Raw genomic sequence first — 55,580 nt, 5'->3', positions numbered from 1 at the left:
GCCAACAGCAGCATCGCCAGGAGACGGCTGCCCGACAGTTCGATGGCCGGGTTGCCCAGCCAGCCGAAATTATCGATCAGCATGCCCATGCCCAGCTGCCCGACGATCACCGCCACCGTCGCCACGGCCGTGCCCACCACAGGCACCGCGCCGACCATCACCATCATGTACACCACGCCAAACAAGGCACCGGTGAGCTGCCATTTCGGCACGTCCAGCAGGCTGATGGCCTGGGCCGGTTCGAAGAAGAAAATCAGCAGTGCCGTGCTGATAGCGCCCACCGCAAAGGTCAGCAAGCTGCTGCGCAACACGCCGACCGCCTGGCCCAAACGCCCGTTGATCGCGGCTTGCACGCTCAAGACAGCACCCGCTGCGATCACCAGCACCAACAACAGAATCAGATTCATCGCCTTACCCTCGTGCAATCAGAACAAGTGCCGCCACAATCAACGCCAGGGCAATCCAGCGCTCGCCATTGACCCGCTTGCGCTGGGTGCCGAACCAGCCGAAGTGGTCGATCAACACACTCTTGCCCACCTGCCCCGACAGGATTGCGATCATGGTCATCGCAATGCCGATGTGCGGCGTGGCGAGGGTCAACACCACTACGTACATCGGCCCCAGGAACCCGCCGATCAACTGCCAGCGTGGCAAGTCGGTCAACGCCGGGCCTTTTTGCGGGCCGCTGAACAGCAGCAACAGAAACAAAATCGCCGAACCGACGCCGAAAATGCTCAGGGTTGCCCATAAGTGGCCTACCTGCACACCCAACGGACCGAGCAGCCCGGCCTCTACTGACAGGCCCATGCCCGCCAAGATCACCAGCGGCAACAACAGCAGCCGCAACAGGTTTTTTTTCGGCGTGGCCGAAGCCACACCCGCCATGGAACTCGCTTGCATACATCACCTGCGCATCAAAGAAAGGAAACATGGCGCGCATTATCCGGTGGCCGTTCTGTGCGATAAATGGGAGCATGCCGACAACACCTTTGCGCAAAGCGCACAGCCTGGAGAGCATGATGCAAGGCTTGAATGAATTGAGTTTCAAGGCGCTTCGACTGTTTGTCGCGGTACTCGACCACGGCAGCTTCTCTGAGGTCGCGCGCCGCGAGAGCCTGGCGCCCTCCTCCATCTCCCGGCAGATCCAGTTGATGGAACAAGCGCTCGGCCAACAGTTGCTGTACCGCCACACCCGCGCCGTGAGCCCCACCGAAGCCGGCCGCGTGCTCGGGCGCCATGCGCGCTTGATGCTCGAACAACTGGAAAGCGCCAGCCAGGCCTTGCAGGAACAGGAGCGCGAACCCAGCGGCCTGGTGCGTATCAACGCGCCGATGGTGTTTGGCCAGCGCCACTTGTCGCCATGGTTGGGCGAACTGTGCCGGCGCTACCCGAAGTTGCAGCTGGATATCCAGCAGACCGACACCTACGTCGACCCACTGCAAGACGGTACCGACCTGCTGTTTCGCATCGGCGTGCTCAACGACTCCAGCATGCAGGCGCGCATCTTCGCCCCCCAACGCTTTCGCATCGCCGCAAGCCCGGCTTACCTGGCCCGGCATGGCACACCCCGGCACCCCGACGAGCTGGCCCACCACCAATGCCTGGCCTACAAAGGCATCACCGGCCAGCAACGCTGGTTCTTCCGCCGTGACCAGGGCGACTGGACCCCGTATAGCGTGAAAGGCCCCATCACCGGCAACCACGCCGACACCCTCACCCACGCCGCCGAACAAGGCCTGGGGCTGGTGGTGTTTCCGTCCTGGCTGATCGGCGAAGGCCTGCGCGCGGGCACCTTGCAGGCGGTGCTGACCGAATACGAAGTGGCGACCACCTTGGAGCCGCAGCAGATCGCCGCGCTATGGCCGGGCAGCCGCCGGCTGTCGCTGAAGGTGCGCACGGTGATTGATTATTTCGTGGAGTGTTTTGGGACGGTGCCGTATTGGGATCGGTGAGCCAGTCAAACGATCAAAACACCCACTGCCCAATCAACCAGGCATTCGCCCCACTGATCACCGCGAACAAAAACCACGCCAACAGCTTCGTGGGCCAGCGATTCACGAACGGCCCCATCAATCGCTCGTCACCGGTCATGCGGATCAACGGGTACAGCGCAAACGGCAGCTGCAGGCTGAGCACGACCTGGCTGAGGATCAGCAGTTTGCCAATCGCGTCGTCGCCCATCAGCCATACGCCGAGGAACGCCGGGATCAGCGCCAGCCCGCGGGTAATGAGACGGCGTTGCCAGCAGGGAATCCGCAGGTTGAGGTAGCCCTCCATGATCACCTGGCCGGCGATGGTGCCGGTGAAGGTGGAGCTTTGCCCGGAGGCGAGCAAGGCGATGCCGAACAGGATGCTGGCGAACGCGCCGCCCACCAGGGGATCGAGCAATTGGTAGGCATCCTGGATCTCGACCACATCGGCATGACCGGTGTTGTGGAAGGCGGCTGCGGCGAGCACCAGGATCGCAGCGTTGACCAGCAAGGCCAGGGCCAGGGAGCCGATGGTGTCGATCCGTGCCAGCTTGACGGCGTCCCGCTTGCTGGCCAGGTCCTTGCCGATCAGGCGGGTTTGCACGACCGAGGTGTGCAGGTAAAGGTTATGGGGCATCACCGTGGCACCCAGAATACCGATGGCCAGGTACAGCGGCGCAGCATCGCTGATGGCCGACAAGGATGGCGCAAAGCCGCTGAGCACGTCCGGCCAGTACGGCTTGATCAGCACCAGTTCAATGAAGAAACACACGCCGATGGTCGCCACCAGCGCCAGCATGATTGCCTCCAGGCGACGGAAGCCACGGTTTTGCAGGGCCAGGATCAGCAACGTGTCGAAGGCGGTAATGACGATGCCAGTGGTCAGCGAGACGCCCAGCAGCAGGTGAAACGCCAGGGCACAGCCCAGTACCTCGGCCAGGTCGGTGGCGATGATCGAGATTTCCGCCAACACCCATTGAGTGCGGGCCGAGCGCTGGCTGTAGCGCTCGCGCGACAGTTGCGCCAGGTCCTTGCCGGTGGCGATGCCCAACCGTGAACACAGGCACTGCACCGCCATGCCCGCCAGGCTGGCCAGCAACACCACGAACAACAGGCTGTAGCCGTAGCGTGAACCCGCCTCGATGGCGGTGGCCCAGTTGCCGGGGTCCATGTAGCCGATGGAGATCAACAGGCCGGGGCCGGCGAACATCAGCATCCGCTTGAAAAACGAAGCCTTGGGGTCGACGGCGACGGAGCCGGCCACTTCCGGCGGGCAGAACGGGGCGGTAGCGATTTTCGGCAGGCTGAATTTCACGCGGTATCCCAGGCAAACACACAAGACAGGGAAACAGCTTATCAGTCGGACGCGACCGTGCGCATCACCGTGTCCCGGGGCAGGTCAAACGCCTCCACCACTTGCACCACCAGGTCCATCTCCTGGTTCAACGCCTCGCGCTCCATGCGTTGGCGAATAACACCCACCACCAGCACCGCCAGGGTGGTGATCGAGTAAGCCGGGCCGGAAAACGCCCGCACACCACTCACCAGCAACATCGCCGCCGCCAGGGCCTGGCCCACCACCGGAATGGCCGTAGCCGCCCCGCGCCGCAGCATGAACCCGGTGAGTCCCGCCAGGGCCGTGCCGCTCAAGGCAGTTGTCGCCGAACGGCCCACGTCGAAACGATTGAACACACCCTGCTCTTTCTGCGCCGCCGCCTTCAGTTCGGCGTCGAAGGCCTGGCGGTCGGCGCGGTTGAGTTTGTCCTTGTATTGCTCGATGAGTGTTTCCGCAACCTGTGCCTCGATGTCTGCGAGCGCGACGCTGTCGAGCGGCTCATCGAACTTGATGCCCAGCCGCTGCGCCACATCTTCGGCGATCTGCCGATAACTCACGCCATGGCCACGGGCCAGGTTCATGAACGTGTCGCCGCCCATGCGCTGCAACTCGATCGCCAGCTTCAACGGTTCGCGCACGCTGGCATCAATCGACGCGCTGCGCTTTTGCGCCATCAGCTCGGCGAGAAACTTCAGTTCTTCAGGGCGGGCCTGCACCAGCGCCGGGAACAACTCCACGTCCTCCTCGGCAAACCGCACTTCGACACTGCGTTGATCAGAGCGAATCAGGCCTCGACGTTCCTGCAGCAGGTCGGTGTATTGCACCACCGTCTTCAACTGCGGCCAGTACGCGGCATGGTCGAAGGTGGCCAGGTGCACATTGGTCACCTTGGCCTTGAGCGCCGGGGTCAGCGGGATCGCATAACGGCCGATGCAGCGCTCGGTGTCCGGTTTCATCGCCAGCGCCCAGTCCTTGCTGGAATGGCAGTTGATCACGCGCCCCTTGAGCGGCGCAGACACCTCGTCCCAAGGGCTCGACGTACAAATCGCACCGCCCATCAACAGCAGATTGTTCAACGGCAGCTCACGGGCGATATCCGGACGAGCCAGCACACTCTTGACCAGGATGCGCGCGCCCAGGGAGTGCCCGATCAGGTTGATGCGCCGCACTGGCAATGCTTCGGCGTGCAGGTAACCCGCCAGCTCGGGCAACAGGGTCTTGGCCACTTCATCGACACGGGCTTCGACACTTTTGTAGTGGTCGAGAAAATACGCGATGGCCTTGCCCACGCCCACGGTGGCCGCGCCCAGGCCTCCGCCGCCGAGTATCGAACCTATCACCTCCTTGAACGGGGCAAACAGGTTCTCCAGGAAATGCCCCGCCGGCCAGAACAGCATCAGGTTGGTCGAGCCTTCGATGCTCGCCAATTGGTCCTTGAAGCTGCCCAATTGCTGGCGGTTAAAGAACGCCGAGTAACCGTGAACGTAGAGATTGAGCACATCCCCCTGGGGCTCGCCGCACAATACAAAGGTGGGCTTGCGGGTGCGGTGCATTTCATCCCACTGGTGTTGCATGGGCCGGTGACTCCTGGTGACGATGGAGGGCGATACTACCAAAGCGCGGCCGCAAAAGAGGTGAATCCTGACCGACGTGTTGAAGATTCAGAACAACGCGGCCGCCTTCGACTTAGCCAGGTAGCGCGCCGGCGACTCGCCCAGGTTGCGCCGGAACACCGAGGTAAAGGCGCTGGAACTGCTGAACCCCAACTCCAACGCCACCGCCGTGATGGAAGCGCCATGGCTCAGGCGTGCCGTGGCCTCCAACAGGCAGACCTGTTGGCGCCAGGCCACGAAAGTCATGCCGGTGCTTTCGAGAAAATGACGGGTGAAGGTCCGCCGGCTCATATTCGACCAGGTGGCCATTTCATCCAGTGAGATGGTTTGCGTGGGTGCCTCCAGAAAGCGCTGGCAGGCCTGGGCCAGGCGTGGTTCGCCGGGCAGCGGCGCACTCAGGGGCAGCTCGGGCATGGCGCCCATTTCGTCGATCAACAGCGTCAGCACACAGCGCTGTCGCTCACTGGCAGGCGCCGAGGGCTCGAATGCCAGCGCCGCTTCCAGCAGATGGCGCAGCAGTGGCGATACCTCGAAGACCTGGCAACGCGCCTGCAAACCGGCGCGCTCGGTGGCCTGGTCGTCGAGGTAAGTGTTGAGCATCACCACCTCACCACGCATGTGCATCTCATGAGGCACGCCGGCGGGCACCCAGATCGCCCGCTGCGGCGGGACCACCCAGTTGCCGAGGTCGGTGAACATCTTCAGTGCGCCGGTGGAGGCATACGCAAACTGGCCACGCGGGTGGGTGTGCCGTGGGAAGACGGTACCGCACGGGTATTCACGCAGGGTGACCAGCGCTTCGGGAACATGGGCATCAAAGGTCGGAATCATGGCCCGATAATGTCAAAGCATGGCCCGACATAGCAAGCGGGCCATTCGGCAGCGCCCTAACCTGTGGGCAATCGAACAGCCCTGCCTGCCCCAAGGATTTCCCATGCACAAGAAACACCTCGCTCTGGCCGTACTCGTCACGCTGATCTGGGGCTTGAACTTTCCCATCACAACACTGGGCCTGCGCTCGATCGACCCCTTTGTGCTCACGGGCATCCGCTTTGCCCTCGCCGCCTTGCCCCTGGTGTTCTTCATCAAGCGCCCCCGCGTCAACTTCGGCTATGTCGCCGCCTACGGCGTGATCTTCGGCCTGGGCATGTGGGGCGTGATCAATTACGGCATCCAGGTCGGCGTCAGCCCGGGCATTGCTTCGCTGATCATTCAACTCAGCGTGTTTTTCACCTTGGGCTGGGGCTGCGTGTTGTTCAACGAAAAAATTCGCGCCACCCAGTGGGTGGGCGCCCTGCTCGCGCTGATTGGACTGGGCGGCATCATCGCCACACAGCAGGGTGAGCATGCGGTGCTGGGGGTCATGATGATCGTGTTCAGCGCCCTCGCCTGGAGCGTGGGCAACGTGATCATCAAGCAATCGGGGGTCAAGGAGATCTTCTCGTTCATGGTGTGGGCCAGCCTGTTTCCGCCGATCCCGCTGGGGCTCATGGCCTGGTGGCTGCACGGCAGCGCGTCGTTCGCCCAGGTGCAGGCCAGCCTTGACCTGACCGCCGTGCTGTCGATCCTGTTCCAGGTGTACCTGGCCACGCACGTGGCCTACTGGGGCTGGAATTCGCTGCTCAAGGCCTACCCGGTGTCCACCGTAGCGCCGCTGTCGCTGCTGATTCCCGTGTTCGGCATCGCCAGTTCCGTGTTGATCCTCGGCGAACAGGTCAGCACCGTCGAGTGGGTCGCCATCGCTATCATCATCACCGGCCTGGGCGTCGGCCTTTACCGCAAGCCGGCTCCGCGCGTGGCGCCCGATTGTGCACACCGATAGACAGTCATGGCAGGAAACCGGGATTTTTCCGCTGCTGCGTGTTCACTAGGATTCACCGGGTCTTCCATTGACTCGAGGTCACCCCATGAGCACGCCCGAATTCTTTGTCACCCCAGGTTATGGCGATTACATGCGCGAGCACCTGCACTATTCCCAGGCGGTGAAAGTCGGCAATCGCATTGAAACCTCAGGCCAGGGAGGCTGGGACGATGAGTTCCAGATCCCCACCGACCTGGCCGAAGAAATCGCCCAGGCCTTCCACAACCTGGAGCGAACCCTCGCCAGCGCAGGCGCCGGTTGGGAGCATGTGATTCACGTCAACTCCTACCACGTCGGCGGCTTCCCGCCCGAAGTCAACGAGGCAATGGTCAAACAGTACCGCCGCTACATGCCAAACCATGCGCCCATCTGGACCCAGGTCGGCGTCGACACCTTGGGGCTGCCGACCATGCGCGTGGAGATCCGGGTGACGGCCATCATTCCTTGACGCCGAAGGTGCGGATCACCCACTCGGTAAACACCTTGAGCCGCGCGCTCTGGTGACGATTGGGCGGGTAAAGGATGTGCAGCGGCGTGGCCGGGCGTGACCAGTCCGGCAACACGCTGATCAGTTGGCCCGCATCGATGTAGTACTGCACGATCGATGTGAAATGTTGCCCGACGCCCAGCCCGGCAAGCAGCATTTCCTTGAGCCCGTTGCCTTCGTTGGTCGAGAACGCGCAATCGCCCACTTCAATGCGCTGCTCACCCTTCTCGAAGATCAGGGGTTCAGGCTTGCCGGAACCTGCAAAAAAATACCCTGCCCGCAGGTGGTTCTGCTCCAGGTCCTGGGGCGAAATCGGCAGGCCACGGCGCTGCAGATAGCTGGGCGCGGCGCAGGTCAGGTATTCCAGGTCGGCCACCTTGCGCCCGATCATCCCCATGTCCTCCAGCTTGCCGGCCCGGATCACACAGTCGGCCCCCTCCCCGACGATGTTCACCGCTCGGTCACTGATCCCCAGGGCAACCGTGATATCGGGGTACTCGCGATGAAAATCCACCAGCGCCGGAATCAACAGGCAATTGGCAAACGACGCCGGCGCATCCACCCGCAGATGCCCACGGGGCGTGAGGACCTGTCCACGGGCCAGGCTGTCCACCTCATCCAGCTCGGCCACCAGCCGCCGTGCATGCCCGTAGTACTCCAGCCCTTCGGCGGTGGGTGCCAAGGTGCGGGTGGTGCGGTGCATCAGCTTGATGCCCAGGTGTTGTTCCAGGTCGGTGATCAGCTTGCTGACCGTGGAACGTGGCAGCGCCAACTGGTCGGACGCCCGGCTGAAAGAGCTGGTGTCGACGACACGGACGAAGGCACGCATGGCGAGAAGTTGGTTCACGGGGCGATTCCGCGGGTGGGGAGTGACGGCTATTGTCCACCAAGCTGCACAATACCGACAGAACGCCAGGCAACAAAAAGCCCGGCACTCAGGCCGGGCTCCTGCCCATCACGGTTGCGCCTCTAGCAGGCGAAGTTGTCGATCCTGACCTGGCCATCCGGAAACGTTGCGATAATTTCCAGCTCCCCTCCCATCGCGCGGATGTAATCACGCAAGGTGCTGATGTACATGTCAGTGCGACGCTCCATCTTGGAGACTGCCGCCTGGTTGATGTTCAGCGCTTTGGCCAGGCTCTCCTGGCTCAACTGCTGCGCCTTGCGCAGTTCATGCAACGGCATTTCCTTCAGGTGCTGACGCAGTATTTGCTCGGCATCGGCGCGCGCCTCAGGCGTCATGCACGCTTGAAGGTCAGCGAATTTTTTAGCCATGGTTACGGCCCTCTTTACGCAATGTTTCCAAATGCACGTCATACAGCTTTTCTGCCATGGGAACGTGCACGTCGTACCAACGGTGCTGTGCAGTTTTATCGCCGCCAATCAACAGAACGGCACACCGCCTGGAATCGAATGCATACAACACCCGAAAAGGCCGACCTGCATGCTGTACGCGCAACTCGCGCAAGTTGCCATGTCGAGTGCCCTTGATATCGCTGCTATGGGGAAAACGCAGGCCCGGCCCAAAAAGCCCAAGCAGGTCAACGCTGGCAGATACCGACGATTGCTCCCGTGCATCAAGACCGCCCCACCAGTCTCCGAATTCATCCGTGTATTCAATGTCCCAGACCATGCAAATATGCCACCCAAGGAATATAAACTCAAGGGCATAACTTTAGGATCACGGCGGCCTCTGTCGCCACCCAGGTTCCTAGGCAAATTGTTTGTACATTCTTCAGCACGCACCTGCTTCCGCAATCCCGGTGCTCGTAGGGTTCATTGAATAGGATTCAAAAAATTCCAAAAAAAAACCGCCCTTCCGGGCGGCTTAAGGAACTCGGCTTTGATCAGAAACCGAGGTAGAAATTGACAGTGACAACAACAGATCCTGTGTGCCAAAACGGTAGTCGACCCTCGAAAACGTCATTGTATTAAATGGTATTAATACTTTCGTAAATGCCCAGCAGAAATGGGATTCCACCCCACACCCATCGCTGCACGCGGCAAAAATACAATTTTTCGAAATGTAAAAAGCGCTCTAATAGCCCCTGTTTTGATCCGCTTCAACGATCCTGGAGTTCGCAATGCCCCATGAAGGCAACCTGTTACAAGCAGCCGTGGTGTTCCTGCTCGCCGCCGTGCTGACCGTGCCCCTGGCCAAACGCCTGCAGCTGGGCGCGGTGCTGGGCTATCTGTTCGCCGGTGTGATCATCGGCCCGTCGGTGCTGGGCCTGGTGGGCAACCCGCAAAGTGTCGCGCAGTTCTCCGAGCTGGGCGTGGTGTTGCTGCTGTTCATCATCGGCCTGGAGCTGTCGCCCAAGCGGTTATGGGTGATGCGCAAGGCGGTGTTTGGCGTCGGCCTGGCCCAGGTGCTGCTCACCGGCCTGGTGATGGGCGTGGTGGCGCTGTGGCTGTTTGGCCAATCGTGGAACAGTGCCATCGTGCTCGGCCTGGGCCTGGCACTGTCGTCCACCGCGTTTGGCCTGCAAAGCCTGGCCGAGCGCAAGGAGCTCAACCAGCCCCACGGCCGCCTGGCCTTCGCGATCCTGCTGTTCCAGGACATCGCCGCTATCCCCTTGATCGCCATGGTGCCGCTGCTGGCCGGCAGTGATCACCCCACCACAGAGGCCCAAGGCTTGCAGCATGTGCTGCAAATTCTCGGCAGCATCGCGGTGGTGATCATCGGCGGGCGCTATCTGTTGCGGCCGGTGTTTCGCATCGTGGCCAAGACCGGCCTGCGTGAAGTGTCCACCGCCACCGCGCTGCTGGTGGTGATCGGCACCGCCTGGCTGATGGAACTGGTGGGTGTGTCCATGGCCCTGGGCGCATTCCTCGCCGGCCTGCTGCTGGCAGACTCTGAATACCGCCACGAGCTGGAATCCCAGATCGAACCGTTCAAGGGCCTGCTGCTGGGGCTTTTCTTCATCAGCGTGGGCATGGGCGCCAACCTCAGCCTGCTGCTCAGTGCGCCGCTGGTGGTGATCGGCCTGACCCTGCTGCTGATCGGCCTGAAGCTGCCCCTGCTGTACGCCGTGGGCCGGCTGGTGGGCGACCTCAACCGCGAAAGCGCGCTGCGCCTGGGCGTAGTGCTGGCGGCGGGCGGTGAGTTTGCCTTCGTGGTGTTCAAGATCGGCCGCGACCAGGGCCTGTTCGACCCTCACCTGTACGACGTGCTGGTGCTGACCATCACCCTGTCCATGGCGGTGACGCCCCTGCTGTTGCTGGTGTGCCCCAAGCTGTTCAAGCCCAAGGCCAAGCCGGTGGAAGTGCCCGAGGAATACCGCACCATCGAAAGCGATGCGCCCCGCGTGGTGATCGCCGGCATGGGTCGCATGGGCCAGATCGTCGCGCGAATTCTGCGTGCGCAAAACATCTCGTTCATCGCCCTGGACACCTCGGTGGAAACCATCGAGCTGACCCGCAGTTTCGGCGGCATGCCGGTGTTCTATGGCGACCCGCAACGCCCTGAGATCCTGCATGCGGCCAAGGTCGACCAGGCGGAATTCTTCGTGATCGCCATGGACGACCCGGAGATCAACATCAAGACGGCGGAGCTGGTGCGCAACCTCTACCCGCACATGAAGATCATCGCCCGCGCCCGCAACCGCCAGCACGTTCACCGCCTGGTGGACCTGGACGCATCACCGGTGCGCGAAACCTTCTACTCCAGCCTGGAAATGAGCCGCCGTACCCTGGTCGGCCTCGGCTTGACCCAGGCCCAGGCCGATGCACGCATCACCCGCTTCAAGAACCACGACCTGCAAGTGCTGGCCGCCCAGCACGCGGTATACGACGACGCGGCCAAGGTGATGCAAACCGCCCAGGAAGCCCGGGCAGAACTGGCACGGCTGTTTGAGATGGACCGGCTTGAGGAGGAGTCCGATAAGGTGTGAGGCGGCAGATGAACGATATTGCGAAATTTCTGACAGAATACGCCGCAATTTCGTTCATCTCTGGAGCGCTACATGGCCACCCTCACCAAGACCGCCGCCCTGCTGGCCCTCGCGCTCAGTGCAAGCGTTGCCTTCGCGGCCAGCAAACCCGCACCACAGAAAGCCGACACGCAAACCATCTCGACCTTGGGCGGCAAGTTCACCTTCAAGCTGCCCAAGGCGTATGTGGCCGACACGCTGCCCACCGGCAAGGCCGAAGACGGCACTGCTGACACCCAGGGCACGCTGTACGCCAACCAGACCACCAAAAGCGTGGTGATCGTCGCCGAAACCGCGCGTAAAGATGGGGTCACCATCCAGGACAACGACACCCAGTTCCTCGATGGCGCCGTGGCCGGGTTTATCAAGGACCAAAGTGCCGCCCTGCCCGACTTCAAGAAACAAGGCGAAAAGAAGCTGACCTTCAAGGGCCTGGGCCTGCGCCAGGTCGACAGCACCGCCACCCAGGGCGGCGGCAAGACGCTGAACTCCACGTTCCTCGGCGGTTCGGGGAATCACCTGCTGGTGATCCAGGCCATTTCCCGTGGGGATGATGTGAAGGGGCATGCGGAGTTGGTGAAGCAGATTACCGGCGGTAAATAACCCCGCTACGTACAACACAAATCGAATGTGGGAGCGGGCTTGCTCGCGAATGCGGTGTACCCGTCACAGATAGGTTGACTGATCCAGCGCATTCGCGAGCAAGCCCGCTCCCACATTTTTTGACCGCGTTTATTTCAGGCTTTTTTCCAGCCAGGCTTTCAAATCCTGCACTTCGGCTTCACTCACGGTATGCGGCATGCCCGGGTAACCGTGAAACTCCGGCTTCAACCCCAGCCCCGTCAACACTTCGTTCGCCCGCGTGGCCGACGCATAGGGCAGCGCCTGGTCCAACGTGCCGTGCCCGATGAAGATCGCCAGCGCTCCCAACGCGTCATTCGGTTTCAGCTCGGCCTTGAGCACTGGCAGCACACTGCCACTGAGCGCCGCGATCCCGCGTACCCGCTCCGGCTGACGCAAGCCCACCTCGTAGGACATGATCGCGCCCTGGCTGAAGCCCACCAGGAATACCCGATCGGGCCGGGTGTGGTACTTGGCCGTGGCCTTGGCAACAAAGTCTTCGATTAATTTTGCACTGCGCTGCAGGTCGGCCGTTTCGCCGTTGTACTCAGCTTCACCCTGGGTCTTGGTAAACCAGCGATAACCCTGGGGGTCTACTGGCATGGGTGCCCGTGCCGAAAGGTAAGTCCAAGTGGACGGCAGCGAATCCTTGATGCCAAACAGGTCTTCCTCATTGCTGCCAAACCCGTGCAGGAAAATCACCAACGGCTGGTTGCGTGCATCGGTCTGGGTCTGTTCCAGGTATGCCAACGGCAGGTCGGTGTGCAGCGAGTCGTCAGCATGAGCAGCGCCGGCCACCAGGGTCAGTGCCAGGGCAAACAGTTTGAGCATGGGACGTTACCTCAGGGTTTGCGCAACAAATAGGTGTCCATGATCCAGCCGTTGGCCAGGCGCGCGGCCTTGCGCACCCGTTGAATCTCTTCTGCCACATCAGCCACCTTGCCGCTGATCAGGATCTCGTCCGGCGTGCCCAGGTAGGCGCCCCAATAAATGTCCAGGTCCTGATCGGCCACGGTACGGTAGGAATCTTCGGCGTCGAGCATTACCACCAGGGTGTCGGCGTCGCTGGCCTGCCCTGCTGCCAAGCGGCGCCCGGTGGTGATCTCGACGGACTTGCCAATGCGGTTGAGCGGCACTTTGTGCTGCGCTGCCAGGGCCTGCACGCTGGTGATGCCGGGGATCACTTCGAATTCAAAGGTGCAACGGCCACTGGCCAGGATCGCCTGCAGGATCCGAATGGTGCTGTCGTACAGCGCCGGGTCGCCCCAAGCCAGGAATGCGCCCACTTCGCCGTCGGCCATTTCCTCATTGATCATGCGTTCGAAGGTCTGCTGCTTGTCGCGGTTCAGGTCCTGCACGGCGGTGGTGTAGTCGATATCACCGCGCACACGCTCGGGGCAGTCGGCCTCGACAAAGCGGTAGCCGGGCTCGGTGATGTAGGTCTCGCAGATCTCGCGGCGCAGGTCGATCAACTTGTCCTTGCTCTGGCCCTTGTCCATCAGGAAGAACACGTCGGTGCGGTTGAGCGCCTTCACGGCCTGCATCGTGATGTAGTCAGGGTTGCCGGCGCCAATGCCGATGATCAGGATGCGTTTCATGGGTTGCTCTCATTGCGGGGCGTGGATTTTGCCATGTTCGCGGGGTCAGGCGTGAGTTTCCAGGCGCAGGCGCCACACGCGGTTGAAACGCAGCTCGGTGCATGACAGCGGCTCGACGTCGACCCGGCAGAACATCGACAGCGGCAACTGCAGCACGTGCAACAACGCGGCACGGATCACAAAGGGATGGGTAACGGCCACGACATGCCCCGGTTGGCTTTCCAGGGATGTCATCCACTGTCCAACCCGCAGGCAGATCTGGTCCACCGACTCGCCACCGTGGGGCGCGCTGGCGCTGTCGGTGAGCCAGGCACTCATGGCTTCATCGTCCAGTTGGTCGATGGCCTGGCCTTTCCAGTGGCCAAAATCGCCGTCGCGCAAGGCGACTTCTACCTGTGCGTTGTCACCGAACAAGCCAGCGGTCTGCCGGGCCCTGGCTTCCGGCCCGCAGATCAGGCGGTGTTTTTTCGGGTAGCGACCGGCCTGGGATAGCGCCTCACGCTGCCAGTCCAGCACGACAGATTCGTCATCGGGAAACCGCCCCTGCTTCTGCGCCCGCGTGGCGGCATGGCAGATCAGGCTTAAACGGGTGGTCTGCATCACAAATTCACTCTGTTTCGGCGCGCAGTCAGCGTAGACTGGCAAAGTTGTTTCAACATGTTACAACGAACATGAAACAGGAAGCCGGTTCGAAGCCGGCGCGGTCGCGCCACTGTATTCGGCCCCACAGCCGTAAGCCAGACCCTGTTTCAGCTCTCTATGCTTTCCATTTCGGGACGCGTCATCCCTGGAGGTTTTCATGGCTAATACCGCTGCAACCCACCCTGATGTCTATGTGCCAACGATTCCCCTGGGCGAAATCCTCCCCTGGGCGATCTTCGGCGGCCTGCTGTTGATGCTGGCGATCTACTTCGTCGGCGCCGAGCAAGGTGCCACGGCGGTTTTCAAAGGCATGTACGTGCACGAATTCGTCCACGACGGTCGCCATCTGCTGGGCTTTCCCTGCCATTAATCAACAAGAGAGACAGGACATGACAGGGCAATTACTCGTTCGCGGGATGCTGGTGGGCCTGCTCGCCGGCGTATTGGCATTCGGCTTCGCCAAGACCTTTGGTGAGCCACAGATCGACAAGGCCATCGCCTTTGAAGACCAGATGGCACAGATGCACGGCGATGCGCCGGAAGAAGAACTGGTGAGCCGCGACGTGCAAAGCACCTTCGGCCTGTTCACCGGTGTGGTGGTGTATAGCGTTTCCCTGGGTGGGATTTTCTCCCTGGTGTTTGCCTACGCCCTGGGCCGCATCGGCAAGGTCGGCCCCCGTGGCCTGGCGGCACTGCTGGCATTGGCGGCGTTTGTCACCCTCATCCTGGTGCCCGGCCTGAAATACCCGGCCAACCCGCCATCCGTGGGTGACCCGGAGACCATCGCCCAGCGCACCCAGCTGTTCTTCCTGATGCTGCTGGTGTCGGTAGCGGCCGCGGTGATCGCGATCAACGCCGCACGCAAGCTGATTGCCCGCCGTGGCGTGTGGGCCGGCGCAATCCTGGGCGTTGCGCTGTACATCGTGATCGTGTCGATGGCCGGCAGCCTGTTCCCGGTGATCAATGAAGTGCCGGAGCAATTCTCGGCCGTGCTGCTGTGGAAATTCCGCGTCGCGTCCCTGGGCATCCAGCTGGTGCTGTGGACCACCCTGGGCCTGGTGTTCGGTGCGGTGGCCGAGCGCTTCTTGAGCCAGCCACGCGCACGCTTGAACTCCTGAGCTAGATTCCGGGATGGGCCAGGTAGAACACCTGATAGCCCGTCCCGGGATGCGTCACATCCAGTGCCTTGGCCGACAAGGTGATGCGCACCAAACGCCAGGCTTGCACATCCAGCGCCAGGAACACCGCGAAGGTGTCACGGCTGTCCGCCACTTGCAGGTTGCGCACTTTCTCTTCAGCCAGTATCGCGGCCCGATCCGCCCCCGGCGCCAGTGGCCACTCTTCCCGATACAAACTCAACGCCGCCTGCGCCGGCCCACGTTGCACATCCAGCGGCAGCCAGCTTTCGATATGCGGGCGGCCGAAACTGTCGAGCACTTTCTGGAAGCGTGACCCCAGCAGAAAGTCGGCGGCCTGCAACGGGTCTGACCACAGGTACACCGACGCATACACGTTGCCGCCCTGCTCCTGAGCGATAAACGCCTTGAACAGCAGCCCCTCGGCGTTATCCCACAATGGCCCCAACTGCGCGGCACGCCGGCGAATCACGCCCATGTCGTAGTCGGCGGGCAAACGGTGCGAATACTGTTTGGCGAACATACAAAAACTCCTGTGCAAGATGAGGTTCCAGCTTGCGCAGCGGCGATGATTTCAACAAGATATGAGCCGATATATGTGCGATAAGGAACCGATATGGCTGACGCACCCAAACCCCTGGATATCGACACCGTGCACGCGTTCGTGCTGGTGGCCGACTTCACCAGTTTCACCCGCGCCGCCGAGGCGCTGGACACCTCCCAGGCCGCCATCAGCCTCAAGCTCAAGCGCCTGGAGGAACGCCTCGGTTATCGCCTGCTGGAACGCACGCCCCGGCATGTGCGGCTGTCGCCCCAGGGCGAGCAATTCATCGTCGCCGCCCGCGCCCTGCTCAACGCCCACGAGCGCGCCTTGGGCGACATGGCCGCCCAAGTGCAACGACGTCTGGTGATCGGCATCAGCGACCACGTGGCCGGGCCCGACCTGCCGCTGTGGCTCAGCCGCCTGGCGGCCTACGACCCGTTGGTGATCCTCGAAGTGCGCATCGCCTCGTCCCGCGACTTGGTGGCCGCGTTCGACCGCAACGAACTCGACGCCGTGATCGTGCGCAACGAAGGCGACCGCCAAGACGGCGAAGTCCTGGCCGTGGAACGCTTCGGCTGGTTCGCCGCCCCCACTTGGCAACACCCGCCAGGCACGCCACTGCGCATGGCGACCATGGCCGCACCGTGCGGGGTTCGCCACCTGGCCACCCGCGCCCTGGACGAAGCCCACATCGACTGGACCGAGGTCTTCGTCGGCGGCGGCGTAATGGCCGTGGGCGCCGCCGTGAGCGCCGGCCTCGGCGTCGCCGCCCTCGCCCATCGCGTAGCTCCACCCGGCGCGGTGGACGTGAGTGCGCAATTTGGACTGCCCGCATTGCCCGTCAGTGAAGTGGTGCTCTTCAGCCGGATCAGCGATGCACGTTCGCGGGAAACCTTGCGCGCGCTGAGTGCAACCTTTCGGGGGGTTCTACAACGCTGAAACCGCCACCCGGTTTTACCTGCCCGCGGAGGCATCAACCAGGTCTGCCTGATTCACCGAGGTGCCTGCATCGCAGGCAAGCCACTCTGGGCGCACCAGGTGCGCAACGCCTTGGCGACGACCACGTTGGCGCGGCCGGAGGTCAGCAACAGCCGCCAGTCGCGGGCTTCATCATGCAGGGACCACGAGGCCCAGCACATTCCGGTAGAGAAGCGGCCGCCGAACCAGGTGGGGTTATCCACACCGGCGGCGACCAGCATTCGCATGGGCAATACGTTCGGGACGTCGGTCAAGCCGCAACGTCCCTGAGCATCAGGCCGCGCTGGCCAGGGCCCCTGGCGCCTGCGTCACCGCCGGGTGGCTGCTGGCGACGAAGTCTTCCTTGCGCAACACCACCAGGGCAATCAACGACACTACACCGGTGGCCACGTAGAAGTACCACGGCGAGGTGATGTCGCCCGTCACCTTGATCAGCCAGGTGGAGATCAGCGGCGCGCTGCCGCCGAACACCGCCACCGGCACGTTGTACGCCACGGCAATCCCGGTGGAACGAATACGGGTGGGCAGCAGCTCGCTCATCAGCGCATAGGTGGACGACGCATACAGCCCGAACAGGATCGCCACCGCCATCAACGGCGCAAAAAACGACGCCGGTGTGGCCGTGGGTGCCGACTTGAACAGCCAGAACATCGCCAGGGTGGCCAAGGTGCCGATCACCATCAGGAACGGCTTGCGCCCGTACTTGTCGGTGAACGCACCCCCGAACGGCATCACAAACGCCGCCGAGAAACTCGCCACGAATACGTAGAGCAAAGTGGTGCCGCTGTCGAACTTGAGGATCTTGGCCATGTAGGTCGAGGCGAACGTCAGCACCAGGTAGAAGATCGAGCTGTGCAGGGTGATGATAAAAAACACCAGGGCAATCGCCCGCTTCCACTGCCAGACCTCACGCAGCGGCGCGCGGGAGGTTTGCCCGGCGCGCTGCAGGGCGAGGAACTCGGGGCTGTCTTCAAGCTTGAGGCGGATGTACATGGAGATAAAGCCCAGCGGCGCGGCGATCAGGAACGGCACGCGCCACGCCCACTCCTGCATCACGTCGGCGCCCAGCACCCAGGTCATGCCGTTGGCGACGGCGCCGCCCAGCAACAGGCCCAGTACAGCAGTGACCATCAGCCAGCAGGTGGCAAAGCCGCGTCGACCGGGCCCGGCGTATTCGGAGATGAAACTGGTGACCGTGCCGATCTCGCCACCGGCCGAGAAGCCCTGCACGCAGCGCACCAGGATCAGCAGGATTGGCGCGGCGATGCCGAGGGTGGCGTAGGTGGGCAACAGGCCGAGCAACACCGTGGAACCGGTCATCATCACCAGCGCCATGATCAGGGTCTTGCGACGGCCGATCTTGTCGGCCAGCGGGCCGAAGAACAGCCCGCCCAGCGGCCGGATGAAGAAGCTCAGGGCAAACGCGGCGAAGCTTGCCAGCAGGCTGGTGGTGGGGTCATCGGAGACAAAAAACGCCTGGCCGATGTACACGGCGAGAAAGCCGTAGACGCCATAGTCGTACCACTCGATCAAGTGGCCGGAGGTGGCACCGAGAAACGCACGGCGCCGCTTGCGGACCGTGTCTTGCGCGTGAATGCCCATTGAAGGGACTCCTTGTCTGTTATCTATCCATGGAAAACGGGTTCAGCGAACGGCGGCGATACTCCCTGCTTTCAACAGCTGTCGCAAGTCGGTCTTGAGGATTTTGCCGTAGCTGTTCTTCGGCAGCTCATCGCGGAACAGGTATTTCTTGGGTTTCTTGAACGAGGCCATGCGCTCGAGAAACCAGGCAGTCAATTCAGCATCGTCCAGGGCCTGACCGCTGCGGGTCACCACAAACGCCACCACCGACTCGCCCCACTGCGCGTCCGGTTCGCCCACCACGCACACTTCAAACACCTCGGGGTGCTGGGCCAACACTTCCTCGACTTCACGGGGGTACACGTTGCTACCGCCGGTGATGATCACGTCCTTGGAACGGTCCGTGAGGGTCAGGTAGCCAGCCGGGTCGAGAAAACCGATATCGCCGGTCAACAGCCAGCCGTCTACCAAGGCTTGCTCGCAAGCGTGGGGGTTGCGCCAGTAGCCTTGCATTACCGTGGCACCGCGCACGGCAATTTCACCCCGCTCGCCAGTGGGCACCGGCTGGTGCTCGGCATTCAGAATGCGGATTTCCACACAGGATTGCGCGTGACCGACGGATGCGGCCAGGGTCGCCCAATCCGGCCGCTGGCGGTCGGCGATCAGTGCGCGCGGCAGCACGCTGATGGTCATCGGGCTTTCGCCCTGGCCGTAGATCTGTACAAAGCGTGGGCCGAAGGTGTCCAGGGCTTCGCGCAGGTCCGCCAGGTACATCGGGCCGCCGCCGTAGACGACGGTCTTGATGCCCTCGCCGGTATAACCCTGGCGCCGTGCCTGTTCGACCATGCGCTTGACCATGGTGGGCGCGGCGAACAACGAAACGTTGCCCAGTTCAGCCGCGAGCCCGAACAGCTCGGCGGCATCAAAGCCGCCCGAGGCCGGCACCACGTGCCGGGCACCGCAGCGCACGTGGATGAAGTTGTAGAGCCCCGCGCCATGGGACATCGGCGCGGCATATACCACCGCATCATCGCCACTCACCGGGTCGACATCGGTGGGGTAACACAGCGACATCGCCATGAGGTTGCCATGGGACAGCATCACGCCCTTGGAGCGCCCGGTGGTGCCCGAGGTGTAGAACAGCCAGGCGAGGTCTGAGTCCTGGCGTGGCACCGGGTGTTCCAAGGTGGGCCATGGGCGTGTCGGGGGCAGCACGTGGCCGTCCAGCTCCTTGCAGCCTGTAGGCAGGTCGCGTGAGGCAAACACCCTGCCGCCATCGGTGAAGATCAGGCGCGCTTCAGCGTTAGTCGCGATCCACGCGGCTTCGGTCGGGTGCAGCTTGGCGTTGATCGGCACCGCGACCGCGCCCATCCACCAGATGGCGTAGAGCAACTCCAGGTAGTCGCCGCTGTTTTTCATCAGCACCGCCACCGCATCGCCGGGCCCCAGCCCGTGCTGGTCCACCAGGCAGGCGGCGCGTTGGCGGGCGTGGGCGGCGAAGGTGGCGTAGTCGGCGGTTTGCCGCGTACCGTCGAACAGCGCAGGGCGTTGGGGGTCGCGGCGTTGGGTGTCATGCAGCCAGTTGGCAATGTTCATGGTTCAGCAACGCCGCGCATGGAGGACCGAGGCATAGTTGGCCACCGCCATCCCGCCCATGTTGAACACCAGGCCGAACTCGGGGTTGGGCACGGCCAGCCCGATGGGTTCGCCGGTGAGTTGGCGGAACGCCAGGGCATGCATCGATACCCCGGTGGCCCCCACCGGATGCCCCTTGGCCTTGAGGCCACCGGACAGGTTCACCGGCAAGCGCCCGCCGGCGCGCACTACGCCGCTGTCGAGCACGCGATGGCCCTCGCCTTTGGGCGCCAGGCCCATGGCTTCATAGATCAGCAATTCGGCGATGGTGAAGCAGTCATGCACCTCGGCAAAGCTCAGGTCGGCCAGGGTGATGTTCGCCCCGCGCAACGCTGCGTGGATCGCCCGCTGCGGGCCTTCAAACGCGAGAATGTCGCGCTGGGCGATGGGCAGGCAGTCGTTGACCTGGGTCATCGCGCAGATCTGCACGTCACGGCGAAAGGCACGGGCGCGCTTGGGCGAGGCCAGGATGATGGCGGCGGCGCCGTCACTGATCAGCGAGCAGTCAGTGAGGCGCAGGGAGTCGGCCACAAACGGGTTGCTCGGCGACACGTTGTTGCAATGCTCGAAATCCATCACCCGGTGCATCTGCGCCAGCGGGTTGGCCATGGCATTGGAGTGGTTCTTGGTGGCGATGGCCGCCATCGACGCCAGCGGGCAGTGATAGCGCTCCGCGTATTGTCGGGCCGCACGGCCAAACAGCTGCGGAAAACTCAGGCCGGCTTCTGCCGGGTCATTCTGGTAGCCGGCGCCGGCCAGGGCCTGAGTGACGGCCGCCGTGGAGGTGTGGGTCATCTTTTCGGCACCGACCACCAGCACCAACTCGGCGCTGCCGGACAGGATCGCGTTCACCCCGGCCTGGATCGCCGCCGAGCCGGATGCACAGGCGTTTTCGCAGCGCGTGGCCGGCTTGAAGCGCAGCCCCGGGTCGGCCTGCAGCAGCAGAGAAGAGGCAAAGCCGTCAGGCACCAGCCCCGCGTTGAAATGCCCGAGGAACACCGCATCGATCTGCGCGGCATCGATGGCCGCATCCACCAGGGCTTCACGGGTGACTTGCACGATCAGGTCTTCAAGGGTGGTGCCTTCCAGGCGACCAAAACGCGAATGACCGGCGGCAACAATGGAGACGCTTTGAGCAGTCATAATCAATTTCTTCTGTTTTTGGTGCGTACATTCCCTACAATGCCCCACCACTGGTCGCTCGCCAATTCGTGTAACTACTTACACGGATAAGTAGCCTCCAGGTGAGAAAAACAACGAGGCAGGATGCCTGATGACCGTGTTTACCCGGCAATTTCCCGACATCGAACGCCTGGCGTTCCAACGCTCCCCCGCACCGCAGCTGGTGACCAGCCACCGCGTGATGATCGACTGCAACGAAGCCTTCCTGCAGTTGTTCGGCTACCCGCGCGAGGCCCTGCTCAACCAGTTGACCCTGTTGATCTACCCGTCCCAGGCCGACTACCACGCCATCGGCAAGCGCAGCCACGACTGGCTGCTCGACAGCGACAACGGTTTCTACTCCGACGAGCGTTTCATGCAGCACAAAAACGGTGAAGTGTTCTGGGCCAAGTCCCATGGCTACACCCTCACGCCCGAGGACCCGTTCAAGCTGATGATCTGGCACTTCGAACGCCTGGACCGCGCCCACCAGGGCACCGGCGACCTCACGCCACGGGAGCGGGAAATCGCCCTGTTGATCGTCAACGGCTACAAGTCCAAGGAAATCGCCCTGCGCCTGGCGATCTCCCATCGTACGGTGGAAGTACACCGAGCGCGGTTGATGAAGAAGCTGCAGGCCAAGACGGTGGTGGAGCTGGTGTCGAAGATCATCCCGACCAACTGATAGAGCTGAACATCAAGCGCGGGTGAACGCCGTTGACGGTTTTTTCATGTTTGGCCCTCTATGATGCAGCCCTTCGTTGGGGAGTAACCGGCTTCTGACCCGTTCAGAAGCGTTCGTATCAACATATTCGGCAACCTGCCGTGGTACGAACACCGTTGTGGTTGGTGAGACCAGCGACATATCCATGCCAGAAGTCGGGCGTGTGGGTGTGTCGTTGACTCATGCAGCCCGACTGGAAGCCTGACCGTGAACCCCATTTCCCTGATTCTTCTCGCCCTGGCCATGTCCACGGACGCCTTTGCGGCGGCCATTGGCAAAGGCTCCAGCCTGCACAAACCACGCCTGACCGAAGCCCTGCGCGCCGGCCTGATCTTTGGTGTGATCGAGGCCATCACGCCGATGATCGGCTGGGCCATCGGCCACGCTGCCACTCGTTGGGTTGAACAGTGGGACCACTGGATCGCCTTTACCCTGCTGGTCGCGCTGGGCCTGCACATGATCTACAACGGGTTCAAGGCCGAGGATGAAGAGGTCGAGAAACCGACCCAGCATTCATTCATGATCCTGGCCGTGACGGCGTTTGCCACCAGCATCGATGCCCTGGCCGTGGGCGTGGGCCTGGCATTTGTCGACGTGAATATCCTGGTGGCCGCAGCGGCCATTGGCCTGGCGACCATGACCATGGTCACGATCGGCATGATGCTCGGGCGTGTGCTGGGCACGGTGGTGGGCAAGCGCGCCGAGATGGTCGGTGGTGTGGTGCTGATGCTGGTGGGTGCGACGATTTTGTATGAGCACTTGTCGGCCTGAACCAAACACATAACAGGTGTGGGAGCGGCGGTGCGACGATTCGACTTGCTCGCGAATACGGTGGATCAGGTGACAAATCTGTGACTGATACACCGTATTCGCGAGCAAGCCCGCTCCCACAAAAAGCATTTCCCACTCGCTCAAATCAGGCCGCGTGGCTTTCCTTTTTCAGGCTCTGCATGTCGATGACGAAGCGGTATTTCACATCGCCCTTGAGCATCCGCTCATAAGCTTCGTTGATGCTCTGGATATCGATCATCTCGATGTCCGAGACGATCTTGTGCTTGGCGCAGAAGTCGAGCATGTCCTGGGTTTCCTGGATGCCGCCGATCAACGAACCCGCCAGGCTGCGGCGCTTGAAAATCAGGTTGAACACCGCCGGCGACGGGTGTGGGCTGTCGGGTGCGCCAACGAGGGTCATGGTGCCGTCGCGCTTGAGCAGGCTGATGAACGCATCAAGGTTGTGCGGCGCGGCGACGGTGTTGAGGATGAAGTCCAGGCTGTTGGCAACCTTGGCCATTTCGTCCGGGTTCTTTGACACCACCACCTGGTCGGCGCCCAGGCGCAGGCCGTCTTCACGTTTGTTGGGCGAGGTGGTGAACAGCGTGACGTGGGCGCCCATGGCATGGGCGATTTTCACCGCCATGTGGCCCAGGCCGCCAAGGCCGACCACGCCAACCTTCTTGCCCGGGCCGACCTTCCAGTGGTGCAGCGGCGAATAGGTGGTGATACCGGCGCAGAGCAACGGTGCCACGGCCGCCAGGTTGGCATCGCCGTGGGAGATGCGCAGCACGAATTGTTCCTTGACCACGATGTTGTCCGAGTAACCGCCGAAGGTGTTCTCCCCCCCGAACATCGGTCCGTTGTAGGTGCCGGTAAAGCCGTTTTCGCAGTACTGCTCTTCGCCCTCGGCGCAGGATGCGCAGTGCTGGCAACTGTCGACCATGCAACCGACACCGGCCAGGTCGCCCACTTTGAACTTCTTCACATTGGCGCCCACCGCCGTGACGCGGCCGACGATTTCATGGCCCGGTACCGAGGGGTACAGGGTGTTGTTCCATTCGTTGCGCACGGTGTGCAGGTCGGAGTGGCAGACCCCACAGAAGAGAATGTCGATCTGTACGTCATCAGCCCCCGGCGCGCGGCGCTCGAAGGTGTAGGGCTTGAGGGAATCCTTGGCGTTCTGGGCGGCGTAGCTGTAAGTCTTGGCCATTTCGTTCACCTGTGTGATCTGACGTTGGAGGTCAGTGGACCAGCATAGACGCTGAACCGTTCAACCGAGCACATCCGTACAAGCCCTTCGTCCGGTTTGGCGCAATAGTGCGACGTAATGCTTTCACCCCACCCTCCCAGGAGTTTTCCATGAGCACATTCGTTGCCAAAGACGGTACGCAGATCTACGTCAAGGATTGGGGCAGCGGCAAGCCCGTGCTGTTCAGCCACGGCTGGCCGCTGGATGCCGATATGTGGGAATACCAGATGGAATACCTGAGCAGCCGGGGTTTTCGCACCATCGCGTTCGACCGTCGCGGCTTCGGGCGTTCGGACCAGCCGTGGACCGGCAACGACTATGACACCTTCGCCGATGACATCGCCCAGTTGATCGAACACCTGGACCTCAAGGACGTGACCCTGGTGGGCTTCTCCATGGGCGGCGGCGACGTGGCGCGCTACCTCGCCCGCCACGGCAGCGCCCGCGTGGCCGGCCTGGTGTTGCTGGGCGCGGTTACCCCGCTGTTCGGCCAGAAACCGGATTACCCGCAAGGCGTGCCCACCGCCGTGTTCGACGGCATCAAGGCCGGGTTGCTCAAGGACCGCGCGCAGTTCATCGCCGACTTCAATACGCCGTTCTTCGGGATCAACAAGGGCCAGACCGTCTCCGCCGGCGTGTTGACCCAGACCTTGCAAATCGCTTTGCAGGCCTCGCTCAAGTCCACGGTGGATTGCGTCACCGCGTTCTCCGAGACGGACTTCCGCCCGGACATGGCGAAGATCGACGTGCCAACTCTGGTGATTCACGGCGATGGCGACCAGATCGTGCCGTTCGAGACCACCGGCAAGGCCGCCGCCGAGCTGATCAAGGGCGCCCAGTTGAAGGTCTACAAGGATGCGCCGCATGGTTTTGCGGTCACCCATACCCAAGCGCTGAACGAAGACCTGCTGGCCTTCCTTAACCGCTGATCCGCCCACCGCGGTGTCCCTGATGCACCGCGACGGTCCTGTAGTGAGCGAGCTTGCTCGCGCTGGGTGGCACAGCCGCCCCAACCCCTGCCACCGCGGTGTACCTGATGCACCACGGCGGTCTTGTAGTGAGCGAGCTTGCTCGCGCTGGGTGGCGCAGCCGCCCTAACCCCTGCCACTGCGGTGTACCTGATGCACCACGGCGCGGGGCAAGCCCGCTCACTACACGCTGGGTGTCACACGCCGATGCCGGTAAACGCCGCGACGATTTCATCGATCACCACCCGCACCCGTGCGGTGTGGCGCAGGTCAGCGTGGGTCACCAGCCAGACGTCATAAGGCAAGGTCCGGGTCCGCTCGGGCCAGACGCGCACCAGCCCGTCGCGCTCGCCGGTGTCCACTGGCAATTCACCCAGGCCAATACCGGCGGCGATGGAACGGCGCACCAACAGGCTGGACCCCACCGCCGCCACAATGCGCCCGCGCCCCAGCGGCTCGTTGACCAGCGCCAGGTCTTTCTGGCTGTGCAGGTGCGGGTGATAGACCACCAGGTCGTGGCCTTCAAACACGCTGCCCGGTTCAGGCACGCCGTGACGGTCGATGTAACCCTGGGACGCAAACAACCCCACCGGCCAGCGGGCGATGCGCCGGGCAATCAGGTCGGGGTTTTCCGGGCGGGTGTTGCGCACGGCAATATCGGCTTCGCGCTTGGCCAGGCTGAGAATCTGGGTGGTGGCGTCCAACTGCACGCGCACGTCGGGGTGCTTGTCGTGCAGGCAGGCAATGGCCGGGATCAGGAAGTCGATGGCCAGGGAATCGGTGGTGCTGACCCGCACGGTGCCGGTCAGGCGGTCATCCAGGCCCTGGATCTGGCGCTCAAGTTCAATCGCCGAGCGCTCCATCTTTTCCACCGACAGCAGGGCCGCCTCGCCCACCGCCGTCAGCGCATAGCCTTCTGACGTGCGCAAAAACAACGTCGCGTTCAAGGACTTTTCCAAGGCGTTGACCCGTCGACCAACCGTCGCCTGGTCCACCCCCAACACCCGTGCGGCCCCACGCAAGGTCGACTCGCGGCACACCGCCAGGAACACCCGCGCATCATCCCAGTTCATATACACCTCCCCCGCTGCATATATGCATCAGTGACTTGCCAAATCGCAGCATTATTGCATCAAAGATCGCCGTTATGCTGGGCGCCATGGAAACACCACTGAATCAATGACCGCGCCTTGCGGTCCCACCCCATACGTTCACCGTTACAGGATTCGCACCATGACCCTGCCAGCACAGATGACCCTGATTGAAATCACCACCCCGGGCGGCCCCGAGGTACTCAAGCCACGTCAGCAGCCCGTGCCCTCCCCGGCACCGGGCGAAATCCTGATTCGCGTGCACGCCGCCGGGGTCAACCGCCCCGACGCCTTGCAACGCGCCGGCACCTACCCGATGCGCCCCGGCATGAGCCCGTTTCCTGGGCTGGAAGTGGCCGGCGAAGTGGTGGCGTTGGGCGAAGGTGTCAGTGCATACACGATTGGCGACAAGGTCTGCGCCCTGACCAACGGCGGTGGCTATGCGCAATTCTGCGCGGTACCGGCCGGCCAGGCCCTGCCCGTTCCCGACGGGATGGACTGGGTACACGCGGCCGCAATCCCGGAAACCTTCTTCACCGTCTGGGCCAACCTGTTCGGCTTGGGTGGCGCGCACAAAGGCCAGCGCGTGCTGATCCACGGCGGCACCAGTGGTATCGGCACCACCGCCTTGATGCTGTGCCGCGAGCTGGGCATCCAGGCCTTTGCCACGGCCGGCAGCGAAGATAAATGCGCGGCCATCCGTGCCCTGGGCGCCGAGGCCATCAATTACCGCGAGCAGGATTTTGCCGAGGTCATCGCCCAGAAAACCGAGGGCCAGGGTGTGAATGTGATCCTCGACATCATGGGTGGCTCCTACTTCAACAACAACCTCAAGGCCCTGGCCATGGACGGCCGGCTGGTGATGCTGGGCTTCCTCGGCGGCGCCCGGGCCAATGACGTGGACCTGTTGACCATCCTCGGCAAGCGCGCAGTCGTTACCGGTTCACTGCTGCGCCCGCGCACCGGCGAGGAAAAAGCGGCAATTGCCGCCCAACTGCGTGAGCACGTATGGCCGCTGCCGTCGGCCGGACGCTGCCTGCCGATGATCGACCAGGTGTTCGACTACACCGCGGCCGACCAGGCGCATGCACGGATGGAAGGTGGGGATCACATCGGCAAGATTGTGTTGCGGGTTATCTAACACCACCGTCACCCACCTGTGGGAGCGGGCTTGCTCGCGAAAGCACCCTATCAGTCACTCAATCACCGACTGATCCACCGCCTTCGCGAGCAAGCCCGCTCCCACATTGTTTTGAACATCTGTGCTTCTACAGGTAGGCGGGATAATCGGTATACCCCTGCTCCGAGCCCCCGTACATCCCTTCCACCCGCAGTGGATTCAACGGCCAGCCATTGAACAGCCGCTGCGGCAGGTCCGGGTTGGCGATGAACGGGCGACCAAAGCCGATCAAGTCCGCCAGCCCCGCCTCGACCAACCGCGCACCGCGCTCGGCGGTGTAGCGGCCGGCGTAGATGATCCGCCCGCTGAAGGTATCGCGCACATCACGGCGGAACGTGTCCGGCAGTTCCGGGGCATTGTCCCAGTCGGCTTCGGCGATGGACACGTAGGCGATTCCCGCCGCCTCCAACACCTTGATCGCTTCGAGGTAGGTGTAATGCGGGTCCTCTTCCACCAGGCCGATGTACACGCGGTCCTGGTCGGTGCCGCTGAACAAGGGCGAGAACCGCACGCCCAGGCGCTGCGGGCCGACCACCTCACTCACGGCAGCGACGATTTCACGCAGGAAACGCAGGCGGTTGTGCACCGAGCCGCCGTATTCGTCGTCACGGGTGTTGGCGTGCGCCGAAATGAATTGGTTGACCAGGTAGCCGTTGGCCGAATGAATCTCCACACCGTCAAAACCCGCCGCCATCGCGTTGCGTGCGGCCTCGGCATACAGGAGGACCAAGTCCTTGACCTCCTCAGTCCTTAGCGCGCGAGGAACCGGCGGTTGCACCAACTCCCCGGCCCCCGGCGCGGTTTCGATAAAGGCTTTGACCTGCTGGGGCTGGAGAGCCGACGGCGCCACTGGGGCCGCTCCCTCTGGCTGCAGGCCGTGGTGAGACACGCGCCCCACATGCCACAGCTGGGCAAAGATCACCCCGCCTTCGCTATGCACGGCATCCGTGACCTTACGCCAGCCCTCGACCTGCTCCGGCGTGTAGATGCCCGGCGTCCAGGCGTAGCCCTGGCCACGGGGTTCGATCTGCGTGCCTTCACTGACCATAAAGCCCGCCGTGGCGCGCTGGCGGTAATACTGCGCCATCAGGTCGGTGGCGATATCACCGGGTTGGGCGCTGCGTTGGCGGGTCAGCGGCGGCAGCACAATACGATTGCGCAAGGTATGGCCGCCCAGCGTGACCGGGGTGCTTAAAATGGGGTCTGTCATGGGAGGTTTTCCAAATCCTGGACGAGCAAAAGCATTGGCGACTCCTGGGAGTCGCCAATCAATAAGGGGATTAATTAAATTACGCGGTGAGTTTCAGCAGGGCCTTGGCCACGTCACTGGAGCTGCCAGGGTTTTGCCCGGTCACCAACGTGCCGTCCACGATCACGAAGGATTGCCAGTCAGCGCCCTTCTCGTACAGGCCGCCCAGTTTCTTGAATTCGTCCTCCACCAGGAACGGCACCACATCGGTCAGTTCCACGGCGGCTTCTTCCGAGTTGGAGAACCCGGTCACGCGACGGCCCTTGACCAGCGGCTCACCGTTGGCGACCTTGACATGGCGCAACGCACCCGGCGCGTGGCACACAAAACCGATGGGCTTGCCGGCCCGCTCGAACGCCTCGATCAGGGCGATGGAGGTGGGCGATTCGGCCAGGTCCCACAGCGGGCCGTGGCCGCCGGGGTAAAACACCGTGTCGAAGTCGGCGGCGCTCACCGTGTCCAGCTTCACGGTGTTGGCCAGGGCCTGTTGCGCAGCCGGGTCGGCGGCGAAGCGGTGGGTCTGCTCGGTCTGGAAGTCCGGCAGGTCGCTGACCGGGTCCAGCGGCGGCTGGCCACCGGCTGGGGATGCCAGCACGATCTGGGCACCGGCGTCCTTGAACGCGTAATAGGGTGCGGCAAACTCTTCAAGCCAGAAGCCGGTCTTGCGGCCGGTGTTTCCCAGCTGATCGTGAGAGGTCAATACCATCAATACTTTCATTGTCGAGTGCCTCGGGATGAGTGTGGGTTGAAGCTTAGGAGCCGGGGGGTGTTGCCACAACGTCATATCCGCAAGGTTTTCGGACATGCCCGATGGCAGTTGCCGTTTGCCCACCCGCCGCCGACAATCCCCTCCTTGCCATGCCCCTTGGAGAATAACGATGCACAGTGTTGCGCTGCTGGTTTACCCAAATTTCGAATGCCTGAGCCTCAGCGTGGCCTCGGTGTTCGAATGCGCGAACCTGTTGCAGGGCGAGCCGGCCTACGAATTCCACCTGGTGTCGGAAAACGGCGGCGCGGTGATGACGTCCCAGGGTTTCTCGGTGAATACCACGCCGATCCGGCCACAGGGCTATGACACATTGATCGTCGGCGGCTACATGGAGTTCCGCCTGCCGGAGGCCAGCCTGCTGGAGCAGGTCAAGGCCGCTTCGGCCCAGTCGCGGCGCGTGGCCTCGCTGTGCATGGGCATCTTCGTGCTGGCCGACGCCGGCCTGCTGGAAGGCAAGCGCACCACCACCCACTGGATCCACGCGCCGGCCTTTCGCAAGCGTTATCCGCATATCCAGTTGGAAGAAGACAAGTTGTTCGTGGTGGATGGCCAGGTGTGGACCGGGGCCGGCATGAGCGCCGGCGTGGACCTGGCACTGGCCATGGTGGAGAACGACCTGGGCCACGACCTCGCTCGGCGCATCGCACGCAAACTAGTGATCGCCCAGCGTCGGGGCAGCGAGCAGTCGCAGGTGTCGGCCCTGCTGGAACTGGACCCCAGGTCCGACCGCGTGCAACTGGCCCTGGCCTATGCCCGCGAGAACCTCACCCACGACCTGTCGGTGGACGCCCTGGCCGATGTGGCGCGCTTGAGCCCACGCCAGTTCAGCCGGGTGTTCCGCGAGGAAACCGGGCAGACGCCCGCCAAGGCCATCGAGTCGCTGCGGGTGGAAGCCGCCCGGGTGCTGATGGAAACCAGCCGCCACCCGGTCGAGGTGGTGGCCCGCGAAACCGGCTTCGGTGATCGCGAGCGCATGCGCCAGGCCTTCCTGCGGGCCTTCGGGCAACCGCCCCAGGCCATGCAGCAGGTGTTCAGGAGCTAGAACGCCTAGCGGCAGTGGTAAGGGCTTTCGCTCTTGAGTTCTTCGCCGGTGTGGAAGTCGCGGATGGTCACCGTGGCTTTCGGGAAGTTGCTGCAGAACGCGTTGCGCGAGGAGTAGATCGCACTGCCATGGCTGGTCATTACCATCTTGATCGGCTGCCCATTGGCGTCCACCGCCGTGACGTTGTAATCGCCGGACATCGTCACGCAACCGCCCAGGGTCAACAACATCGCGGCACTGACAAGCATTTTTGGCAAAGGGAACAAGCTCATTTCGCTTCCTTGTGAAATTCAGGGCCAGAGCGGCCGACGAGTCTAGGAGCTAACAGGCTCGGCTAAGTTCAACCTTATCGTCAACCCTCTCCCGGCTGGTAGCCGAACAGCGACTTCACCTCCAGGTAATCCTCCAGGCCGAACACCCCCCACTCGCGCCCGTTGCCCGATTGTTTGTAGCCACCGAACGGCGCGCCGTTGTCGGCCTTGCTGCCATTGAGATGAACCATACCAGTGCGCAAGCGCCGTGCCACGGCCTGCGCCCGTTCCAGGCTGCCGGCACTGACATAGCCCGACAGACCATAGGGGCTGTCATTGGCGAGGGCGATGGCGTGTTCTTCGCTGTCATAGGGGATGATCACCAGCACCGGGCCGAACACTTCCTCACGGGCGATGGGCGAGTTCGGGTCGACATCTGCGAATACCGTCGGCCTTGCGTAGAACCCGGTGGTCATACCTTCGGGCCGCCCCACGCCGCCGCACACCGGTGCAATGTCCACGCAACCCAGCAACGCCTGTACCCGTTCGAACTGCGCCTGGTTGGCCAAGGGGCCCATGGCGCTCCCTGGGTGGCTGTCGTCAAAGCAGATGCCAGCAGCGACGTCCCGGGCAATCGCCACCGCACGGGCCTGCAAGGCACGGGGCACCAGCATGCGCGTCGGCGCATTGCACGACTGCCCGCTGTTGCGAAAACAACTGCTCACGCCATGGCGCACGGCAACCTCAAAGTCAGCGTCGGCCAGGATCAGGTTGGCCGACTTGCCGCCCAATTCCTGGGACACCCGCTTGACCGTATCCGCCGCCGCCTTCGCCACCGCAATGCCCGCACCGGTGGAACCGGTGAACGACACCATGTCGATACCGGCATGCCGAGCGATGCCGTCCCCGAGGGTCGGCCCATCACCGTTGACCAGGTTGAATACCCCCTTGGGCACGCCGGCCTGGTGCAGGATGTCCGCCAGCAACATGGCCGACAGCGGTGCTTTTTCACTCGGCTTGAGCACCATGCTGCACCCTGCCGCCAGGGCCGGGGCGAGCTTGCAGGTGAGCTGGTTGAGCGGCCAGTTCCACGGTGTGATCAAGCCGCACACGCCGATCGGCTCGCGGCAGATCAGCGTGCTGCCGTGGAGTTGGTCAAAGGCATAGTCCTTGAGTACCTCATGGGCGCGCTGCAAATGGCCCAGACCTGCCGGGACGTGCGCGCTGCGGGCCAGGGACAACGGTGCGCCCATCTCCTGGTGCACACACTGCGCCAGCGTTTCGCTGTGTTGGCGGTAGCCGTCGATGATGGCCGCCAGCAGGTCCAGGCGCTGTTCGCGGGACCACTGCGCGTAGCCGTTGAATCCGCGCCTGGCCGCCGCCACGGCACGGTCAAGGTCGACGGTAGTGCCCAGGCTGATGGTCGCGATGGTGCCTTCGGTGGAGGGATTGATCACCGGCAAGGTTTCACCGCCCGACGGTTTGACCCAGGCACCGTCAATATAGAAATCCAGGCTGTTCATCGGGTGGCCTCAAGGGCGTGGCCCAAGGTGTTGAAAACCAGCGCGACCTGTTCTTCGTCGATGATCAACGGTGGCGACAGTACGATGTTTTCCCCGGAAGCCCGCACTAGCACACCGGCGTCGAAACAGCGCTGCGCCACCTCGCCCGCCCTGGCGCCCGGGGCACCGTCGCGGGGTTTGAGTTCGACGGCACACAGCAAGCCAATGGCGCGCACGTCCTGCACCCACGGGTTATCACGCAACCCCAGTGCGGTGCGCTGCCACAGCGGCGCAATCTGCTGCACACGGGCATTGATGCCCAGTGCCCCATGCACCTCCAGGGTGGCCAAACCGGCCGCGCAGGCCAGCGGATGGGCGGAATAGGTGTAGCCATGCATCAGCTCGATGGCCTGTTCCGGGCCTTGCATGAAAGCCTCATACACCGTGCCGCTGACCAGCACACCGCCCATGGGCACGGCGCCGTTGGTGAGCCCTTTGGCCAGGCACATCAGGTCTGGCGTCACACCGAACGCCTGGGCGGCGAACGAATGCCCCACGCGCCCGAAGCCGGTGATGACCTCGTCGAAAATCAGCAACAATCCATGGCGATCACACAGCTCGCGCAGCTTTTGCAGGTAGCCCAGTGGCGGTGCATACACCCCACCGGAACCGGTGACCGGCTCGACAATCACCGCCGCCACAGTGGCCGGGTCGTGGACCTCCAGCAGTTGCAGCAGCGCATCGGCATAGTGCGCACCCTGCTCCGGCTGGCCGGCGCTGAACCGCGAACCCGCGTCATAGGGCAACGGCAAGTGCGCTACGTCACCGAGCAACGGGCCGAAATCACGTTTCTGCCGGCCGATCCCCGACACCGACAACCCGCCAAACCCCATGCCGTGATAGCCCTTGGCACGGCCGATTAACTTGGTCCTGCGGCAATCGCCCCGGGCCTGGTGGTAGGCACGGGCGATCTTCAGCGCAGTGTCCACCGCTTCGGAACCGGAGTTGGTGAAAAACACCTTGTCCAGGCCGGCCGGGGCCGTGGCCACCAGGCGATCGGCCAGGGTCAGCGCCGCCGGGTGGCTCATCTTGAACGAGGACACGAAGTCCAGGCGCCCCGCCGCTTCACAAATCGCCTCGACGATCTGCGCCTGGCCATGCCCGGCATTGACGCACCACAGCCCGGCCATGGCATCCAGCACCTGGCGGCCTTCAGGCGTGGTGTAGTGCATGCCGGCCGCGCGGTCGAACAGTATCGGCTGGCGATTGAACGGGCGCATCGCAGTAAACGGGGCCCACAGGGATGAGGTCATGAGGTGTACTCCTTAAAGCTGGATGCGCGACCCGCTCAGGGTCGGACGTTGCAAGCTGCCGGCGTTGGTGTTGACGCCACGGTCGAAGCGCAGGCGACCGTCCTGCAGACGGCAGCTGACATGGTCACCGAAGGCCGTTTCGACAAAGCGCCAATCCATGATCAGCGCCCCCTCGGTGGACCAGCGTGCCTGGGCGATCACCGGGGTCTGTTCCGGCTGGTATTGGTGGTGCAGGTAGTTACCGGTAAGGCTGGTGAGCGTCTCCAGCGGCTGCTGGAAACCGGCGCGCACGTGGTGAGTGCCGCGATGATCCACCAGGGTGAAATCGCAGTGATCGCCCTGGAAATCAAAGGCGATTTCGCGCACGCCGTCTTCGTTTGGCTCCATGGCGAAACGGCCTTGCAAGCCCTGGCTGGCCGGCGAAGTTTTCAAACCCTGCAAGCTCGGCAAACGCAGGCCGTCGATCAGCGCCTCCAGTTGTGCCTGGCTGGCCTGGGCATCAATGGCCGTGCGGCCCAACGCCGGGAACAGGTGCTGCCACAGCGCCGCATGCAAGCGTTTCTCCCCCAGGCGCAGGCCACTGGTGAAGACAATCACCGTGTCCTGGTCCGGCAGTACCATGCAGTGCTGGCCAAACACGCCCGAGGCGTAATAGCCGCCGTGCTCGGTCATCCACCACTGGTAGCCGTAGCCTTCGCGCTGGGCCTCATTGGCCTTGTTCTTGTCACGCGGCAGGTATTGCTTGCCGTCGAACTCGCCCATCCACACGTCTTCCACCTGGTTACGCGTGGCATCGGCCACCCAGTGTGGCGATAACAGCTGGCGCCCCTGCCACTGGCCCCGGTTGAGGTGCAGCACGCCGAATTTCAGCGAGTCTTCACTGGTGCAGCTCAGGCCATTGCCCCCCGAGTTGAAACCACCCGGGGCCAGGTCCCACTCCAGGTGGTCAAGCCCCAAGTCATCGAGCACGCGCTCCTGCAACAGCGCCTGCATCGTTTGCCCGGTGACTTGGGTCACGATGGCCGACAACATGAAACTCGACGCGCTGCTGTAGATGAATGACTGACCCGGTGGCTCATCCACCGGCTCATTGAGGAATGCCTCGACCCAACTGCTCTGCAGGTTGCGCCAGTCGCCGCCGGAGATTCCGCGAGAGTGACCGGTGCGCATAGTCAGCAGGTCTTCCACGGTCATTGCCGCAAGGTTGGCGCTGATGGGCTGCGGGCAGAGTTCGGGGAAGAAGCTGACCACCTTGGCATCCAGGCTCAGGCGACCGTCGTCGATCAACAGGCCGATGGCGGTGGCGGTCCAACTCTTGGTTGCCGAATGCTGCACGTGCATGCGGTGGGCCGAATAGGGCTGCCAATAGGCCTCGACCACCACGGCGCCCTGGCGATACAGCAGGAAACTGTGCAGTTCAAGGCCGATATCGGCGACGGCCTGGAGGAAGTCGACAACACCGGCGGGATCGACGCCACGGTCGGCGGGCAAGGCCCTTGGCAGCGGGATGTAGGTCATGATGGATCCTCGAAAATGTTTTTATATTTCAAATAATGCAGATAAAGATTTATTCACAGCGGCCCAGATGTATTTGAGCCCTCTATAATTCAGAATTTCCGGGTATCCTTGCCCTCCCTGTCACAGGAACGATCACGCGCCATGTCCCCACTCACTTCGCTGCAGACCAAAGTCGCCGGTCAGATCCTCGCCGCCATCACCAGCGGTGACTTGCAACCCGGTTTGCACCTCAAGGAAGTGGAGCTGGCCCAGCGCCTGGGCGTATCGCGCTCGCCGATCCGCAGCGCGCTGGTGTACCTGGCCGAACAGAAGGCCATCGAGCCGCTGCCCCAGCAGGGCTATCGCGTGCCGCTGGAAGCGGCCGATGGCCTGGTGCAACAGTTCACGCAGTTGCATAACGAAGAGGACGAGCTGTACACACGGCTGATTGACGACCGGCTGAACCAGGTACTGCCCGATCAGATTTCCGAAAGCGACCTGCTGCGCCGCTACGGCGTCGGCAAAAGCGTGTTGCGCCGCTGCCTGCTGCGCCTGTCGGACGAAGGCGTGATGCAACGCAAACATGGCCACGGCTGGCAGTTCCTGCCGACCCTGAACAGCCCGCAGACCCGTTTCGAGAGCTACCGCTTTCGCATGCTGCTGGAGCCTGCGGGGTTGATGGAGCCGACCTTCAAGATCAACCCCGAACAATTTCGCCGCTGCCGCGAACGCCAGATGGAACTGCTCGAAGGCAAGGTCGATGGGCAACGCTTCATCGAGTACAACGCCGAGTTCCATGAACTGCTGGCGGCGGCATCGGGCAATGGCTACCTCCTGCAAGCCATCCAGCAACAGAACCGCCTGCGCCGCCTGACCGAGTTCCACACCGTCAACAACCCGGAGCGGGTCAAGGTGTCGTGCTGCGAGCACCTGGCAATCCTGGATGCGCTGGAGCAAGGGGATAACGAGTGGGCGTCGACGTTGTTGCACCGGCATTTGGATGTGGCGAGCAAGTTGCGGGTGGCCAGGAACAAGGGCTAATGACCTTGCCGCCGTGCGGGGAGACCGAGCACGCTGGCCGAACGCAGGTTTGACTGCAGCAACGGATACGCACACCGAGAGACCGTTATCGCAGGCAAGCCAGCTCCTACATTTGGACCGAGCACACCACATCCCGCCCGTCGTCATTACCAGAGCGCCACGGTGTAGCCAACAATCACCCGGTTCTCATTCATGTCCCGGAAATAGTTGGCCTTGCTCAACCCGTTGCGCCAGCGCAGCGACACCCCCTTGAGCGCTCCGGACTGAAACACATAGCCCAGGTCGATATCCCGCTCCCACTCACGTCCCTCCCCCGCAAACCCCTTCACCTCGGCCTGATCGCCCTTGGCCCACCGCGTGGAAAACGTCAGCCCGGGCATCCCGAGTGCCGCAAAGTCGAAGTCATAGCGCGCATGCCAGACCCGCTCGTTGGTCTGGGAAAAGTTGCTCAACTGGTACTCGGAAAACAGGTAGGTGTTGGTGCCGTCCACGTAGGTGAACGGCGTCTCCCCGTACTGTTCCTGATAGCCGCCGCCGAAGCTGTGGCCCTTGTAGCTGAACATCGCCCGCGTACTCAGCGCACGGTTGTCCACCTTGCCGGCCAGGCCGGCGCCGGACTTGTCGGCGTCGAAGTAGCGGATATCGGTCTTGAGCGTGCCGCCGCCCAGGGCAAAGCTGTTTTTCACGCCCACGAAGTGCTGCTGGTAGATGTCTTCCAACTGCGCAAAGTGGTAGCTGAGAGTCATCCCCGGGGTGAGCTTGTAATCGCCACCGGCAAAGCGGAAACGATCACTCTTGCCCGTGCTTTTGTAGGCGCCGTTCTGGCTGGTCAGCGCCATGTCTTCGTAGTCGGTGGACTCGCGCTGCCTGGTCTGGTCGATCTGCCCGCCGATCAGGGCCAGCCCGGCGATATCGGTGGAGGTCACCTGGGTACCGCGAAAGGTCTGCGGGAACAGACGGCTGGTGTTGGGCTGCAAGGTCGGCAAGTCGGGCAGCAGGTAGCCGCTGCGCAGTTCGCTCTTGGCAAAGCGCACCTTGCCGGTCACGCCGTATTTGGAATATTCGTCATGGGCGCGCTTGGCGTAGCTCGGTTTGCCCGGCGTGGCGTCGTTGTCCCGGGACAACAGGCCCGAGCCGGAACGATCCGGGCTGGAGTCGAGCTTCAGCCCGAGCATGCCGACCACGTCGATACCCAACCCCACGGTGCCCTCGGTGAACCCCGACTTGAGGTTGAGGATGAACCCCTGGGCCCATTCCTCGCGCTTGGATTGCCCGGCGTCTTCACGGTAATCGCGGTTGAAGTAGTAGTTTTTCAGCTCCAGATCCGCCTTGCTGTCCTTGATGAAGTCCGCCTGGGCGGGGGCGCACAGCAGGCCCCCGCTCACGAGGCCGGCGCCCTTCAGGATCAGGTTGAGCGTGTTGTTGTTATGCATGGTCTTGGCTCCTGGCAGTCGTTGGGAGTGAGTAGGTCTTATTGTTTTTCTGGGCACGACGTTCCCCATCGCGCAGGCTTCACGGCCTGCGCGCCGAGTGAAATCAGGGTTTTAAATGGCCGGGCGTATTCGGTAGCCGCCGTCCGGCAACTGTTCCAGCGGGCTGGCGGCGGCCAGCAACTGCCGGGTGTACGGGTGCTGCGGGTGATCGAAGATCTGCTCGCGCGAACCCACTTCCACCACATTGCCCTGGTGCATCACCGCCACCCGATGGGCGATGCGCTCCACCGCCGCCAGGTCATGGGAAATGAACAGGCAGGCAAAGCCGTACTGGGCCTGCAAACGCTCGAACAGCTCGAGGATCTGCTTCTGGATGGTCATGTCCAAGGCTGAGATCGGCTCGTCGGCGATCACCAGTTGCGGGTGGCGCACCAGGGCACGGCCGATGGCCACTCGCTGGCGCTGCCCCCCCGAGAGCTGATGGGGGAAGCGCTCGACAAACTGCTCGCCCAGGCCGATGTCCTTGAGGGTCTGCGTCACCCGCTCGCGGCGCTCGGCAGCGTTCAGGCCGGGCTCGTGACGCAACGGTTCGGCGAGGATTTCACCGATTTTCATCCGTGGGTTCAGGGACGAATACGGGTCCTGGAAAATCATCTGGCACTGCAAGCGATGGGTACGGTTGGCCGCCTTGAGGATGTCCACGCCCTTGAAGCGGATCGCCCCGGCGCAGGGCTTGATCAACCCCACCAGCGAACGCCCCAGGGTGGTCTTGCCCGAACCGCTGCCCCCCACCAACGCCAGGGTTTCGCCGGGGGTGATCACCAGGCTGGCCGAATGCACCACACGATTGAACTGGCGCTTGCCCCAGAACGAGGTCGGCCCGGGGTGCTCGATGCACACCTGGTCCACCTCGACCAATGGCCCATTGCTCGCCGGCAGCGCTGCCAGCTCGCCACGCCGGGGCAAGGCTTCCAGCAGTTGGCGGGTGTAGTCGGCCCTGGGCGCCAGCAGGATGTCGTCGATGCTGCCCTGCTCCACCGCCTTGCCGTGGCGCATCACCACCACCTTGTGGGCATAACGAGCGACCAGGGACAGATCATGGCTGATAAACAGGATCGCGGTGCCCTGCTCGCGGGTCAGTTCCAGCATCAACTCGATCACGTCCAACTGCGCCAGGCAGTCCAGCGCGGTAGTGGGCTCGTCGGCAATCAACAACGCCGGGCGCAGCAGCATCACCGAGGCCAGCATGATGCGCTGGCGCATGCCACCGGAGAACTGGTGCGGGTAAGACTCCAGGCAACGTTCGGCCGCCTTGATGCCGATACGCCGCAGCATGGTCAGGCAACGTTCGCGAATCTGCGGCGGATCGAGGTCGGTGTGCAGCCTGAGCGCTTCGCTCATCTGCTGGCCGATCTTCAACGCCGGGTTGAGCGACACCATGGGCTCCTGGAACACCATGCCGATGCTCGCGCCGCGAATGCCGCGCAGCTCTTCGCTGCTCACACTGGCCAGGTCACGCCCCTGAAAATCCAGGCGCCCACCGCACACCTGCATCGGCAACGGCAGCAGGCCGATGGCGGCGCGGGCGGCCATGGTCTTGCCACTGCCAGACTCGCCCACCAACGCCACGATCTCACCGGGGGCGATGCTGAAACTCAAGTCATCCACCGCCAACGGGCCGTGCTCACCTACCCGGATCTTCAGGTGCTCCACGTTGAGCAAAACAGGATTGGTCGACATGTTCACTTCCTCATCCGTGGGTCGAGGCGATCACGCAGTGCATCGCCAAACAGGTTGATCGCCAGCAACGTCAGGCAGATAAACAGCCCGGGGAATACGCCCAGCCAGGGTGCAGAGGCGATGTAGGGACGGCTGCTGGCGAGCATGTTGCCCCAGGTCGCGGCCGGTGGCGGCACGCCCAGGCCGAGGAAGCTCAGGGCACTTTCCGACAGCAATGCCCAGCCGAACATGCTGGTGGCGAGCACGCACAACGGTGCCAGGCAGTTCGGTGCGATGTGCCGCAGCATGGTGTACAGCTCGGAATTACCGATGACCCGCGACGCTTCGATGTACTCCAGCTCGCGCAGGGACAACACCGTGCCGCGCACCACGCGCACCACCGAAGGCGTGTAGGCGATGCCCAGGGCCAACACGATGCCGTACTTGCTCGCGCCGATGATCGCCATGATGCCCAGGGCCATGAGGATGCCAGGGAATGCCAGCAGCGCATCGTTGAACATCATCAACAGGCGGTCGGTCCAGCCGCGCAGGTAACCGGCGAGCATGCCGATCAAGGTGCCGGCGATAACTGCCACACTCACCGTCAGCAGGCTCACCCACAGGCTGGTGCGTGCACCGATCAACAAGCGACTGAACACATCGCGACCGAACTCATCGGTGCCCAGCCAATGGGCGGCCGATGGCGCCTGGAAGCGCGACAGCAAGTCGATCTTCAGCGGGTCGAACGGCGACCACACCAGCCCCATCAAGGCCAGGACCACCAGAGCCACCAGTAACCCGCCGCCGATCAAGGCGTTGGCCGGTGCCCAGGCGCGGCGGCGCTTGGCCGGCGCCGACACGGCAATTGTCGAACTCATAACTTCACCCTTGGATCGAACAGCGGATAGAGCAGATCCACACACAGGTTGACCAGCACATAGATAAAGGTGATCAGCAACAGGCAGCCCTGTAGCACGGGATAGTCGCGGGCGAAAATCGCGTCCACCATCAACCGGCCGATACCCGGCAAGGTGAACACGGTTTCCAGCACCGCAATGCCCCCCAGCAGGTTGCCGAGGATCAGCCCCACCAGGGTCCAGGTGGGCGCAAAGGCGTTGGGCAAGGCGTGTTTCCACAGCACGGCACGCTCCGACAGACCCTTGGCCCGAGCATGGGCAATGTATTCCAGGCGCAGCACTTCGATCGTGCTGGCCCGCGCCATGCGGGTGATCGCGCCGACTTCCACCAGGGTCAGGGTCACCACCGGCAGCACCATGTAGCTCATGGCTTGCCAGGGAGCCTGTGCGAAACTCACGTAGCCCACCACTGGCAGCCAGCCTAGCTGGATGCCGAACGCATGCAGCAACAACAGGCCGAGCCAGAAGCTGGGGATCGACAGCAGCAAGGTCGCCACGGACACCAACCCCAGGTCGAGGGCGCTGTTCTGTTTCCAGGCAGCGATCAGGCCGATCGGCACCGCAATCAGCGTGGCCAGCAGCACCGCCACCAGCACGATGGTCGCGCTGACGCTGAACCGGTCGAGAATCAGCGGCAGCACCGCCTGTTTGGTGCTGATGGAAAAGCCCAGGTCAAAGCTCAACACGGCCTTGAACCAGATCAGGAACTGGGTCACCAACGAGTGATCCAGGCCGAGGGTGTGGCGCATGTCCGCCAGGCTTTGTGGGTCGGCCATATCGCCGAGCATCAGCAGTGCCGGGTCGCCGGGAATCAGCCGGATCAACGCGAACACCATCACCGAAATCAGCAACAGCGTAGGCACCGCCATCCCGAGTTTTTGCAGGATAAAACGCAACATGTTCAGGCCCTGTTACTGTGCCGCGAGGCTGACGCCCCACAACCGTGGCGATGACACCGGCCACGAGTGGAAGCCCTTGACGCTGTCGCGCAGCGCTGCGGCGACCGTGCCGTTGTAGATGATCACCATCGGCGTGTCGTGGATCATCATCGTGTGCAGTTGGTCGAACAGCGCCTGACGCTTGGCCGTGTCGCTCTCACGCACTGCTTCGCGCAGCACCACCTGGGCCTGGGGGTTGTCCCAGACTTTGCGGGGTTCCTTGGTCTTGTCGCCCATCAGCGAGTCGAAGCTGGTGGCCGGGTCCAGGCGCGAGGAATAAGAAAACGCCATCATCTGGTAGTTGCCGCTCTGGTAGCGCTCCAGCTGGGTGCCCCACTCCAGGGTTTCCATCTGGATGTTCAAGCCGCTGGCCACCGCCATGGCCTGGCTGAGCAGGCCCATGTCGAACATCTGCGAGTAACGCTTGTTGACGATCATCTTGATCGGCTGGCCGTTGTAGCCGGCCTCTTTGAGCAGGCGCTGGGCCAGTTGCGGGTCGTGGTGGTAACCCTGTTTGGCGGTGGCGCTGTAGAACGGGCTGGTCTGCGGGATCGCCGAGTTGTTCGGCTCGGAGGTGCCGTTGGACAACGCGGTGACCATCTGCCCGTAATCAAGGGACGCAGCAATGGCCCGGCGGATGCGCACATCCTTGAGCAGCGGGTCGTTGGTCTGGAACAGCAAGCCACAGATGGCCATGATCGGGCTGAACGAAATCTGTACGCCCGGCGTGGCTTTCAGCTCCTCGGCATCGCTGGCACTGACGTTGGGCAGCAGGTCGATGTTGTTGGACATCAAGGCGGCTTTGGCCGACGACGGGTCGGGGATCACCATGAAGCGCAGGTCATCCACCAGCGCCTGCTTCTTGCCGGTGAAACCATCCGGCCCGGCTTCGTCACGCGGGCTGTAGTCCTTGAAACGCGACAACACCACGTATTGGCCGGGCTTCCATTCGGTGAGGCTGAACGGGCCAGTGCCCACCGGCGCCTTCCAACTGCCATCGGCCGACAGCGAGTCGCGGTGCAGGATGCCGCTGCCACCGCAGTCGGGGCGTGCCATTGAGGCCAGGAACAAGCCACTGGGCTGGTCAAGGTGGAACACCACCGTGAGTGGGTCCGGCGTGTCGATGCCGGTGATCTTCGCCCCGCCACGACCATCGAATTCGGCCAGGCAGCGCCATTGGGTCTTGGGGTTGAGGTAACGCTCCCAGGTCCACTTCACGTCCTGGGCGGTCAGGGTGGCGCCATTCTGGAAGTGCACGCCTTCACGCAGTTTGAAGGTGTAGGTCATGCCGTCGTCCGAGCGCAGCACCTCGCGGGCCAGCAACGGGCCGACGGAGGCGTCTTCACGGTGAGCCACGAGGCCCTCGACGATGTGCAGCATCACCGTGTCGGTGTTCTCATCACGGTTGACGCCCGGTTCAGTGCTGCGGATATCGGCGTTCAAGCCCACGCGCAAAGTGCTCTGGGCCTGCGCGAGGCCGGCGCCCAGTGCGAGGGTGACACATAGCGTTCCATTGAGTAAGCGATTCACGGGAGACGTTCTCCTTCGCTGAAAAGACCGGCCAGGGGCAGGAGCCGGCTTCAAGCCTGTGTTAGGTCGTTATTGTTATGGCCTGAGCGAGGTCATGGCCGCGGATGATTTTTGTTTTTTTAAATTCGCCGGGACATATTCACAGCATGCACCCTGCTTGTAAATGTTTTTTTATGCATTTAAAAACATTAAAGTCAGAGACAGCTACAGCGAATGGGCCGAAACGCAGACAAAAAAAAGAGGCCGAAGCCTCTTTTAGATGAACCCGCCAATCCTCAATGCAGCGCCACCCGCGTAATCAGGTAATTGACCAGCTGCGGGTCATCGTCCAGTTCCAGGGCTTGCACCGGGCGCGGCAGGTTGTCCAGCACCGTGCGCCAGAACGCCTGGGACACTTCGTCCTGGTCATAGAAACGCACCAGCCAATTGCGCTCGCCGCTGCACAGCACTTGGGTGGCGATGGCGCGGCCAATGCCTTTGCGCCGGTAGCGCTTGAGAATGAACAGATCGGCCAGTTCCAGGGCGTCGACACCCGGCAACTCGCTGCCTTCGATCAGCAGGAAGCCGGCGATGTAACCCTCCACCAGCAGCAGGTGGGCGCTCCATTGCGGGTCTTCCCAGTAGCGCACCAGGTGCTCGTCGTGGATATAGAAGCGCCCGTCGGACTCGACATCTTCCTGTTCCCAGTCGGAGGACTCATAGGCGTAGTACTGGTAGAGATTGCGGATCAACTCCAAGGCGTCGGGGCCGGTCTGGATCAATTCGACGGTGGTTTCAGGCATGGGGCTCTCGGTCAAAAAACGCAGGGCGCCATTGTTCACAAAAGCCCTGCGCAGGCCAATACATTGCATAACCTTTCTGTTTGCTGAACCGATTGCGGATTTACCTGGCCCCGTCCAAAATCCTGAAACATTTAGAATAAACTTCCCCAAAATTGTAGTGAGCGGGCTTGCCCCGCGCGGCGCCATACCAGGTTCCGGGTTTCTCCCATGAGTGTGCGGTGTCTGGACCGACGCGGCGCGGGGCGAGCCCGCTCACTGCATGGTTATTCATTTTAAGGACATGTATTTTGACCAACGTCTGTACCGCCGGCCTGGATGTGGGCTTTGCCTCCCTGGATTACCTGCAGATCTTCATCCTGGGCGTGATCCAGGGCATTACCGAGTTGTTGCCGGTGTCGTCCACGGCCCACATGCGGGTGGTGCCGGCCCTGCTCGGCTGGCAAGACCCGGGCTCGGCGTTTTCGGCGGCCATGCAGCTGGCGGCGCTGGCGGCGGTGGTCAGTTACTTCTGGCGTGATGTGCGCCAGGTGACCACCGGCAGCATCGGCGCGGTGCGCCGGGGCGACTACAACGACCGCTGGTTCAAGCTGGCGGTGGCGATTGTGCTGGCGACCATCCCGATCGGGATTGCCGGCCTTGCGCTGTCCTCAACCCTGAACGCCTGCAACTCGCCGTTGCGCGGGTTGATGGTGATCGGCATTTCCTGCGTGGTCATGGCGGTGTTGCTGGCCGTGGCCGAAGTGCGCGCACGCCACACCCGCGAGGTGAGCGAAATGCGCCTGCGCGATGCGTTGATCGTGGGTATTGCACAAATTGGCGCGCTGATCCCGGGCGTGTCGCGTTCCGGCTCCACCCTCACCGCCGCGCTGTTCCTCAACTTCAAGCGTGAAGAAGCCGCGCGTTTCTCCTTCCTGCTGGGCCTGCCGGCCATCGCCCTCGCCGGCTTGAAGGAACTGTGGGTGTTGTTGCATGCGGACATGCCGGCCCACGCCTGGCCGCACCTGATCTTCGGGCTGGTGGTGGCGAGCGTCTCGGCGTTCTTCGCGATCTGGGGCCTGATGAAGTTCCTGGAGCGGTTCTCTACCTGGCCGTTCGTGATCTACCGCGCGTTGCTCGGGGTATTCCTGATTGTGGCAGTCAGCACCGGCCTGCTGAGCTGACTCCTACAGGGGATTGTGGTTAGCGGTCGGCCAGCTCTTCGAGCAGGTCGGCCGAGGGCACGAAGAACAACCCGCCCGTGACTGCCGTGCTGAAATCCAGCAAGCGGTCGTAATTGCCCACCGGGCGGCCGACGAACATGTTCTCCAGCATCAATTCCAACGGCTGCGGCGAACGTGCATACCCAATGAAATAGGTGCCGAACTCCCCTGCCCCCGGCCGGCCGAAGGGCATGTTGTCGCGCAGGATCTTCACTTCTTCACCGTTCTCGTCCGTGATGACGGTGAGCGCGCTGTGGGAGTTGCTCGGCTTGGCTTCCTCGTCCAATTCGATATCCGACAACTTGGTGCGCCCGATCACCTTCTCCTGGGCCTCCACCGTCAGGCCGTTCCAGGCCGTCATGTTGTGCAGGTACTTCTGCACCAGCACATAGCTGCCGCCGCGGAATTCGCGGTCTTCGTCCCCCACGATGGTGAAACCCTCGGCCTTGCGCCCCACCGGGTTTTCGGTGCCGTCGACAAAGCCGATGATGCTGCGCATATCGAAGTAGCGGAAACCCTGCACCTCATCCACCACCTTCACCGCGTCGCCCAGGGCCGCCATGAGATGGGTGGCCAGTTCGAAGCACAGGTCCATCTGCTCGGCGCGGATGTGCAGCAGGATATCCCCCGGTGTCGACACCGCCAGGCGCCCTGGCACACCGAATTCGCGGAACGGGTGCAGCGCGGCCGGGCGTGGCGCGCCGAACAAGCGGTCCCATGCGTCCGAACCGAACCCGCACACACACGTGAGGTTGCCCGCCGGCACGCGCTTGCCCACCGAACGCACCAGCCCGGCGATGTCGGCGCACCAGCCACGCACCGTGTCTTCACTGCCGGGGGCAAGGGTGGCGACCATGAAGATGGCGCTGCTGGTGATGGGGTGGCAGACGGATTGCGGTTCCAGGGGCGGCTGAACAGAGGATGTCGACATGGTGAGAGTCCGGGCTGGGGGCTAAAGACCCGGGCAGATTAGCAGATCCGATGGCGATTTTACGGGCGCCATCGCCGGCAAGCCGGCTCCTACGAGGTCTCGGTGCAGCGGTGCCATAGGTTGCGAATCAGTGCCTGCAGTTTCAAGGCTTCGGCCCAGCGATCACTGATCTCGTGGCCATCGGCGCCGGTGATCGCATAGGGCGGCGGGCCGAGTTCGCAGGTGAAGGACAAGCTCTGCGGCGTGTCGGGGCGCGCCAGCCAGTCGCTGATCCCGTAGCGCCACCACTCGGTAAACCGCTGCACCCAGGCCTGGTGCTGGGGGAACTCCAACGAAACCTGCACCTGCTCGCTGCTGGCTACGCGGCCATGAAAGCCCCAGCTATGGCGCAGGATTGTGCGGATCTGTTCGTCGTCTTCAAGCGCGCCAGGTTCGGGCAACTCACGCCCGACCACGTAGTGGGACAGGTCGGCCAGCAGTTTCAAGTCGGGCATTTGCGCCAGCAGGTCGAGGGTGAACAGCAGGTCGTTGGTCAGGCGATAGCGATGGGTTTCCAGCAGTACCGGAAAGTCCACCTGCTCGGCCAATCGCTGCCAGCCTTCCACCAAGCGCGCGGCTTCGCTTTGGGTGCGCGGGCGCACGTCGGCTTGCAGCGTGAGGTGATGGCAACCATGGCGGCTGATCACGTCCAACGCTGCGGCCAGGTCGTCGACGCTTTGTGGGAACAGCTGGCCTTCGATCTGCAAGCCCCTGGCCGTGGCCGCCGCGTGCAGCCGGGCAACGTCGGCGGGCTTCCAGTAGTGGTCGGTGACGCCGTCGAAACCGGCAGCCTTGATGCGGTCGAGTTGCGCCTCCAGCGGGCCGGGTTCGGTTTGCATGGCCCATAGGGATTGGAATACCAGGAATTGGCGCATATCAGCCTCGCAGCAGGTGTTTGAGGGACTGCCCGGGATCGGCCAGCGTGGCGGCGTCGAGGGCAGTCCGTGCGGTGATCAGGCGTTCGCACAGCTTGATGTCCTTGGCCACGCCGTTGCCCTGGGCCCAGCCGCAGGCACCTTGCAAACGCTGATCGGCATCCAGGTAAAACAGCAGCATGCCGCCTCCCGCCAGTGGGCGGCTGATCATCAACGGCGTCAGCACCCCCACGGTCTGCAAGCCCCAGTCGTACTGATCGGACCAGAAACCCGGGATCGTTTCGAACGGCACTTCACGCCCCAACAGATTCAACGCCGCATGCCGCCCCTGAGCCTCGGCGTTGCGCCAGGTCTCCTGGCGCTGATAGAGGCCCTCCAGGCGAAACTCACACACATCACCCGCCGCATAAATGTTGGGCGCACTGGTACGCAGATAGTCATCGACACGGATACCCTGCCCCACCTCCAGCCCTGCGGCGGCGGCCAGTTCCATATTCGGCTGCATGCCAATACCGACCACGACGCGCTCGCAGGGCAAGCGTTGCCCGTCGACCAGCAACACGCCGTCGGCCTGGATGGATTCCAGCGCCACATTCAATCGCACGTCCACGCCGTGTTCGCGATGCAGGTCCAACAGCGCCTGCGAGATAACGGGTGGCAGCACGCGGCCCGCCAGCCGTGGCCCGGCCTCCAGCACCGTGACTTCACAGCCAAGCCCACGTGCGGTCGCCGCCACTTCCAGGCCGATAAAGCCGCCACCGACCACCACCAGCCGCGTGCCGGGGTTCAGCGCGCTGCGTAAGGCCAGGGCTTCATCATGGGTGCGCAGGTAAAACACATTGGCCTGTTCCTGGGGCAGACGCCGTGCCCTGCCCCCGGTCGCCAGCAACAGCCCGGCGTAAGGCAACCACTGGCCGTCAGCCAATTGCAGGCGATGTTGCGAAGGCTCCAACCGGCTCACCGGGTGACCGGCAAGATGCTCGATGCCCAATTCGGCGAGTCGCTCGCTGTTGAGCAGGCTGCACCCGGCCAGGTCCGTGGTGCCCTGCAACAAGCCCTTGGAGAGTGGCGGTCGTTCGTAGGGCACGTGCGCTTCATCGCCGATCAGGATCAGGCGCCCGGTGTAGCCCTCTTCGCGCAGGGTCAGCGCCGCACGGCCACCGGCATGGCCGGCACCGACAATAATCAGGGGTGCATTCATTATCAGGCCATGACAGCGAGCAGCACTCGCCCCGCTTCGACCCGCACCGGATAGGTCTTGAGGTTGACGCATACCGGCGCGCCCAGGGCCTTGCCCGTGCGGTAATCGAAGCGCCCGTTGTGCTTGGGGCACTCGATGATGTGGTCCATCACCAGGCCGTCGGCGAGGTGGATTTTCTCGTGGGTGCACAGGCCCGCCGTGGCGAAGAATTCATTGTCGGCCGAGCGGTAAACCGCGTAGGTGTGCGGCCCGTGGTCGAAGCGCAGCACGTCTTCTTCGTCTATTTCGCCCACGGCGCAGACGTCGATCCATTGGTCGTTCATGGTATTTGTCTCCGGGTGACCGGCTGACCTTGTGGCGAGGGAGCTCGCTCCCGCTGGGCTGCGAAGCGGCCCCAAGATCGACGGTCGGAATTTGTCTGGAAAAACGCGGTGGCGTTATTGGGGCTGCTGCGCGGCCCAGCGCGACGGTTCGACGCCTCGACAAGCTCGCTCACTACAAGGGCTCGGGCGTTGGATGAAGTAATTCGGGTCGCGGCGCTGGCGCCAGATGGTCGGGAGGATTTCCTTGTAGGCCTCCAGCAGGTTGGCGTAGGGCGGCGGGCAGTCGTTGCGGATCTCGTCGTGCAACTGGGCCAGGGCGTGGTACGGCACCATCGGGTACATGTGGTGTTCGAGGTGGTAGTTCATGTCCATGTAGATAAAACGCAGCACGCGGTTCATGTAGATCGTGCGGCAGTTGCTGCGGTGGTCGAGCACGTCTTCGGCCAGGCCGACGTGTTGAGTGAGGCCAAACAGGTAGCCGAGCCAGGCACCGTAAAGGCTCGGCAGGCCCACCAGCATCAGCGGCAGCCAACTGTGTAGATACAGCGCGGCGCCGATGATCACGGCATAGATACCCACCCAGATCCGCGCCGCACGGAACACCTTGGGCCATTCGGATTCAGGGATGAAATCGGCCTCCTGGGCACTCATCTTGCCGACGGCATGGCGCGCCACGCCGCTGAAGGTTTTCCAGGCCAGGGGCAGGTTGAACAGGCTCAGGAACATCATCAGGAAGCTGGGCGGACGCGGTTCGACGATCTCCGGATCGCGACCCACCACGATGGTGTCGGTGTGGTGCCGCGCATGGCTCCAGCGCCACACATGGGGTTCGAAAATGCACATGAAGCTGGCGACCTGATACAGCCCGTCGTTCATCCAGCGCGTCTTGAACGCCGTGCCGTGGCCGGTCTCGTGCCAGCGCGGGTTGGAGGCGGTGCCGTACAGCACGCCATAGGCCATGAAGAACGGCACGCAGGCCCAGGTGCCCCAGAACCAGTAGCCGCCAAAACCGGTGGCGAACAGTGTGGCCACCCACAGGGCGGTGTCGCGCAAGGCCGGGCCGTCGCGGCGCTGCATCAGTTCCTTCATGCGTTTACGGGCAATCGGCGATTGGTACCAGCTCGCTGACACCAGGCCTTTTTCGGCCGCGCGGGCCGCTTCGGGGCCGGTGAGGCTGTAGTCGCGTCGGGTGGGTTGAGGCATTGTTATTGTTCTCCGCAAGCGTGGGTTTCAGGGGCTTTGCGAAACCCACGATAGAGAACGGGTAATTCACCCTCAAGGCCTTGAATCCATTCCCTATCAAGCTATCATCCAGGCGCGGTGGGGCTTGATAGTTTTCTATCACGTGGTGCTTGCACGCGCCTTGGTATGCCTGGCGCCTCAAACTTGTCTGATACAACGCGGCGCGGGGCAAGCCCGCTCACTACAAACTTCGGGGGTTCAGATGAACAACAGTAAACGCCCGACCATCGCCACCGTTGCTGCTCATGCGGGGCTCAGCGTGGCGACTGTGGACCGGGTGTTGAATGCACGGGCGCCGGTCAACCCGCAGACTGCCGAACAGGTGTTCCAGGCGGCCGAAGCCGTGGGTTATTTTGCCGCGCGGCTGATCGGCCAGCGCATTCGTGAACGTCGCCCCACGTATCGCTTCGGCATCTTGCTGCTGGCCACCGCCCAGGCGTTCTACGCCAGCCTGGCGCAGGCGATTGGCGAGGCGGCGCAGCGTCATGCCGGTGCCAACCTCAGCTGCCAGTTCGAGTACATCGTGGATCGCACGCCAAGCGTGATCGCCGCCCAGATCGAACACCTGGCCGTGCAATGCGACGCCCTCGCCGTGGTCAGCTTTGCCCACCCACTGATCAACGCCACATTGGCGCAAATCCGCGAAGCCGGCGTGCCGGTGGTGGCGCTGCTCTCGGATATCCACGAGCACGCCGCCGAACCCTACGTGGGCCAGGACAACCATGTGGTCGGGCGCACCATGGGCTGGTTGCTGGCCCGCACCTGTGGGGCGCGCAAAGGCAGCGTGGGGATTCTGTTAGGCGGCCATCGCTTCCTCGGCCACCAGGCGCGGGTCGAAGGCTTGCACAGTTACCTGGCCGAACACGCGCCGGGGCTCAAGCCACTGGAACCGCTGATCAACCTGGACAACAGCGACATCACCGAAGAGGCCACCCTCGACCTCATCGCCCGGCACACAGACCTGCGCGGCCTGTGCGTCGTGGGCGGCGGCGGAGACGGCATCATCAGCGCCCTGGCGCAGTTGCCCAAGCGGCCGGCGCTGTGCTGCATCCTGCAGGAGTCCACCGACCTGTCACGCCAGGCGTTGCGCCAAGGCCTGATCGATGTGGTGATGGATTCACAACCGCGCCAGACGGCCACGGCGCTGATCGAATTGCTGGTGGATTTGCAGACCGCCGAGACCTTCGACCCGGTGCGGCACCGGATGTACATTGCGCCGCAGATCGTGACCTCGGAGAACCTTTAAAGCGCGCGGCACTCGATTTTCAACCCGCCCTCTTCCAGCACATGGCTATCAATCGTCACCGGCAGGAAGCGCTGGATCACCTGCATATTGCTGTGCAAGTGGTCGCTCATGTGCGGCGTGGTAAAACTGCCACCACCGGCCATTGCCATTGGCAGCAGCAGTTGATCGGCCAAATGTTCACCCACTGCCGTCTGCGTGCAACGCCATTCCTGCGCCTGCTCGATGGCCTGGTCAGCCACCTTTTCGGCACGCAGCCTGTGCATGCCGAAGGCGCTGAACACCTCGGTGACGTGTTCGTGTACATACTCCAGCATCAGCAGGTTACCGGGGCCTTGTTCCGGGTCGATGGCTACTGAAAGCAGTTGCGCGTCGTCGAACCCCAGGCGCTGGCCCACACGCTTGAGTTCACGCTCGCTGACCTCGGCGGGCAGTCCGGCGTTCAGGGCAATGGCGCGTGACTCCAGCAACTTGCCGCGCTGCATCAGGTGCAGTGGCGCGAGTTCAGAGGGCTGGATAAAGGCCTCCAGTTCGCCACCGCCTGCCGGGGCAAACCCATACCGATTCAGGCTCAGTTCAATGCGCCCCCCCATGCGGCGCAACAACGGCAGCCAGGCCCGTTGCAGGAAATCCACCGGCGGCGCCAATGGGTTGTGGGTGCCACCGCAAATCGTCACGCGGCTGGCGGTCGGTGCGCGCAACAACGCTGGGAGCAAGGTTTGCAGCACCAGGGTGCAACTGCCGGCAGTGCCGATGCTGAAGCGGTATTCGCCGCCCTGAATCGCGCCCGGTTCAAAGCGCAGCGTCTGGGAGCCCAACTCGGCACCTTCCACTTTGGCACCGCACACTTGGGCCGCCGCCAGCACGGCGGTCAGGTGTTGACGCATCAACCCCGGCCGACTGCGCTTGGCGCGGATGTTTCGAATGTGCAGGCCCTGCCCGGTGACCATCGCCAGGCTCAAGCCGCTGCGCAATACCTGCCCACCGCCCATGGCGCCATCGAGCTCAATCATTTCGTATGTCCTTATGCAAAGTGTTTGACCGTGCTGCGCAGATAGTCATCCAGTTGTTGTGAGTCTGCGTGGGTGCGTGGCAATGACGGCACCTGGCGTTCCAGTTCACGCTGGATATAGGCATGCAATGCAGGGCGCCGTGGCCCGTAGGCCGCCTCGTCGGCATTGCGTTTCAACACCAGCAGGGCCGCTACTTCATCCAACAGTTGCGCGTCATCCACCGTCCCCAGGAGGTCGGCAAAGGTCATCGGCGGGCGGCCCAGGCCCAGGTCGATCCAACGCACCGCGAGTAACGGGCGCAGCACGTAGAAGTACTTCTTGAAACGCACCGAATCGCCTTGCAGGTAACCGCGAAAATTCTTCTTGGCCATCGACAAGTAATGACTGCGCGCAGCCGGCGGGCTGTAGAACGCCTCGGCCAACCCACGCAGTTGCGCAGTGGCGGTAGCGTCCTGGCGATACACCAGCGGCGAATCCAGCCATTCCAGCAACGTGGGATTGGATTTGCGCAGCAGCCCCAAGGTTTTGCGCAGTTCCCAACCGCTGATATCCAGCTCGTCATCCAGCGGGCGCTCGATCACGTCCCGTGGCGTGTCCACCTGCACGAACCAGTCGGGCTTCTCCACATAGACAAAGCGCACATCGTAGTCACTGTCGGTGGAGGCAAAGCCCCAGGCTCGGCTGCCGGACTCACAGGCGTACAACACCGTGACATTGCGCTCGCGCTCGATCCTTTCCAGCTCTTGCAACACCCGCGCACGCATGGTGTCGCAGAGTGGGTGACGCTCTTCCCTTTCCATCCTGATTCCCCTCTTATCCTTTGACACACACCACTTGGCGCAAGGTGTGCAGCACTTCTACCAGCTCGCGCTGGGCGTGCATGACCTGATCGATGTCCTTGTAGGCCATCGGTATTTCATCAATCACATCGGCGTCCTTGCGGCATTCCACATGGGCCGTCGCACGCACCTGATCGGCCACAGTGAAGGTGTTCTTCGCCTTGGTGCGGCTCATGGTGCGGCCGGCACCGTGGCTGCAGGAGCAGAACGACTCTTCGTTACCCAGGCCGCGCACGATGAAGCTCTTGGCGCCCATGGAGCCCGGGATAATCCCCAGTTCGCCTTTTTTCGCCGACACCGCGCCTTTGCGCGTGACCAGCACCTCTTCGCCAAAATGCCGCTCTTTCTGCACATAGTTGTGATGGCAGTTCACGGCTTCCAGGGCCACTTCAAACGGCTTCTTGATCACCTGGCGCGTGGCCTGCACCACCGCGCGCATCATCAACTCGCGGTTCTGCCGGGCAAAATCCTGGGCCCAGCCCACGGCTTCTACGTAGTCATCGAAGTGCTGGCTGCCTTCTTCGAAATACGCCAAGTCGCGGTCCGGCAAGTTGGCGATATGCTGGCGCATATCGGCCTGGGCCAGCTGGATAAACAAGTTACCGATCGCGTTACCGACGCCACGGGAGCCGCTGTGCAACATGAACCAGACACGGTTGGCTTCATCCAGGCATACCTCGACAAAGTGGTTGCCAGTACCCAACGTGCCCAGGTGCTGGCGGTGGTTGGCGCGTTCCAATTGCGGGTACTTGTCGGTGATCGCCTTGAAGCGTGGGTGCAACGCCGCCCACACCTGATCCGCCTCGGCCGGTACATCTTCCCAGGCACCTTTGTCGCGACCTTTCCGGCTGCGGGTGCGGCCATGGGGCACGGCGGCCTCGATGGCGCAGCGCAGGCCAAACAGGTTGTCGGGCAAGTCGCCGGCCATCAACGTGGTGCGCGCGGCGATCATGCCGCAACCGATGTCCACCCCCACCGCCGCAGGAATGATCGCCCCCACGGTGGGGATCACACTGCCAATGGTCGACCCCTTGCCCAGGTGCACATCCGGCATCACCGCCAGGTGTTTGAAGATGAAGGGCATCTGGGCGGTGTTCATCAATTGCTGGCGGGCCTCGGGTTCCACAGGCACGCCTTGGGTCCAGAGTTTGATCGGCTTGCCGTTGGCCACTTCCAGCAGTTGGTAGGTCTTCTCTTGCATGATCTCGATTCTTTTCTTGAAAGCCGTCACTGCGGCGTTGGTTGGGATATAGCAGCGGTCATGCCAGATATTCAGAAAGTTCACATAAAATTTTTAACTAATTGTTTTTAATAGATATTTCTATTTAACCGAGAAAGTTCTACGAAAAAGCCATGACAGGCCTTTCATCACATCCATATCCTTACCTATCGTTCCTTATATTTTGGTCTATCCATGAAGCACAAGCGCACGGTCGCCATCGGGTTTATCGGTTCCAAGCTGGATCGCGTCGGCAAGGGCGCCAATCGCTGGAACCATTGGCGCCCCAGCGTTGGCTTGTGCCAGCAGGACGACCTGCAGATTGATCGCCTGGAACTGATCCACGACATCGACGCCCGCGACGTCAGCATTGCCGAGCGCATACGCGCCGACATCGGGCAAGTCTCGCCGCACACCGACGTGCGCCTGCACCCGATGCCGCTGAACAACCCCTGGGATTTCGAAGAAGTGTACGGCGCCCTGCACGACTTCACCGCCAACTACCGCTTCGACACCGAGCACGAGGACTACCTGGTCCACATCACCACCGGCACCCACGTGGCGCAAATCTGCTGGTTCCTGCTGACCGAGGCGCGCAACCTGCCGGCGCGGCTGGTCCAGACCTCCCCCACGCGCCGCCGGGATGAAACGGCGCCCGCCACCGGCACCCACACCCTGATCGACCTCGACCTGTCGCGCTACGACCGCATTGCCTCGCGCTTTGCCCATCAGCGCCTGGAGGGCCTGGCCTTCCTGAAATCCGGGATCGCCACGCGCAACAGCGCGTTCAATGCCTCCATCGAACAGATCGAACGGGTGGCCGTGCGTTCCACCGCGCCCATGCTGCTGATTGGCCCCACGGGCGCCGGCAAATCCTTCCTGGCCCGGCGCATCTTTGAGCTCAAGCGCAGCCGCCATCAAGTGCAGGGGCGCTTCGTCGAAGTGAACTGCGCCACCCTGCGCGGCGACGGCGCGATGTCGGCGTTGTTCGGGCATATCAAAGGCGCCTTCACCGGCGCGCAAAACGCCCGCGACGGCCTGCTGCGTGCGGCGGACGGCGGCATGTTGTTCCTTGATGAAATCGGCGAGCTGGGCCTGGACGAACAGGCGATGCTGCTCAAGGCCATCGAAGAAAAACGCTTCTATCCCATGGGTGCCGACCGCGAAGTGGCCAGCGACTTCCTGATCATCGCCGGCACCCACCGCGACCTGCGCGGGCGCGTGGCCGAGGGACTGTTTCGCGAAGACCTGTATGCGCGGATCAACCTGTGGACATTCGACCTGCCCGGCCTGGCGGGCCGACGGGAAGACATCGAGCCGAACATCGACTTCGAGCTGGAACGCCATGCCCGCGAACAAGGCCGCCGCGTGCGCTTCAACCTGGAAGCACGCCGCCGCTACCTGGCGTTCGCCAGCTCCAGCGAAGCGGCGTGGCTGGGCAACTTTCGTGAGCTGTCGGCGTCAATCACCCGCATGGCCACCCTGGCCGACAGCGGGCGCATCGATGAAGCCCAAGTCGAAGAAGAGATCCGGCGCCTGCGTTACGCCTGGGGACTGTCCGAACCGCAGGCCTTTCTGCCAGACGACCTGGACCTGTTCGACCAGTTGCAACTCAAGGCGGTAATCGACGTATGCCTGCAGGCCGACAGCCTCTCCGACGCCGGCCGCCGCCTGTTCGGCGTATCGCGCCAAGCCAAGGCCCAGCCGAACGACGCAGACCGCCTGCGCAAATACCTGGCGCGCTTCGGCATCGACTGGAAGCAACTCAAACCCCTGTAGGCGCCGACTTGCCGGCGATGGCGACCTCAAGGCATGCATTGAAATCAAGGGCCTCATCGCCGGCAAGCCGGCTCCTACGGGGTTGGGGCGCTTGTTCGGAAGTCGGCGGCGTTCAGGCCCAAACGGCTCATCTTGTTGTACAGCCCGCCCCGCGACACATTGAGCTGTCGCGCAGCCAAACGGATATTGCCCCCGGTGCTCTGCAAGGCCGCCGCAATCGCCTGCATTTCATGGCTGCTCAGGTCTTGCGCGGGCTGCGGCTCATAGGCGCGTGCCGGCGCCCGGTGGCGTGTCTCCAGTGGCAGGTCGCTCACCTGGATCAACTCACCCGTGGCCAGGTTGGTCGCCCGTTCGATACTGTTTTCCAATTCGCGCACATTGCCCGGCCAACCGTAGGCCGACAGCAGCGCCAGCGCCTGCGGCGCAAAACCCTGCACCGATTTGCGCAATGAGCGAGCAAAGCGCGCAAGAAAATGCCGCGCCAGCAACGGGATGTCTTCGCGGCGCATACGCAGCGGCGGCACGGTGAGGTTCAGCACGTTGAGGCGGTAGTAGAGGTCTTCGCGAAAGGCGCCCTCGGCCACCGCCTGACTCAGGTTGCGATGGGTGGCCG

The 55,580-nt window shown here is 63.0% G+C and carries 55 protein-coding genes, 1 pseudogene and 2 riboswitches (2 of these 58 cut by a window edge); of the genes and pseudogenes, 17 read left to right on the top strand and 39 right to left on the bottom strand.

Translation table 11 applies throughout. The features are described from left to right. On the bottom strand, positions 1–407 hold the 5' portion of the coding sequence (locus tag HX803_RS06735) for a DMT family transporter (protein WP_178919727.1). It extends 49 nt beyond the left edge of the window; 407 of the gene's 456 nt are visible here — the first part of the coding sequence; the start codon lies at positions 405–407; its stop codon lies beyond the left edge, outside the window. 4 nt (positions 408–411) lie between these two features. Further along, positions 412–900 carry a DMT family transporter gene (locus tag HX803_RS06730; RefSeq protein WP_178919726.1) on the bottom strand — a complete coding sequence of 163 codons (489 nt, stop codon included), beginning with the start codon at positions 898–900 and terminating at the stop codon, positions 412–414. A 119-nt stretch (positions 901–1,019) separates the two neighbouring features. Here HX803_RS06730 and HX803_RS06725 point away from each other — a divergent pair, with 119 nt between their 5' ends. After that, positions 1,020–1,952, top strand: a complete 933-nt coding sequence (locus HX803_RS06725) for a LysR family transcriptional regulator (RefSeq protein ID WP_176996563.1) — start codon at positions 1,020–1,022, stop codon at positions 1,950–1,952. A gap of 13 nt (positions 1,953–1,965) precedes the next feature. Here the strand turns inward: HX803_RS06725 and HX803_RS06720 are convergent, their stop codons facing one another. The 3 genes from HX803_RS06720 to HX803_RS06710 form a co-directional block, all read right to left on the bottom strand. Then, positions 1,966–3,285: an Nramp family divalent metal transporter gene (locus HX803_RS06720; protein ID WP_178919725.1), complete on the bottom strand. Its 1,320-nt coding sequence runs from the start codon at positions 3,283–3,285 to the stop codon at positions 1,966–1,968. Between the two features lie 41 nt (positions 3,286–3,326). After that, a complete protein-coding gene (locus HX803_RS06715) occupies positions 3,327–4,880 on the bottom strand; it encodes a DUF726 domain-containing protein (protein ID WP_178919724.1) in 1,554 nt (517 codons plus the stop codon). An 87-nt stretch (positions 4,881–4,967) separates the two neighbouring features. Next, a complete protein-coding gene (locus HX803_RS06710; protein ID WP_178919723.1) occupies positions 4,968–5,750 on the bottom strand; it encodes a helix-turn-helix domain-containing protein in 783 nt (260 codons plus the stop codon). 103 nt (positions 5,751–5,853) lie between these two features. On the opposite strand from HX803_RS06710, the gene HX803_RS06705 reads away from it, so the two are divergent. Both HX803_RS06705 and HX803_RS06700 read left to right on the top strand, forming a co-directional pair. Beyond that, positions 5,854–6,741 carry an EamA family transporter gene (locus tag HX803_RS06705; RefSeq protein WP_178919722.1) on the top strand — a complete coding sequence of 296 codons (888 nt, stop codon included), beginning with the start codon at positions 5,854–5,856 and terminating at the stop codon, positions 6,739–6,741. An 85-nt stretch (positions 6,742–6,826) separates the two neighbouring features. Beyond that, positions 6,827–7,228 carry a RidA family protein gene (locus HX803_RS06700; RefSeq protein WP_178919721.1) on the top strand — a complete coding sequence of 134 codons (402 nt, stop codon included), beginning with the start codon at positions 6,827–6,829 and terminating at the stop codon, positions 7,226–7,228. Here the strand turns inward: HX803_RS06700 and HX803_RS06695 are convergent. The 3 genes from HX803_RS06695 to HX803_RS06685 form a co-directional block, all read right to left on the bottom strand. Next, entirely contained in the window at positions 7,218–8,114 is an 897-nt protein-coding gene (locus HX803_RS06695) for a LysR family transcriptional regulator (RefSeq protein WP_372339897.1), read from the bottom strand. The two genes, HX803_RS06700 and HX803_RS06695, sit on opposite strands and share 11 nt — an antisense overlap. A 122-nt stretch (positions 8,115–8,236) precedes the next feature. Next, on the bottom strand, positions 8,237–8,542 hold the full coding sequence (locus HX803_RS06690) for an XRE family transcriptional regulator (protein WP_178919720.1): 306 nt from the start codon (positions 8,540–8,542) through the stop codon (positions 8,237–8,239). Continuing rightward, positions 8,535–8,900 carry a type II toxin-antitoxin system RelE/ParE family toxin gene (locus HX803_RS06685; protein WP_178919719.1) on the bottom strand — a complete coding sequence of 122 codons (366 nt, stop codon included), beginning with the start codon at positions 8,898–8,900 and terminating at the stop codon, positions 8,535–8,537. Before HX803_RS06685 ends, HX803_RS06690 begins: the two co-directional genes overlap by 8 nt. Positions 8,901–9,351: 451 nt before the next feature. Here HX803_RS06685 and HX803_RS06680 point away from each other — a divergent pair, with 451 nt between their 5' ends. Both HX803_RS06680 and HX803_RS06675 read left to right on the top strand, forming a co-directional pair. Next, the gene (locus tag HX803_RS06680) at positions 9,352–11,160 is read left to right on the top strand and encodes a monovalent cation:proton antiporter-2 (CPA2) family protein (RefSeq protein WP_178919718.1); all 1,809 of its coding nucleotides are present in this window, start codon (positions 9,352–9,354) and stop codon (positions 11,158–11,160) included. Between the two features lie 72 nt (positions 11,161–11,232). Further along, a complete protein-coding gene (locus HX803_RS06675; protein WP_178919717.1) occupies positions 11,233–11,802 on the top strand; it encodes a hypothetical protein in 570 nt (189 codons plus the stop codon). 129 nt (positions 11,803–11,931) lie between these two features. Here HX803_RS06675 and HX803_RS06670 read toward each other — a convergent pair whose 3' ends face one another. From HX803_RS06670 to HX803_RS06660, 3 genes are read right to left on the bottom strand one after another with little or no spacing between them, the layout of a single operon-like run. Continuing rightward, a complete protein-coding gene (locus tag HX803_RS06670) occupies positions 11,932–12,651 on the bottom strand; it encodes an alpha/beta hydrolase (RefSeq protein ID WP_178919716.1) in 720 nt (239 codons plus the stop codon). Between the two features lie 11 nt (positions 12,652–12,662). Beyond that, positions 12,663–13,418: a precorrin-6A synthase (deacetylating) gene (gene cobF, locus HX803_RS06665; RefSeq protein ID WP_178919715.1), complete on the bottom strand. Its 756-nt coding sequence runs from the start codon at positions 13,416–13,418 to the stop codon at positions 12,663–12,665. A 45-nt stretch (positions 13,419–13,463) separates the two neighbouring features. Then, positions 13,464–14,018 (bottom strand): histidine phosphatase family protein, encoded by a 555-nt coding sequence (locus HX803_RS06660; RefSeq protein WP_178919714.1) that lies wholly within the window; start codon positions 14,016–14,018, stop codon positions 13,464–13,466. 36 nt (positions 14,019–14,054) lie between these two features. After that, positions 14,055–14,186: riboswitch (cobalamin riboswitch) on the top strand. Between the two features lie 31 nt (positions 14,187–14,217). Here HX803_RS06660 and HX803_RS06655 point away from each other — a divergent pair. Together HX803_RS06655 and HX803_RS06650 are read left to right on the top strand one after the other, a co-directional pair. Further along, positions 14,218–14,430, top strand: coding sequence for a CbtB-domain containing protein (locus HX803_RS06655; RefSeq protein ID WP_065905961.1), 213 nt, complete (start codon positions 14,218–14,220; stop codon positions 14,428–14,430). 19 nt (positions 14,431–14,449) lie between these two features. After that, positions 14,450–15,178, top strand: coding sequence for a CbtA family protein (locus HX803_RS06650; RefSeq protein ID WP_178919713.1), 729 nt, complete (start codon positions 14,450–14,452; stop codon positions 15,176–15,178). Position 15,179: 1 nt separating this feature from the next. Here HX803_RS06650 and HX803_RS06645 read toward each other — a convergent pair whose 3' ends face one another. Next, positions 15,180–15,719 carry a DUF4865 family protein gene (locus HX803_RS06645; RefSeq protein ID WP_178919712.1) on the bottom strand — a complete coding sequence of 180 codons (540 nt, stop codon included), beginning with the start codon at positions 15,717–15,719 and terminating at the stop codon, positions 15,180–15,182. Positions 15,720–15,812: 93 nt separating this feature from the next. On the opposite strand from HX803_RS06645, the gene HX803_RS06640 reads away from it, so the two are divergent. Then, a complete protein-coding gene (locus HX803_RS06640; RefSeq protein ID WP_178919711.1) occupies positions 15,813–16,679 on the top strand; it encodes a LysR family transcriptional regulator in 867 nt (288 codons plus the stop codon). Between the two features lie 83 nt (positions 16,680–16,762). Here the strand turns inward: HX803_RS06640 and HX803_RS06635 are convergent. From HX803_RS06635 to HX803_RS06620, 4 genes and pseudogenes are all read right to left on the bottom strand, one after another. After that, a pseudogene (locus HX803_RS06635) lies at positions 16,763–16,879 on the bottom strand (iron dicitrate transport regulator FecR); the annotation flags it as partial. Between the two features lie 112 nt (positions 16,880–16,991). After that, positions 16,992–18,320: an MFS transporter gene (locus HX803_RS06630; RefSeq protein WP_178919710.1), complete on the bottom strand. Its 1,329-nt coding sequence runs from the start codon at positions 18,318–18,320 to the stop codon at positions 16,992–16,994. Positions 18,321–18,362: 42 nt separating this feature from the next. Continuing rightward, positions 18,363–19,895 (bottom strand): class I adenylate-forming enzyme family protein, encoded by a 1,533-nt coding sequence (locus tag HX803_RS06625; protein WP_178919709.1) that lies wholly within the window; start codon positions 19,893–19,895, stop codon positions 18,363–18,365. A 3-nt stretch (positions 19,896–19,898) separates the two neighbouring features. Continuing rightward, the gene (locus HX803_RS06620; protein ID WP_178919708.1) at positions 19,899–21,077 is read right to left on the bottom strand and encodes an acetyl-CoA acetyltransferase; all 1,179 of its coding nucleotides are present in this window, start codon (positions 21,075–21,077) and stop codon (positions 19,899–19,901) included. Positions 21,078–21,207: 130 nt separating this feature from the next. Here HX803_RS06620 and HX803_RS06615 point away from each other — a divergent pair, with 130 nt between their 5' ends. Next, entirely contained in the window at positions 21,208–21,780 is a 573-nt protein-coding gene (locus HX803_RS06615) for a LuxR C-terminal-related transcriptional regulator (protein WP_178919707.1), read from the top strand. Positions 21,781–21,846: 66 nt separating this feature from the next. Further along, positions 21,847–22,016: riboswitch (yybP-ykoY riboswitch) on the top strand. A gap of 10 nt (positions 22,017–22,026) precedes the next feature. Further along, positions 22,027–22,590: a manganese efflux pump MntP gene (gene mntP, locus HX803_RS06610; RefSeq protein ID WP_178919706.1), complete on the top strand. Its 564-nt coding sequence runs from the start codon at positions 22,027–22,029 to the stop codon at positions 22,588–22,590. Positions 22,591–22,735: 145 nt separating this feature from the next. Here the strand turns inward: mntP and HX803_RS06605 are convergent, their stop codons facing one another. After that, positions 22,736–23,803, bottom strand: coding sequence for an NAD(P)-dependent alcohol dehydrogenase (locus HX803_RS06605; RefSeq protein ID WP_178919705.1), 1,068 nt, complete (start codon positions 23,801–23,803; stop codon positions 22,736–22,738). 149 nt (positions 23,804–23,952) lie between these two features. Between HX803_RS06605 and HX803_RS06600 the strand changes: the two genes are divergently transcribed. After that, the gene (locus tag HX803_RS06600) at positions 23,953–24,771 is read left to right on the top strand and encodes an alpha/beta fold hydrolase (protein WP_178919704.1); all 819 of its coding nucleotides are present in this window, start codon (positions 23,953–23,955) and stop codon (positions 24,769–24,771) included. Positions 24,772–25,007: 236 nt separating this feature from the next. Here HX803_RS06600 and HX803_RS06595 read toward each other — a convergent pair whose 3' ends face one another. Further along, on the bottom strand, positions 25,008–25,883 hold the full coding sequence (locus tag HX803_RS06595; RefSeq protein ID WP_178919703.1) for a LysR family transcriptional regulator: 876 nt from the start codon (positions 25,881–25,883) through the stop codon (positions 25,008–25,010). A 160-nt stretch (positions 25,884–26,043) separates the two neighbouring features. Between HX803_RS06595 and HX803_RS06590 the strand changes: the two genes are divergently transcribed. After that, a complete protein-coding gene (locus HX803_RS06590; protein WP_178919702.1) occupies positions 26,044–27,042 on the top strand; it encodes an NAD(P)H-quinone oxidoreductase in 999 nt (332 codons plus the stop codon). 127 nt (positions 27,043–27,169) lie between these two features. Here HX803_RS06590 and HX803_RS06585 read toward each other — a convergent pair whose 3' ends face one another. Further along, entirely contained in the window at positions 27,170–28,291 is a 1,122-nt protein-coding gene (locus HX803_RS06585; RefSeq protein ID WP_178919701.1) for an alkene reductase, read from the bottom strand. A gap of 79 nt (positions 28,292–28,370) precedes the next feature. After that, complete coding sequence (locus HX803_RS06580; RefSeq protein WP_178919700.1) at positions 28,371–29,048, bottom strand: type 1 glutamine amidotransferase domain-containing protein; 678 nt, start codon at positions 29,046–29,048, stop codon at positions 28,371–28,373. 160 nt (positions 29,049–29,208) lie between these two features. Between HX803_RS06580 and HX803_RS06575 the strand changes: the two genes are divergently transcribed. Then, positions 29,209–30,141 (top strand): GlxA family transcriptional regulator, encoded by a 933-nt coding sequence (locus HX803_RS06575; RefSeq protein ID WP_178919699.1) that lies wholly within the window; start codon positions 29,209–29,211, stop codon positions 30,139–30,141. 5 nt (positions 30,142–30,146) lie between these two features. Here the strand turns inward: HX803_RS06575 and HX803_RS06570 are convergent, their stop codons facing one another. The 4 genes from HX803_RS06570 to HX803_RS06555 all read right to left on the bottom strand — a co-directional run bounded on the left by HX803_RS06570 (position 30,147) and on the right by HX803_RS06555 (position 34,725). Continuing rightward, on the bottom strand, positions 30,147–30,413 hold the full coding sequence (locus HX803_RS06570) for a hypothetical protein (RefSeq protein WP_256732825.1): 267 nt from the start codon (positions 30,411–30,413) through the stop codon (positions 30,147–30,149). Positions 30,414–30,493: 80 nt separating this feature from the next. Then, positions 30,494–31,915: an aldehyde dehydrogenase family protein gene (locus tag HX803_RS06565; protein WP_178919698.1), complete on the bottom strand. Its 1,422-nt coding sequence runs from the start codon at positions 31,913–31,915 to the stop codon at positions 30,494–30,496. Continuing rightward, entirely contained in the window at positions 31,912–33,207 is a 1,296-nt protein-coding gene (locus HX803_RS06560) for an aminotransferase class III-fold pyridoxal phosphate-dependent enzyme (protein WP_178919697.1), read from the bottom strand. The genes HX803_RS06565 and HX803_RS06560 overlap by 4 nt, the downstream gene beginning before the upstream one ends. A gap of 12 nt (positions 33,208–33,219) precedes the next feature. Further along, on the bottom strand, positions 33,220–34,725 hold the full coding sequence (locus HX803_RS06555; RefSeq protein ID WP_178919696.1) for a serine hydrolase: 1,506 nt from the start codon (positions 34,723–34,725) through the stop codon (positions 33,220–33,222). A gap of 141 nt (positions 34,726–34,866) precedes the next feature. Here HX803_RS06555 and HX803_RS06550 point away from each other — a divergent pair, with 141 nt between their 5' ends. Then, positions 34,867–35,745: an FCD domain-containing protein gene (locus tag HX803_RS06550; protein WP_178919695.1), complete on the top strand. Its 879-nt coding sequence runs from the start codon at positions 34,867–34,869 to the stop codon at positions 35,743–35,745. Positions 35,746–35,891: 146 nt separating this feature from the next. Here the strand turns inward: HX803_RS06550 and HX803_RS06545 are convergent, their stop codons facing one another. The 6 genes from HX803_RS06545 to HX803_RS06520 all read right to left on the bottom strand — a co-directional run bounded on the left by HX803_RS06545 (position 35,892) and on the right by HX803_RS06520 (position 43,064). Beyond that, positions 35,892–37,178, bottom strand: a complete 1,287-nt coding sequence (locus tag HX803_RS06545; protein WP_178919694.1) for an OprD family porin — start codon at positions 37,176–37,178, stop codon at positions 35,892–35,894. A 111-nt stretch (positions 37,179–37,289) separates the two neighbouring features. After that, complete coding sequence (locus HX803_RS06540; protein WP_178919693.1) at positions 37,290–38,918, bottom strand: ABC transporter ATP-binding protein; 1,629 nt, start codon at positions 38,916–38,918, stop codon at positions 37,290–37,292. A gap of 2 nt (positions 38,919–38,920) precedes the next feature. Beyond that, positions 38,921–39,775, bottom strand: a complete 855-nt coding sequence (locus HX803_RS06535; protein ID WP_178919692.1) for an ABC transporter permease — start codon at positions 39,773–39,775, stop codon at positions 38,921–38,923. Beyond that, on the bottom strand, positions 39,772–40,713 hold the full coding sequence (locus HX803_RS06530) for an ABC transporter permease (RefSeq protein WP_178919691.1): 942 nt from the start codon (positions 40,711–40,713) through the stop codon (positions 39,772–39,774). Before HX803_RS06530 ends, HX803_RS06535 begins: the two co-directional genes overlap by 4 nt. Positions 40,714–40,725: 12 nt before the next feature. Next, entirely contained in the window at positions 40,726–42,282 is a 1,557-nt protein-coding gene (locus HX803_RS06525; protein WP_178919690.1) for an ABC transporter substrate-binding protein, read from the bottom strand. A gap of 275 nt (positions 42,283–42,557) precedes the next feature. Further along, complete coding sequence (locus tag HX803_RS06520) at positions 42,558–43,064, bottom strand: GNAT family N-acetyltransferase (protein WP_178919689.1); 507 nt, start codon at positions 43,062–43,064, stop codon at positions 42,558–42,560. 287 nt (positions 43,065–43,351) lie between these two features. Here HX803_RS06520 and HX803_RS06515 point away from each other — a divergent pair, with 287 nt between their 5' ends. Next, the gene (locus HX803_RS06515; protein ID WP_178919688.1) at positions 43,352–44,224 is read left to right on the top strand and encodes an undecaprenyl-diphosphate phosphatase; all 873 of its coding nucleotides are present in this window, start codon (positions 43,352–43,354) and stop codon (positions 44,222–44,224) included. Positions 44,225–44,243: 19 nt separating this feature from the next. Here the strand turns inward: HX803_RS06515 and HX803_RS06510 are convergent, their stop codons facing one another. The 5 genes from HX803_RS06510 to HX803_RS06490 form a co-directional block, all read right to left on the bottom strand. Further along, positions 44,244–45,194, bottom strand: coding sequence for a Dyp-type peroxidase (locus HX803_RS06510; protein ID WP_178919687.1), 951 nt, complete (start codon positions 45,192–45,194; stop codon positions 44,244–44,246). Between the two features lie 89 nt (positions 45,195–45,283). Further along, the gene (locus HX803_RS06505) at positions 45,284–46,108 is read right to left on the bottom strand and encodes a sugar phosphate isomerase/epimerase (protein ID WP_178919686.1); all 825 of its coding nucleotides are present in this window, start codon (positions 46,106–46,108) and stop codon (positions 45,284–45,286) included. Position 46,109: 1 nt separating this feature from the next. After that, on the bottom strand, positions 46,110–47,309 hold the full coding sequence (locus tag HX803_RS06500; RefSeq protein ID WP_178919685.1) for an NAD(P)/FAD-dependent oxidoreductase: 1,200 nt from the start codon (positions 47,307–47,309) through the stop codon (positions 46,110–46,112). A 2-nt stretch (positions 47,310–47,311) separates the two neighbouring features. After that, complete coding sequence (locus HX803_RS06495; RefSeq protein WP_178919684.1) at positions 47,312–47,632, bottom strand: MocE family 2Fe-2S type ferredoxin; 321 nt, start codon at positions 47,630–47,632, stop codon at positions 47,312–47,314. A gap of 114 nt (positions 47,633–47,746) precedes the next feature. Further along, the gene (locus HX803_RS06490) at positions 47,747–48,835 is read right to left on the bottom strand and encodes a fatty acid desaturase family protein (RefSeq protein WP_178919683.1); all 1,089 of its coding nucleotides are present in this window, start codon (positions 48,833–48,835) and stop codon (positions 47,747–47,749) included. Between the two features lie 241 nt (positions 48,836–49,076). Here HX803_RS06490 and HX803_RS06485 point away from each other — a divergent pair, with 241 nt between their 5' ends. Further along, entirely contained in the window at positions 49,077–50,120 is a 1,044-nt protein-coding gene (locus HX803_RS06485; RefSeq protein WP_178919682.1) for a LacI family DNA-binding transcriptional regulator, read from the top strand. Here HX803_RS06485 and rtcA read toward each other — a convergent pair. From rtcA to HX803_RS06470, 3 genes are read right to left on the bottom strand one after another with little or no spacing between them, the layout of a single operon-like run. Then, positions 50,117–51,130 carry an RNA 3'-terminal phosphate cyclase gene (gene rtcA, locus HX803_RS06480; protein ID WP_178919681.1) on the bottom strand — a complete coding sequence of 338 codons (1,014 nt, stop codon included), beginning with the start codon at positions 51,128–51,130 and terminating at the stop codon, positions 50,117–50,119. The genes HX803_RS06485 and rtcA overlap by 4 nt on opposite strands. Positions 51,131–51,141: 11 nt before the next feature. Then, positions 51,142–51,930 (bottom strand): nucleotidyltransferase domain-containing protein, encoded by a 789-nt coding sequence (locus HX803_RS06475; protein WP_178919680.1) that lies wholly within the window; start codon positions 51,928–51,930, stop codon positions 51,142–51,144. 13 nt (positions 51,931–51,943) lie between these two features. Further along, complete coding sequence (locus tag HX803_RS06470; protein WP_176997681.1) at positions 51,944–53,170, bottom strand: RtcB family protein; 1,227 nt, start codon at positions 53,168–53,170, stop codon at positions 51,944–51,946. Between the two features lie 213 nt (positions 53,171–53,383). Here HX803_RS06470 and rtcR point away from each other — a divergent pair, with 213 nt between their 5' ends. Continuing rightward, positions 53,384–54,967, top strand: a complete 1,584-nt coding sequence (gene rtcR / locus HX803_RS06465) for an RNA repair transcriptional activator RtcR (protein WP_178919679.1) — start codon at positions 53,384–53,386, stop codon at positions 54,965–54,967. Positions 54,968–55,041: 74 nt separating this feature from the next. Here rtcR and HX803_RS06460 read toward each other — a convergent pair whose 3' ends face one another. Continuing rightward, positions 55,042–55,580 carry the 3' portion of a sigma-54-dependent Fis family transcriptional regulator gene (locus HX803_RS06460; protein ID WP_178919678.1) on the bottom strand. 1,435 nt of this gene lie beyond the right edge of the window, so 539 of the gene's 1,974 nt are visible here — the last part of the coding sequence; the start codon falls outside the window, past its right edge — the gene reads right to left on this strand; its stop codon occupies positions 55,042–55,044.

The organism is Pseudomonas sp. P7548 (assembly GCF_013386585.1).
GTDB lineage: Bacteria > Pseudomonadota > Gammaproteobacteria > Pseudomonadales > Pseudomonadaceae > Aquipseudomonas.
This window is presented reverse-complemented; position numbering and strand designations above follow the sequence as displayed.

Excerpts from the sequence above, each read along its gene's own strand:
- HX803_RS06730 (WP_178919726.1), bottom strand. The coding sequence starts at position 900 with ATGCAAGCGAGTTCCATGGCGGGTGTGGCTTCGGCCACGCCGAAAAAA.
- HX803_RS06725 (WP_176996563.1), top strand. The coding sequence starts at position 1,020 with ATGCAAGGCTTGAATGAATTGAGTTTCAAGGCGCTTCGACTGTTTGTC.
- HX803_RS06715 (WP_178919724.1), bottom strand. The coding sequence starts at position 4,880 with ATGCAACACCAGTGGGATGAAATGCACCGCACCCGCAAGCCCACCTTT.
- HX803_RS06710 (WP_178919723.1), bottom strand. The coding sequence starts at position 5,750 with ATGATTCCGACCTTTGATGCCCATGTTCCCGAAGCGCTGGTCACCCTG.
- HX803_RS06705 (WP_178919722.1), top strand. The coding sequence starts at position 5,854 with ATGCACAAGAAACACCTCGCTCTGGCCGTACTCGTCACGCTGATCTGG.
- HX803_RS06700 (WP_178919721.1), top strand. The coding sequence starts at position 6,827 with ATGAGCACGCCCGAATTCTTTGTCACCCCAGGTTATGGCGATTACATG.
- HX803_RS06690 (WP_178919720.1), bottom strand. The coding sequence starts at position 8,542 with ATGGCTAAAAAATTCGCTGACCTTCAAGCGTGCATGACGCCTGAGGCG.
- HX803_RS06685 (WP_178919719.1), bottom strand. The coding sequence starts at position 8,900 with ATGGTCTGGGACATTGAATACACGGATGAATTCGGAGACTGGTGGGGC.
- HX803_RS06680 (WP_178919718.1), top strand. The coding sequence starts at position 9,352 with ATGCCCCATGAAGGCAACCTGTTACAAGCAGCCGTGGTGTTCCTGCTC.
- HX803_RS06675 (WP_178919717.1), top strand. The coding sequence starts at position 11,233 with ATGGCCACCCTCACCAAGACCGCCGCCCTGCTGGCCCTCGCGCTCAGT.
- HX803_RS06670 (WP_178919716.1), bottom strand. The coding sequence starts at position 12,651 with ATGCTCAAACTGTTTGCCCTGGCACTGACCCTGGTGGCCGGCGCTGCT.
- cobF (WP_178919715.1), bottom strand. The coding sequence starts at position 13,418 with ATGAAACGCATCCTGATCATCGGCATTGGCGCCGGCAACCCTGACTAC.
- HX803_RS06660 (WP_178919714.1), bottom strand. The coding sequence starts at position 14,018 with ATGCAGACCACCCGTTTAAGCCTGATCTGCCATGCCGCCACGCGGGCG.
- HX803_RS06655 (WP_065905961.1), top strand. The coding sequence starts at position 14,218 with ATGGCTAATACCGCTGCAACCCACCCTGATGTCTATGTGCCAACGATT.
- HX803_RS06650 (WP_178919713.1), top strand. The coding sequence starts at position 14,450 with ATGACAGGGCAATTACTCGTTCGCGGGATGCTGGTGGGCCTGCTCGCC.
- HX803_RS06645 (WP_178919712.1), bottom strand. The coding sequence starts at position 15,719 with ATGTTCGCCAAACAGTATTCGCACCGTTTGCCCGCCGACTACGACATG.
- HX803_RS06640 (WP_178919711.1), top strand. The coding sequence starts at position 15,813 with ATGGCTGACGCACCCAAACCCCTGGATATCGACACCGTGCACGCGTTC.
- HX803_RS06630 (WP_178919710.1), bottom strand. The coding sequence starts at position 18,320 with ATGGGCATTCACGCGCAAGACACGGTCCGCAAGCGGCGCCGTGCGTTT.
- HX803_RS06625 (WP_178919709.1), bottom strand. The coding sequence starts at position 19,895 with ATGAACATTGCCAACTGGCTGCATGACACCCAACGCCGCGACCCCCAA.
- HX803_RS06620 (WP_178919708.1), bottom strand. The coding sequence starts at position 21,077 with ATGACTGCTCAAAGCGTCTCCATTGTTGCCGCCGGTCATTCGCGTTTT.
- HX803_RS06615 (WP_178919707.1), top strand. The coding sequence starts at position 21,208 with ATGACCGTGTTTACCCGGCAATTTCCCGACATCGAACGCCTGGCGTTC.
- HX803_RS06605 (WP_178919705.1), bottom strand. The coding sequence starts at position 23,803 with ATGGCCAAGACTTACAGCTACGCCGCCCAGAACGCCAAGGATTCCCTC.
- HX803_RS06600 (WP_178919704.1), top strand. The coding sequence starts at position 23,953 with ATGAGCACATTCGTTGCCAAAGACGGTACGCAGATCTACGTCAAGGAT.
- HX803_RS06595 (WP_178919703.1), bottom strand. The coding sequence starts at position 25,883 with ATGAACTGGGATGATGCGCGGGTGTTCCTGGCGGTGTGCCGCGAGTCG.
- HX803_RS06590 (WP_178919702.1), top strand. The coding sequence starts at position 26,044 with ATGACCCTGCCAGCACAGATGACCCTGATTGAAATCACCACCCCGGGC.
- HX803_RS06585 (WP_178919701.1), bottom strand. The coding sequence starts at position 28,291 with ATGACAGACCCCATTTTAAGCACCCCGGTCACGCTGGGCGGCCATACC.
- HX803_RS06580 (WP_178919700.1), bottom strand. The coding sequence starts at position 29,048 with ATGAAAGTATTGATGGTATTGACCTCTCACGATCAGCTGGGAAACACC.
- HX803_RS06575 (WP_178919699.1), top strand. The coding sequence starts at position 29,209 with ATGCACAGTGTTGCGCTGCTGGTTTACCCAAATTTCGAATGCCTGAGC.
- HX803_RS06570 (WP_256732825.1), bottom strand. The coding sequence starts at position 30,413 with ATGAGCTTGTTCCCTTTGCCAAAAATGCTTGTCAGTGCCGCGATGTTG.
- HX803_RS06565 (WP_178919698.1), bottom strand. The coding sequence starts at position 31,915 with ATGAACAGCCTGGATTTCTATATTGACGGTGCCTGGGTCAAACCGTCG.
- HX803_RS06560 (WP_178919697.1), bottom strand. The coding sequence starts at position 33,207 with ATGACCTCATCCCTGTGGGCCCCGTTTACTGCGATGCGCCCGTTCAAT.
- HX803_RS06555 (WP_178919696.1), bottom strand. The coding sequence starts at position 34,725 with ATGACCTACATCCCGCTGCCAAGGGCCTTGCCCGCCGACCGTGGCGTC.
- HX803_RS06550 (WP_178919695.1), top strand. The coding sequence starts at position 34,867 with ATGTCCCCACTCACTTCGCTGCAGACCAAAGTCGCCGGTCAGATCCTC.
- HX803_RS06545 (WP_178919694.1), bottom strand. The coding sequence starts at position 37,178 with ATGCATAACAACAACACGCTCAACCTGATCCTGAAGGGCGCCGGCCTC.
- HX803_RS06540 (WP_178919693.1), bottom strand. The coding sequence starts at position 38,918 with ATGTCGACCAATCCTGTTTTGCTCAACGTGGAGCACCTGAAGATCCGG.
- HX803_RS06535 (WP_178919692.1), bottom strand. The coding sequence starts at position 39,775 with ATGAGTTCGACAATTGCCGTGTCGGCGCCGGCCAAGCGCCGCCGCGCC.
- HX803_RS06530 (WP_178919691.1), bottom strand. The coding sequence starts at position 40,713 with ATGTTGCGTTTTATCCTGCAAAAACTCGGGATGGCGGTGCCTACGCTG.
- HX803_RS06520 (WP_178919689.1), bottom strand. The coding sequence starts at position 43,064 with ATGCCTGAAACCACCGTCGAATTGATCCAGACCGGCCCCGACGCCTTG.
- HX803_RS06510 (WP_178919687.1), bottom strand. The coding sequence starts at position 45,194 with ATGTCGACATCCTCTGTTCAGCCGCCCCTGGAACCGCAATCCGTCTGC.
- HX803_RS06505 (WP_178919686.1), bottom strand. The coding sequence starts at position 46,108 with ATGCGCCAATTCCTGGTATTCCAATCCCTATGGGCCATGCAAACCGAA.
- HX803_RS06500 (WP_178919685.1), bottom strand. The coding sequence starts at position 47,309 with ATGAATGCACCCCTGATTATTGTCGGTGCCGGCCATGCCGGTGGCCGT.
- HX803_RS06495 (WP_178919684.1), bottom strand. The coding sequence starts at position 47,632 with ATGAACGACCAATGGATCGACGTCTGCGCCGTGGGCGAAATAGACGAA.
- HX803_RS06490 (WP_178919683.1), bottom strand. The coding sequence starts at position 48,835 with ATGCCTCAACCCACCCGACGCGACTACAGCCTCACCGGCCCCGAAGCG.
- HX803_RS06485 (WP_178919682.1), top strand. The coding sequence starts at position 49,077 with ATGAACAACAGTAAACGCCCGACCATCGCCACCGTTGCTGCTCATGCG.
- rtcA (WP_178919681.1), bottom strand. The coding sequence starts at position 51,130 with ATGATTGAGCTCGATGGCGCCATGGGCGGTGGGCAGGTATTGCGCAGC.
- HX803_RS06475 (WP_178919680.1), bottom strand. The coding sequence starts at position 51,930 with ATGGAAAGGGAAGAGCGTCACCCACTCTGCGACACCATGCGTGCGCGG.
- HX803_RS06470 (WP_176997681.1), bottom strand. The coding sequence starts at position 53,170 with ATGCAAGAGAAGACCTACCAACTGCTGGAAGTGGCCAACGGCAAGCCG.
- rtcR (WP_178919679.1), top strand. The coding sequence starts at position 53,384 with ATGAAGCACAAGCGCACGGTCGCCATCGGGTTTATCGGTTCCAAGCTG.